45 protein-coding genes and 8 pseudogenes are annotated in these 57,671 nt (G+C 59.0%); 19 read left to right on the top strand and 34 right to left on the bottom strand.

Features of this window, described 5'->3' with window-relative positions; all coding sequences use genetic code 11:
- Positions 1-129: 129 nt before the first annotated feature.
- Positions 130-834 (bottom strand): IS6 family transposase, encoded by a 705-nt coding sequence (locus OEZ49_RS19630; protein ID WP_263389875.1) that lies wholly within the window; start codon positions 832-834, stop codon positions 130-132.
- Positions 835-850: 16 nt separating this feature from the next.
- Here OEZ49_RS19630 and OEZ49_RS19625 point away from each other — a divergent pair.
- Positions 851-1,198 (top strand): annotated as a pseudogene (locus tag OEZ49_RS19625) (transposase); the annotation flags it as partial.
- A 280-nt stretch (positions 1,199-1,478) separates the two neighbouring features.
- Here the strand turns inward: OEZ49_RS19625 and OEZ49_RS19620 are convergent.
- Positions 1,479-3,050, bottom strand: coding sequence for a trimethylamine methyltransferase family protein (locus tag OEZ49_RS19620; protein WP_263389873.1), 1,572 nt, complete (start codon positions 3,048-3,050; stop codon positions 1,479-1,481).
- A 155-nt stretch (positions 3,051-3,205) separates the two neighbouring features.
- On the opposite strand from OEZ49_RS19620, the gene OEZ49_RS19615 reads away from it, so the two are divergent.
- Positions 3,206-3,778, top strand: a complete 573-nt coding sequence (locus OEZ49_RS19615; RefSeq protein WP_263389872.1) for a TetR/AcrR family transcriptional regulator — start codon at positions 3,206-3,208, stop codon at positions 3,776-3,778.
- Between the two features lie 90 nt (positions 3,779-3,868).
- Here the strand turns inward: OEZ49_RS19615 and OEZ49_RS19610 are convergent.
- The 10 genes and pseudogenes from OEZ49_RS19610 to OEZ49_RS19565 form a co-directional block, all read right to left on the bottom strand.
- A pseudogene (locus tag OEZ49_RS19610) lies at positions 3,869-4,578 on the bottom strand (IS6 family transposase).
- A gap of 153 nt (positions 4,579-4,731) precedes the next feature.
- Entirely contained in the window at positions 4,732-6,237 is a 1,506-nt protein-coding gene (locus tag OEZ49_RS19605) for an aldehyde dehydrogenase family protein (protein ID WP_263389871.1), read from the bottom strand.
- Positions 6,234-7,292: an aminoglycoside phosphotransferase family protein gene (locus tag OEZ49_RS19600; protein ID WP_263389870.1), complete on the bottom strand. Its 1,059-nt coding sequence runs from the start codon at positions 7,290-7,292 to the stop codon at positions 6,234-6,236. Before OEZ49_RS19600 ends, OEZ49_RS19605 begins: the two co-directional genes overlap by 4 nt.
- Positions 7,289-7,633 (bottom strand): cupin domain-containing protein, encoded by a 345-nt coding sequence (locus tag OEZ49_RS19595; RefSeq protein ID WP_263389869.1) that lies wholly within the window; start codon positions 7,631-7,633, stop codon positions 7,289-7,291. The genes OEZ49_RS19600 and OEZ49_RS19595 overlap by 4 nt, the downstream gene beginning before the upstream one ends.
- A 12-nt stretch (positions 7,634-7,645) precedes the next feature.
- On the bottom strand, positions 7,646-8,005 hold the full coding sequence (locus OEZ49_RS19590; protein WP_263389868.1) for a cupin domain-containing protein: 360 nt from the start codon (positions 8,003-8,005) through the stop codon (positions 7,646-7,648).
- On the bottom strand, positions 8,002-9,288 hold the full coding sequence (locus OEZ49_RS19585) for a glycosyltransferase (RefSeq protein WP_263389867.1): 1,287 nt from the start codon (positions 9,286-9,288) through the stop codon (positions 8,002-8,004). The genes OEZ49_RS19590 and OEZ49_RS19585 overlap by 4 nt, the downstream gene beginning before the upstream one ends.
- Positions 9,289-9,318: 30 nt before the next feature.
- Positions 9,319-10,383, bottom strand: a complete 1,065-nt coding sequence (locus tag OEZ49_RS19580; protein ID WP_263389866.1) for an ABC transporter ATP-binding protein — start codon at positions 10,381-10,383, stop codon at positions 9,319-9,321.
- Positions 10,380-11,171, bottom strand: coding sequence for an ABC transporter permease (locus OEZ49_RS19575; protein ID WP_164128038.1), 792 nt, complete (start codon positions 11,169-11,171; stop codon positions 10,380-10,382). Before OEZ49_RS19575 ends, OEZ49_RS19580 begins: the two co-directional genes overlap by 4 nt.
- 3 nt (positions 11,172-11,174) lie before the next feature.
- A complete protein-coding gene (locus tag OEZ49_RS19570; protein WP_263389865.1) occupies positions 11,175-12,035 on the bottom strand; it encodes an ABC transporter permease in 861 nt (286 codons plus the stop codon).
- 95 nt (positions 12,036-12,130) lie between these two features.
- On the bottom strand, positions 12,131-13,129 hold the full coding sequence (locus tag OEZ49_RS19565; protein ID WP_263389864.1) for a polyamine ABC transporter substrate-binding protein: 999 nt from the start codon (positions 13,127-13,129) through the stop codon (positions 12,131-12,133).
- 248 nt (positions 13,130-13,377) lie between these two features.
- Here OEZ49_RS19565 and OEZ49_RS19560 point away from each other — a divergent pair, with 248 nt between their 5' ends.
- Both OEZ49_RS19560 and OEZ49_RS19555 read left to right on the top strand, forming a co-directional pair.
- Positions 13,378-14,310, top strand: coding sequence for a GntR family transcriptional regulator (locus OEZ49_RS19560; RefSeq protein ID WP_263389863.1), 933 nt, complete (start codon positions 13,378-13,380; stop codon positions 14,308-14,310).
- Positions 14,307-15,608: a glycosyltransferase gene (locus OEZ49_RS19555; RefSeq protein WP_263389862.1), complete on the top strand. Its 1,302-nt coding sequence runs from the start codon at positions 14,307-14,309 to the stop codon at positions 15,606-15,608. The genes OEZ49_RS19560 and OEZ49_RS19555 overlap by 4 nt, the downstream gene beginning before the upstream one ends.
- A gap of 25 nt (positions 15,609-15,633) precedes the next feature.
- On the opposite strand, the pseudogene OEZ49_RS19550 reads toward OEZ49_RS19555, so the two are convergent.
- A pseudogene (locus OEZ49_RS19550) lies at positions 15,634-15,761 on the bottom strand (IS6 family transposase); the annotation flags it as partial.
- 247 nt (positions 15,762-16,008) lie between these two features.
- Here OEZ49_RS19550 and OEZ49_RS19545 point away from each other — a divergent pair.
- The 3 genes from OEZ49_RS19545 to OEZ49_RS19535 are packed head-to-tail and all read left to right on the top strand — an operon-like array spanning position 16,009 to position 18,214.
- Positions 16,009-16,809 carry a peroxidase family protein gene (locus OEZ49_RS19545; RefSeq protein ID WP_263389861.1) on the top strand — a complete coding sequence of 267 codons (801 nt, stop codon included), beginning with the start codon at positions 16,009-16,011 and terminating at the stop codon, positions 16,807-16,809.
- On the top strand, positions 16,806-17,684 hold the full coding sequence (locus OEZ49_RS19540; protein ID WP_263389860.1) for a peroxidase family protein: 879 nt from the start codon (positions 16,806-16,808) through the stop codon (positions 17,682-17,684). Before OEZ49_RS19545 ends, OEZ49_RS19540 begins: the two co-directional genes overlap by 4 nt.
- Before the next feature lie 32 nt (positions 17,685-17,716).
- Positions 17,717-18,214, top strand: coding sequence for a hypothetical protein (locus tag OEZ49_RS19535; protein ID WP_164128028.1), 498 nt, complete (start codon positions 17,717-17,719; stop codon positions 18,212-18,214).
- Here the strand turns inward: OEZ49_RS19535 and OEZ49_RS19530 are convergent.
- Positions 18,208-20,730, bottom strand: coding sequence for an adenylate/guanylate cyclase domain-containing protein (locus OEZ49_RS19530; RefSeq protein WP_263389859.1), 2,523 nt, complete (start codon positions 20,728-20,730; stop codon positions 18,208-18,210). The genes OEZ49_RS19535 and OEZ49_RS19530 overlap by 7 nt on opposite strands.
- A 29-nt stretch (positions 20,731-20,759) precedes the next feature.
- Here OEZ49_RS19530 and OEZ49_RS19525 point away from each other — a divergent pair, with 29 nt between their 5' ends.
- Complete coding sequence (locus OEZ49_RS19525; RefSeq protein ID WP_263389858.1) at positions 20,760-21,950, top strand: YcaO-like family protein; 1,191 nt, start codon at positions 20,760-20,762, stop codon at positions 21,948-21,950.
- A 68-nt stretch (positions 21,951-22,018) separates the two neighbouring features.
- Here OEZ49_RS19525 and OEZ49_RS19520 read toward each other — a convergent pair.
- A pseudogene (locus OEZ49_RS19520) lies at positions 22,019-22,464 on the bottom strand (DDE-type integrase/transposase/recombinase); the annotation flags it as partial.
- 268 nt (positions 22,465-22,732) lie between these two features.
- On the opposite strand from OEZ49_RS19520, the gene OEZ49_RS19515 reads away from it, so the two are divergent.
- Together OEZ49_RS19515 and OEZ49_RS19510 are read left to right on the top strand one after the other, a co-directional pair.
- Positions 22,733-23,719: an SMP-30/gluconolactonase/LRE family protein gene (locus OEZ49_RS19515; RefSeq protein WP_263389857.1), complete on the top strand. Its 987-nt coding sequence runs from the start codon at positions 22,733-22,735 to the stop codon at positions 23,717-23,719.
- Positions 23,720-23,914: 195 nt separating this feature from the next.
- The gene (locus OEZ49_RS19510; protein ID WP_263389856.1) at positions 23,915-27,043 is read left to right on the top strand and encodes an ATP-binding protein; all 3,129 of its coding nucleotides are present in this window, start codon (positions 23,915-23,917) and stop codon (positions 27,041-27,043) included.
- On the opposite strand, the gene OEZ49_RS19505 is transcribed toward OEZ49_RS19510, so the two are convergent.
- From OEZ49_RS19505 to OEZ49_RS19495, 3 genes are read right to left on the bottom strand one after another with little or no spacing between them, the layout of a single operon-like run.
- Positions 27,040-28,437 (bottom strand): Dyp-type peroxidase, encoded by a 1,398-nt coding sequence (locus tag OEZ49_RS19505; protein ID WP_263389855.1) that lies wholly within the window; start codon positions 28,435-28,437, stop codon positions 27,040-27,042. The genes OEZ49_RS19510 and OEZ49_RS19505 overlap by 4 nt on opposite strands.
- Positions 28,437-29,153: a hypothetical protein gene (locus tag OEZ49_RS19500; RefSeq protein WP_263389854.1), complete on the bottom strand. Its 717-nt coding sequence runs from the start codon at positions 29,151-29,153 to the stop codon at positions 28,437-28,439. The genes OEZ49_RS19505 and OEZ49_RS19500 overlap by 1 nt, the downstream gene beginning before the upstream one ends.
- A 3-nt stretch (positions 29,154-29,156) precedes the next feature.
- Positions 29,157-30,191: a catalase gene (locus OEZ49_RS19495; protein ID WP_263389853.1), complete on the bottom strand. Its 1,035-nt coding sequence runs from the start codon at positions 30,189-30,191 to the stop codon at positions 29,157-29,159.
- Positions 30,192-30,382: 191 nt separating this feature from the next.
- Here OEZ49_RS19495 and OEZ49_RS19490 point away from each other — a divergent pair, with 191 nt between their 5' ends.
- Positions 30,383-31,411, top strand: coding sequence for an IS110 family RNA-guided transposase (locus OEZ49_RS19490; RefSeq protein WP_263389852.1), 1,029 nt, complete (start codon positions 30,383-30,385; stop codon positions 31,409-31,411).
- Between the two features lie 334 nt (positions 31,412-31,745).
- Here the strand turns inward: OEZ49_RS19490 and OEZ49_RS19485 are convergent.
- Positions 31,746-32,455 (bottom strand): annotated as a pseudogene (locus tag OEZ49_RS19485) (IS6 family transposase).
- A 246-nt stretch (positions 32,456-32,701) separates the two neighbouring features.
- Here OEZ49_RS19485 and OEZ49_RS19480 point away from each other — a divergent pair.
- The 4 genes and pseudogenes from OEZ49_RS19480 to OEZ49_RS19465 form a co-directional block, all read left to right on the top strand.
- A complete protein-coding gene (locus OEZ49_RS19480; RefSeq protein ID WP_263389851.1) occupies positions 32,702-34,009 on the top strand; it encodes a hypothetical protein in 1,308 nt (435 codons plus the stop codon).
- Between the two features lie 12 nt (positions 34,010-34,021).
- Positions 34,022-35,149 (top strand): cytochrome-c peroxidase, encoded by a 1,128-nt coding sequence (locus OEZ49_RS19475; RefSeq protein WP_263389850.1) that lies wholly within the window; start codon positions 34,022-34,024, stop codon positions 35,147-35,149.
- Positions 35,149-35,886 carry an MbnP family protein gene (locus tag OEZ49_RS19470; RefSeq protein WP_263389849.1) on the top strand — a complete coding sequence of 246 codons (738 nt, stop codon included), beginning with the start codon at positions 35,149-35,151 and terminating at the stop codon, positions 35,884-35,886. The genes OEZ49_RS19475 and OEZ49_RS19470 overlap by 1 nt, the downstream gene beginning before the upstream one ends.
- A 63-nt stretch (positions 35,887-35,949) precedes the next feature.
- Positions 35,950-36,093: pseudogene (locus OEZ49_RS19465) on the top strand (transposase); the annotation flags it as partial.
- Positions 36,094-36,096: 3 nt separating this feature from the next.
- Here OEZ49_RS19465 and OEZ49_RS23085 read toward each other — a convergent pair.
- A pseudogene (locus OEZ49_RS23085) lies at positions 36,097-36,246 on the bottom strand (IS6 family transposase); the annotation flags it as partial.
- A gap of 475 nt (positions 36,247-36,721) precedes the next feature.
- On the opposite strand from OEZ49_RS23085, the gene panB reads away from it, so the two are divergent.
- From panB to OEZ49_RS19445, 3 genes are all read left to right on the top strand, one after another.
- Positions 36,722-37,576, top strand: coding sequence for a 3-methyl-2-oxobutanoate hydroxymethyltransferase (gene panB, locus OEZ49_RS19455; RefSeq protein ID WP_263389848.1), 855 nt, complete (start codon positions 36,722-36,724; stop codon positions 37,574-37,576).
- A complete protein-coding gene (locus OEZ49_RS19450; RefSeq protein ID WP_263389847.1) occupies positions 37,573-38,658 on the top strand; it encodes an aromatic ring-hydroxylating dioxygenase subunit alpha in 1,086 nt (361 codons plus the stop codon). Before panB ends, OEZ49_RS19450 begins: the two co-directional genes overlap by 4 nt.
- Before the next feature lie 83 nt (positions 38,659-38,741).
- Entirely contained in the window at positions 38,742-39,401 is a 660-nt protein-coding gene (locus tag OEZ49_RS19445; RefSeq protein ID WP_263389846.1) for a GntR family transcriptional regulator, read from the top strand.
- A 26-nt stretch (positions 39,402-39,427) separates the two neighbouring features.
- Here OEZ49_RS19445 and OEZ49_RS19440 read toward each other — a convergent pair whose 3' ends face one another.
- From OEZ49_RS19440 to OEZ49_RS19395, 10 genes are all read right to left on the bottom strand, one after another.
- Entirely contained in the window at positions 39,428-40,612 is a 1,185-nt protein-coding gene (locus OEZ49_RS19440; RefSeq protein ID WP_263389845.1) for an L-lactate dehydrogenase, read from the bottom strand.
- 23 nt (positions 40,613-40,635) lie between these two features.
- Positions 40,636-41,577 (bottom strand): 2-hydroxyacid dehydrogenase, encoded by a 942-nt coding sequence (locus tag OEZ49_RS19435; protein WP_263389844.1) that lies wholly within the window; start codon positions 41,575-41,577, stop codon positions 40,636-40,638.
- A gap of 4 nt (positions 41,578-41,581) precedes the next feature.
- Entirely contained in the window at positions 41,582-43,471 is a 1,890-nt protein-coding gene (ilvD, locus tag OEZ49_RS19430; RefSeq protein ID WP_397545687.1) for a dihydroxy-acid dehydratase, read from the bottom strand.
- Positions 43,468-46,926 carry an indolepyruvate ferredoxin oxidoreductase family protein gene (locus tag OEZ49_RS19425; protein WP_263389843.1) on the bottom strand — a complete coding sequence of 1,153 codons (3,459 nt, stop codon included), beginning with the start codon at positions 46,924-46,926 and terminating at the stop codon, positions 43,468-43,470. Before OEZ49_RS19425 ends, ilvD begins: the two co-directional genes overlap by 4 nt.
- 22 nt (positions 46,927-46,948) lie before the next feature.
- Complete coding sequence (locus OEZ49_RS19420) at positions 46,949-47,320, bottom strand: hypothetical protein (protein WP_263389841.1); 372 nt, start codon at positions 47,318-47,320, stop codon at positions 46,949-46,951.
- 31 nt (positions 47,321-47,351) lie between these two features.
- A complete protein-coding gene (locus tag OEZ49_RS19415; RefSeq protein WP_263389840.1) occupies positions 47,352-48,551 on the bottom strand; it encodes a serine hydrolase domain-containing protein in 1,200 nt (399 codons plus the stop codon).
- A complete protein-coding gene (locus OEZ49_RS19410) occupies positions 48,544-48,873 on the bottom strand; it encodes a hypothetical protein (RefSeq protein WP_263389839.1) in 330 nt (109 codons plus the stop codon). The genes OEZ49_RS19415 and OEZ49_RS19410 overlap by 8 nt, the downstream gene beginning before the upstream one ends.
- Before the next feature lie 121 nt (positions 48,874-48,994).
- Entirely contained in the window at positions 48,995-50,251 is a 1,257-nt protein-coding gene (locus tag OEZ49_RS19405; RefSeq protein ID WP_263389838.1) for a TRAP transporter large permease, read from the bottom strand.
- Positions 50,248-50,802, bottom strand: coding sequence for a TRAP transporter small permease (locus tag OEZ49_RS19400; protein WP_263389837.1), 555 nt, complete (start codon positions 50,800-50,802; stop codon positions 50,248-50,250). Before OEZ49_RS19400 ends, OEZ49_RS19405 begins: the two co-directional genes overlap by 4 nt.
- Positions 50,803-50,876: 74 nt before the next feature.
- Positions 50,877-51,941: a TRAP transporter substrate-binding protein gene (locus tag OEZ49_RS19395; protein WP_263389836.1), complete on the bottom strand. Its 1,065-nt coding sequence runs from the start codon at positions 51,939-51,941 to the stop codon at positions 50,877-50,879.
- Between the two features lie 116 nt (positions 51,942-52,057).
- Here OEZ49_RS19395 and OEZ49_RS19390 point away from each other — a divergent pair, with 116 nt between their 5' ends.
- The gene (locus OEZ49_RS19390; RefSeq protein WP_397545688.1) at positions 52,058-53,038 is read left to right on the top strand and encodes a LysR family transcriptional regulator; all 981 of its coding nucleotides are present in this window, start codon (positions 52,058-52,060) and stop codon (positions 53,036-53,038) included.
- A 90-nt stretch (positions 53,039-53,128) separates the two neighbouring features.
- Here OEZ49_RS19390 and OEZ49_RS19385 read toward each other — a convergent pair whose 3' ends face one another.
- From OEZ49_RS19385 to OEZ49_RS19370, 4 genes and pseudogenes are all read right to left on the bottom strand, one after another.
- Positions 53,129-54,736 carry a phospholipase D family protein gene (locus tag OEZ49_RS19385; protein ID WP_263389834.1) on the bottom strand — a complete coding sequence of 536 codons (1,608 nt, stop codon included), beginning with the start codon at positions 54,734-54,736 and terminating at the stop codon, positions 53,129-53,131.
- Entirely contained in the window at positions 54,726-55,790 is a 1,065-nt protein-coding gene (locus tag OEZ49_RS19380; protein WP_263389833.1) for an AI-2E family transporter, read from the bottom strand. The genes OEZ49_RS19385 and OEZ49_RS19380 overlap by 11 nt, the downstream gene beginning before the upstream one ends.
- A gap of 496 nt (positions 55,791-56,286) precedes the next feature.
- Positions 56,287-56,987, bottom strand: a pseudogene (locus tag OEZ49_RS19375) (IS6 family transposase); the annotation flags it as partial.
- A gap of 414 nt (positions 56,988-57,401) precedes the next feature.
- On the bottom strand, positions 57,402-57,671 hold a 270-nt coding region (locus tag OEZ49_RS19370; RefSeq protein ID WP_263389832.1), incomplete at its 5' end, for a type II toxin-antitoxin system RelE/ParE family toxin.

Here is a 57,671-nt window from a genome sequence, read left to right as displayed (position 1 = left end):
GGTCGCGCAACCCACGGGAATTGTGGTAGAATTTCGGCGCAGAAAGCACAGGAAAACTGAGACTGGGGTGGCTGGCGGTGCTGCCAGACGAATTCTAACTGGTCTCAGAAAGGGCACGATGACTGCCTTTTAGGCCGCGCAGAGACTGCGCCATTCGGCCAGGGCGGCGGCGCGGTTCAGCTTGTAGTTAACTCTGGAGGAGAGGCTGCGCTCCGAATTGAAGTGGTTGAAGACCGAGGCGTGGACGGCGGCGAACATCTGCAAACTTCGCATCCGCCTGAAGCGCAGCATCGCCCGCTCTCGTCGTCGGAATGGCAGGTGCGAGTTCTCGGCCCGATTGTTCAACCAGCGACCCGTTTCCTGGCGATGGCTGGCACCGAGGTCTTTCAATGCAGCACCGTAGGACCTGAGCCGATCGGTCACGATCATTTCGGGACAGCCATGCTTACGCATTGCTTTCCTTAGAAACTTCAGCGCGGCTTTCTTGTCCCGCTTCTTCGTGACGAAGCTCTCAAGGACTTCGCCCTCGTGATCCACAGCCCGCCAAAGGTAGTGGCGTTCGCCATTGATCTTCACGAACATCTCGTCGAGATGCCAGCTCCATCGGCTGGATTTCATCCCTTCGACACGTCGCTTCCTGATCTCGTTGGCGAACATCGGCCCGAACCTGTGCCACCAAAACCGAACGGCTTCATGGCTCACGTCGATGCCGCGCTCGTGGAGCAAATCTTCCACGTTTCGGAGAGACAGTGGAAACCGCACGTACAACATGACCGCCAAGCGGATGATCTCTGGGCTGGTCTTGAAATAGCGAAATGGCGATCGTTTGGGAATGGCTGGACGCTACAAAACCGCCGTGCCCGCCTCAAGTCGGTTTGCTTTGACAGCACCGTCCGCCCGCCAGTTCGCGGCCTGGCTCGGTCTCGTGCCTCGACAGAACTCGTCTGGCGGCAAGGAGCGACTGGGGCGCGTGTCGAAGATGAGGAATGGCTACCTGCGCCGACTGCTCGTCGTCGGTGCAACCTCGGTGACACGGCGAGCGTCGACCACCGACACTCGAACCGAGGCCTGGGTCAGATCCCTGCTGGAACGTAAACCAACACGGCTGGTGACCGTGGCCATCGCCAATAAGACAGCGCGCACTGCTTGGGCGCTGCTCGTGAAGGAAGAAATCTATCAGGCCCCGCCTACCATCTGAACGAAGGAGGGAATGGCGGCGACAGAGACGCCGCTAAACGAGATGCAAGGGCATAAGTGAATGATGATGATCGGACGGAACCGCTGCTGGGACATTCCGGGGTGGTGTCAGGGCGTCAAAGCTCGCCTGTCTGAAAGGAACCCAGCATGCGGACTTCATCAAGGCCAGCGGTTAACCATGCCGCGCCGATAGGCCGGACAAATGACCGCAACCTGCTTCGATCTCCTCGCCTCACGATATCCCTTGCAAAACCGGAGCCGTCCACAAATGACACCACCTCTCAGTCTACCGGTCGCATCCTTTCTCTCGGCAACCTGATCGGGAACCGATCCCGGATCGCCGCATCCACGGCAGTGTCCATTGCCTGCGGAAAATGGTTCGCTAGAAGATCAGCCGCTACGTTTCGTGCCCGTTCCCCGATCGTCTGCGCGCCTTCCGCCGTCCAAACTTGCACTGAGGCACGATCGGCGATTTGGGGATAATGAAATTCGGTCTGCATGCTTTTCAGTGTATCCGCCGCGCCCAGGAAGTGACCCTCGCCCAAAACGGCAGCCTTGATTGTATCGACCGACAGCGTCTCGTCACTGACCTCGATACCGCGCACGACGCGCTGTGCCATGCCCAACATGTCGTTGTCGATCACCATTGCCTCGTAAGAAACGCCCATCAGGCTGGCCATCATGCCCGCCGATTCCAACACCCGGTTGGCACCCGCTAGCCCTGCGACGACCGACGCGATCCCCTTTTCATAGCCCATCTGAGCATCCGGCATCTTGGCGTCGGACATGGAGGCGGCGACCGTCGTTGGCAGGTCGTAGAATCGCCCGATTTGCGCGATAGCAGCCATCGACACTGCAACCTCGGCGGCACCGCCAGAAAAGGAGCCGGTTCGCAGGTCAACCGCGAAGGGCCATGCGGCGAAAGACATCGGGCAGCCAGGACGGACCATGTTCACTACCGCGAGGCAGGCGAGGGTCTCGGCCACCACCTGAGCCAGCGTTCCAGCGAGATAGGCCGGCGCAGTAGCTCCCGCCTGAGGCGCCACCGCGATGTCACTCACCAGACCGAGCCGGCTGGTCGCAATCAGTACATCCAGGCTCTCAGGCGCAAAGCGTAGTGGTGAGACGATGGGGCAACCACCGAATGATACGAAGGGCCGTTCGCGGAATTTTTTTTCGGAGCCGGCGATCATGGCGTAAATCTCCAGCGCCGCAGGCAGCGATGCAACGGTATTGAACGTGTGTTCCACCGGCTTCGTTGTTCCCGACAGGACGGCGTAGACCACGTTGATATCGTGCTCAATAAGGTCCTCGATCTCGGTCGGAACGACCATCTGGCCGTATTGGTGAATGTTCGGAAGCGCGTCGACCAGACGCGCTGTGTCATAGACATCTTGTAGCGTCGAGGGCCGATAGTTCCGCGCTTCAAAATCAAGGACCGAAACCGCCTCGCCCGAGGTGGCATAATGTACGCGTCCACCGCCGACATGCAGGTCAGCATAGGCAGGGTCACGACTGTAGATCACATACTCCCTCGCCGCTCCGGCCAACAGATCCTCGATCAGGACGGGAGGAAAAACGAGACGGCCATAGGTATTGACCGAGCACCCTCGGGCTGTCGCAATCTCTATGACCTCAGGGGTTGCCTGGCCGATACCGACAGAACCCAGGAGGTCTAGCGCAGCACGGTGAATGGCCAGCAGGTCATCCTGCGACAACGGATTGTAACGACCGCCTTCCATGCCAGCTCGCACTGGCATGCGGCCGACTTCAGGGGCGGAGTCACGCAACGCCAGCCTGGCCGCACGACCCCCCGCACGCGTACGACGTGTGTTTGACGTTTCAGTATTCATGAATCCTCCTGCCTGGTCGGCTGACGCTAGAATATATTGAGCGATCAGTCAAAGTTTTCTGAGCTTTCAGTCAAATTAATTGCCGTACTCGGCAGAAACCTCTACAGTTAGGTATGGACAGCGCAGGCGATACTCCTTCACCCACCAGCCGTCGGATGCGAGCCCGCATCATAGAAGCCGTGATAGACACGGTGGTCGATCGCGGAATATCGGGGACCACATTGGCGCAAATCGCCCGGACGGCAGGCGTGTCCCAAGGCGTTTTGGTCTTCCACTTTCGTACGAAAGAGGGGTTACTGGCGGAAACCCTGCGCCGCCAGAACGCAGACTATTGTCTGCTTTGGCAGGCTGCCTTGGCTGAACCTCATCCGCTGACCCGACTACTGGCCCTGATCCGCACCGACTTTAGCCCGGCGGTCTGTTCTCGCCGAACCCTCGCACTCTGGTTCGCTTTCTGGGGCGAAGCGGCAGCGCGACCCGTATATCGCCGCCTATGCAGAGAGGCCGAAGCAGCCCGCGCCGAGGCGATGACAGGGGCGGCCCGAGCTTTGGTCACCGCCAGCGGCGGCCCGGATCCCGCGCTTCTGGCGCGGGCCATCGATTCGATGACAGATGGTCTTTGGCTGCAAATGCATGTCCACGGCCCGCGAATGTCCAGAACCCGCGCGCTTGAACAAGCGCTGGACCATCTAAAGCTTCTCCTTCCGCATCTAGCCGACCGTATCTGACCTCCCGGTGGGGGGCTGATCGTATATCAATCCCGGCGATCCTGTCAGACAGACTCTAGCCAGTCTCAGTTTCCCAGGAGCCGCAGAAACTTAGGCGATGCAAAGCTGACGCCACTCGGCGAGAGCAGCGGCGCGGTTGAGCTTGAAATTCTGTCGGCTGGTGAGGCTGCGCTCCGAGTTGAAATGGTTGAAGACCGAGGCGTGGACGGAAGCAAATTTCTGCAAACTTCGCATGCGCCGAAAGCGTTGCATTGCCCGCTCTCGTCGTCGGAATGGCAGGTGCGAGTTCTCCCCCCTGTTGTTCAGCCAGCGGCCCGTTTCCTGCCTGTGGGCATTGCCGATGTCTTTCATCGCCGCACCGTAGAGGACCTCAACTGGTCAGTCACCAGAACATGAGGTCGACCGTGGCGTTTCATTGATTTTCTGAGGAATTTCAATGCGGCCTTCTTATCCCACGTCTTCGTGACGTAGCTTTCGAGAACCTCACCTGCGTGATCGACGGCCCGCCAAAGGTAGTGCCGTTCTCCATTTATCTTCCCGAACATCTCATCCAGGTGCAAACGCCCATGCGGTCAGGACCGAAGCCGATCGGCGCGTTTCTTGCAGATCTCGGACGCAAACATCGGACCAAACCTTTGCCACCAGAACCGGATCGTTTCGTGGCTGACATCGACGCCGCGCTCGTGAAGCAGATCCTCGACGTTGCGCAGTGACAGGGGAAATCTGACGTACTACATCACCGCGAGACGAATGATCGCTAGGCTGCTGTGGAAGTATTTGAACGGATCGCGCTTCGACATGCTGAGAAGCTACGAGCGCCCTGCCCGCCCAAATCGGATACCTTCTAAAAACGCCCGGCCTATTACCTCGCGCCAACCTGATTTCCTTTGGCATGACCTCTCGGATATCGTCCGGATGGGCGAAGCCATGTTCCTGTTGCTTAGCATCCACTTTCACACGTGCTTGCGTCCACCGGTCTCGAGAAACCAGTCGTCCGGATAGGGATACCACCAGTCCTGCACAACAGGCTTGTGATCGAGAATGACCATCTTCGAGCGTCGGAATGCATCTAGACCCTGGCGACCGAGTTCTCGGCCGAGGCCCGATGACTTCCACCCACCGAATGGCAGGGCGTCGTTGTCGATCATCGGGTTGTTGATCCAGACCATTCCCGCCTGAAGACGCTCGGCGGCTTCGTGCGCCTCGGCCAGGTCGGTGGTAAATATTGACGCCCCAAGACCGAAAGGTGAATCGTTGGCCATCGCGACGGCGGTCTCAAAGTCGGGCACCCTGACAATGGCCGCAACCGGGCCGAATACCTCTTCCTTCATGATATCCATGTCGGGCCTGCAGCCGGTCAGGATGGTGGGTTCAAAAAACCATCCGCGGGTCCGACCCGCTGGCACCCGGCCACCACAGACACATTCGGCCCCGCGCGCAATCGCGTCGGCGACAAGGCGTTCGACCTTCTGGCGCGCCGCCTGCGACACGAGGGGCCCGATCTCTGATTTTTCTAGGCCGCTTCCGATCCTCAGCCGGGACGTTGCATCGGCAAATGCCCGGACAAAACGGTCGTGAACCTCGTCGACGACATAGATTCTTTCCGTCGACGTGCAGACTTGTCCCGACAGGTGAAACGCACCCGTGACCGCCCCCGCAGCAGCGACCTCTATCGGGGCACTGGCCGAAATGATCATCGGGTCGGAACCGCCTGCCTCGATCACTGAGGGCTTCATACGCCCGGCCGCTGCCGCTGCGACCTTGCGGCCAGCGGCAACCGACCCGGTGAACGCGACCGCGTGCGTGTTCTCGCATTCGATCAAAAGGGCGCCCGTCGCGGCATCGCCAGGAAGGCAGGCGACAAGACCTTTCGGCAAGACATCGAATACGCTCATGAACTTCAGCGTCGAGAGCGTGGTGGCTTCCGCCGGTTTGATGATGCATCCGTTCCCTGCCGCCAGCGATGCGGCAACGGTCCAGCATGCCAGCAAGATCGGGAAATTGAATGGCATGATGTGAACCGAGACCCCGTAGGGTTCATACCGCGAAAATTGTAATGATCCGGCCTGGGTCGAACCCGCCACCTTGCCCGCGTCATCTCGGGCCATCTCGGCGTAGTAGCGGAATATCGGGGCGCAATTGGCGACCTCGCCAATTGCCTCCGGGTAGGGCTTTCCCATTTCGCGGCTCATTAGGACGGCACACTCGGTCATGTCCGTTTCCTCGATGCGGCTTGCCAGCCGATGAAGATACGCTGCCCGGCTCTTGGCGTCGAGACGGCACCAGCCGGCCTGCGCGACGCCGACCTCGGCCACGATGGCTTCGATATCGCGCGGCTGCATGACGGCCCGTTCAGCAAAGGCTTCCTCGGTCGCCGGGTTCGAGACGGGCTGTGTCACCGCATCGTAACAAACGAAGTCCGGCGCCAAATAGTATCTTGCAGACAACGTCTCGTTCATGCGGGAACTCCCTGTATTTCCAAGTCTTCGGCAGCAAAAGAACTGCCACGTACGCGCCAGTCAGGCAGATTGCGCTTCATGAGCGCTTCGATTCGGGTCAGGCCCGATCGCTTCAGCGCGACCCCAAGATGGCCCAGAACTCGTGGCAAAAACCGCAGGTATCCCGGGAACCATAGGCGAGCGACCACACCGGCAATCCGCGCATGTTGCTGAGCGCCCAGCCAGAGATTGTGCCACACAATATCGTCGCGAGTTCCAGCCGTGGCCGGGGCTCTTTTCAGATATCGGTCGAGCATCCGGTCTTCCAGACCGGGCCCCAAGTCGCGGCGCGCGCCATGCAGAACGGATACCAAATCGTATTCCAGCGGTCCGACAACAGCGTCCTGAAACTCCAGCAGTCCGCAGCGCGCAACCTCGGTGCGTTGCTCCAACAGCATCAGGTTGTCGCCGTGGAAGTCCTGAAAAACCAGGGTTTGCGGCCAGTCCCCGTTCGAAGCGAGGGCTTGCGACCACAAATCGCGGAATACTCCGGCGAAGTCCTCCGCGGCTCCCACTGTTCCTAGTTTGGGCGCAAACCAGCTTGAAGTCACGTCAGTCTCGACGAGCACCACGCGCAGGTCGTAAAGACAACGCGAAATGCTGGTCGCGCCGGGTCTGTGGTGCAGATGCACAAGCGCGTGGATGGCAAGTTCGTAGAGCCTGGTTTCATCGGCACCGCGGCCGGTGATCTCGGAATAGGTCGCTTGTCCGAAATCTTCGACCAACGCCAAGCCTGTCGCCACATCAACGCCTCGCACCTTCGACGCAGACAGCCCGAGCCGGTTCAGATGCCCGGAAAGCTGCGCGAATGCAGCAACCCCTGCCGGATATGTCCAGTCGTCCAACAACAGCAAGCGGTGGTCCGGCAGAAGGAATAACCGGCGGACCGAGTTGCCGGAGGACAGCGGAACAACCCGCGCCTCCGCTAAACCGTGTCGGGCCAGAAACACAGCGATCGGCGCCGGTGCATCTTTCGTGCTCGCAATCTGCGTAAAAATGCCCGGGCCGCCATTCATCTGATCATGTAGACCTTCTTGACGGTCTCATGGACGGTGCAGACACCCTTCCAGTCCTTCGGGAAGAAGGCAGCTGTATCCGGCGTGATCTCGATCACATCACCCGACTGGTGAACATAAGTGCAGCGCCCTTCAAGAAAATGGCAAAGCTCGTCACGGGTGACGTGGCATTCCCACTCGCCGGGTGTGCAGATCCACAATCCGCATTCCGACTGTCCGTCAGGCCCTTTGTGGAGCAGCTTGCCCGAGGTTCGGGACTGGCCCTTGACCATGGTGGTGATCGGCCCCCAATCGACCGTATCGGTGATGTCCAGCGGCTGGCGCATTACGGGTGTCGTCATTTGGTTGTCCCTTCAGACCAGCATGTAGATGTTGCGAATGGTTTCGGTGACATCGGCCTCGCCGGACCAGCCGGCAGGGAAAAGGACACAGGTCCCGGCCCGCACTTCGATCGCTTCGCCTTCATCTGACCGATAAACGGCGCGTCCCTTCACGAAATGACAGAACTCGTCGCGCGGAATGGAAAGCCGCCAACGGCCCGGCGTACATTCCCACACCCCGGCTTCGGGACTGTTCCCCGGCCCCTTGAACAGAAGCCGTCCGGAAGAACGCGATACTCCTTCCACCATGTCCGGTTGCTGGCCCCAGTCCAGGACATCGGCGAATGCCGTGGCCCCGTGGATGTGAGGGGCGCTCGATTTCAGGTTGCTCATGCCTTGTTCTCCACCAGTCCGGTCAGCAAACGTGCCGCCTTCTCCTGGCCGTTGGCCGCCTGCATATGAGCCGAAGTCTTTCTCAGGCGCGCGGCCATGGTCTCGTCTGTCAGGCAGGCTTCGATCTTTTCGATCATTTCCTCGTCGGTCCAGTCGTACCGGTCTGATCGGAACCCGTGCCCGGTTTCCTGCACCCGCATCGCGTTGTCGTGGCCGTCCCAGACATAAGCCATGACAATCGCCGGCTTGCCGAAGTAAAGGCACTCAGTGAAGGAATTGTTGCCGCCGTGATGGATAACGGCATCGACTTGCGGGATCACGGAAGGCTGCGGATACCAGCTTTGAATGATCACATTGTCGGGCAGGTCCTCATAGGCGTCCATGTAATCGCCCACATTCACCAGAGCGCGGTAACGGCTCTTTCCGATAAGACTGATCAGGCGCTTCAACAGTTCGGTATCCCCTGCCCCGAGCGAACCGAAGGAAATGTACAGAAGCGGCCCGTCACTGTTCCTCTTAAACGCAGGAACTTCGTAGGGGTCATCCTGCCGTACGCAGCCTTCGAGGTACTGGAACCGGCGCGGATCAAGCGGTTCTGCACGATCGTAGGTTACGGGCTCCGGGTACAGCAGCAGGTTCAGATAGGGCGACGCCTCAAAGAACTGCCCAAGCGGATAGGGATCCTCGCCGGTGGTTGCAAGAAACGCATTGAAGTCTTCGTGAATCGGCTTGATGACCTCATTGAACTTCTTGCGGAACGCCGCGTGGCCTTCCTTGTCGTCGACCGACATACCAGAAAGATGCGGCGGGATTGCATCGTCTTCGATCTCGTTCTCGCTGCACGAGATGATTCGGACCCAGGGCACCCCGAATTGCTTGATCGCCGGGAACAGGATGACATTGTCGACCGCAATCACGTCCGGTTGGATCCTGGCCAGGATTCCGGGCAAGTCTTTTTGCGCCCACTTCGCGCTATCGACGATCGCCTCCCAGCATTCCTTTACGTAGTTGTCTATCTGATCGATTGGCGCCTTGCGGAAATTGGGAATGTGCCCGTTGATGAAATCCTCCCAGAATTTCGCCATCTGTTCCGGCGGCATCGGCTCGGACAAGTTCACGGGATGTGCTTCGAAGCCATAGCCCTCGTAAACCCCAACGAAGCCCGGATCGGACAGGAAGACCGCCTTGTGGCCCAGACGTTCGACCGCCTGAGCGATACCTACGGAATTGAGTGCGGGCCCAAAGGCCGCTTCGGGGAAAAACGCGAATGTCTTCTGGCTCATGTCGTATCCTCTTTTCTGTTTGTCAGCGCTTCAAGCATCGAAGATTCTGGTGTCCTTGGCCGACCATCCAACCGCGAGCGTATCGCCGATGGACAGATTCAGCCCTTCGGCCGCATCAGCTGTCAGCCGCACCATGACTGGTTGCGGTGACGACGGGGTTTCCAGATGCACCTGCAAATCCAGCCCGTGATAAGCCAACGCCGATATCCGGCCAGTGAGCTGGTTCAGATGGGGTTCAGGGTTTAGCAGCATCCGCTCTGGACGAACCGCCGCGACGAGCGTTGCACCATGGCCCAGGACGCCCCTATCCGTCGCAGTTATGGCCGCCCCGTTCCGGTCCTGGTACCCGTCACCGCTGCGTACCACCGGAAGAAAGTTCATCACCCCGATGAACTCTGCCGAGAACCGACTGTTCGGATGCTCGTAGATTTCGCTGGGAGAACCGATCTGCAGAAGTTTCCCGTCCTTAAGGATCGCGATCCGGTCGGCCATGACCAGAGCCTCTTCCTGGTCGTGGGTAACGACGATGAAGGTTATTCCGAATTCGTCCTGAATACGCTTTAGCTCGAGCTGCATCTCGCCCCGCAGCTTCTTGTCCAGCGCCCCCAGCGGTTCGTCCAGCAGCAGGATCCTCGGCCGCTTTACCAATGCACGGGCCAAAGCAACACGCTGTCGCTGCCCGCCAGACAGCTGATCGGGTTTCCGGGCGGCGACATGTGACAATTGAATTGTCTCCAATATCTCGTCGACGCGTGCTGTGATTTCCTTGCGCGGCAGCCTCTCCATCTCAAGCCCGTAGGCAATGTTCCGTGCTACGTTCAGATGGGGGAACAGTGCATAGGACTGGAACATGAGGTTGACCGGCCGACGGTGCGCGGGAACCGCCGAAATGTCATCTCCATCCAGCAGAAGGGCGCCGCTGGTAAGGTCCTCAAACCCGGCTATCATCCGCAGCAAGGTCGTTTTTCCGCTTCCTGACGCACCTAGGAGAGCAAAGAACTCGTTTTCATTGATATCGATCGAAACCTGATCGACAGCCTTGAAGGTGCCGAAGTGTTTTTCAACGTTTTGCAGGGAAAGAAGCGGTTTGCTCATTGTCCCGGAAGACCTCCACGGTTCAGCCTTTGCGACAAAGCCAGAGCGACCAGAGAAACGGACATCACGATCGTCGAAAGCGCGTTGATCTCAGGTGTCACGCCAAAACGGATCATTGCGAAGATCTGCATCGGCAAGGTGATGGAATCGCGCCCCGCGCCGGCAGTGAAGAAAGCAATGATGAATTCATCCACCGACAGCGTGAATGCCAGCAGCGCCCCTGCCACGATGGCCGGCATCAGTACCGGCAGAACGATGCGGCGGAGCGTGGTTAGGATGCTTGCACCCAGATCGGTCGATGCCTCCACAATGGACCAGTCGAAGTTCTTCAGGCGCGCCCGGACAACCGCGCAGACAAAAGCCAGATTGAACACCACATGGCTGAAGATAATCGTGTGCAGCCCCATGGTCACGTTCAGCATCGAGAAAAAGCTCAGTAGAGCGATGGCCAGAACGATGTCGGGAATGATCATCGGCGCGAAGATGATCGTTTCCAGGAAACGTCCCTTGCGGCGACGGATTTCCACCCCGATGGCAAGCAGGGTTCCCAGCGCCGTTGCCATGAGCGTCGACACCACCGCGACAATCAGTGTGTTGAGCGCAGCGCCCAGGATGTCCTGGTTCGAGAACAGGGCACCATACCACTTGACGGAAAAACCCGTCCAGGCCGTCGGCAGTCCGCCCTCGTTGAACGACAGGGCCAAGAGCACCGATATCGGGATGTAAAGAAACGCGAACACCCCCGACAAGACCAGCAGCATAAACCTTGTGGATTTGCGGTGGTCCATTGGTCAGTCCGTGCCATGCCGTGCGCCCGAGGCCCGCTCGGTCGCAAAGGTCTGAATGGTCAGCAGCCCCATCATGATCGCGATCAGGATCATCGACAACGCGGCACCGAACGGCCAGTCGTTCGCGGTCAGGAACTGCGCATAAACCAGGTTTCCGATCATCTGGAACTGACCACCTCCCAACAGGGCAGGCGTGACAAAATTTCCGATCGACAGGACGAAGACGAAGATGAAACCGGTGGCGATACCGGTTACGGTCATCGGCAGAATGACACGTCGGAACGTGGTCCAGCCAGTAGCACCAAGATCGCGCGAGGCTTCCGAGATTTCCGGGTTCAGGCGCGAAAGGGGCGCATAGCAGGCCAGGATCACGAAGGGTAGGTAATTGTAGACCAGTCCGATAACGACGGCTCCTTCGGTATAGAGAAGTCGCGGCATCTCGCCTTCATAACCCATCCACCGGGCAATGCCGGTGATCAGCCCTTCGCGGTTGAGCAGCACGATCCAGGCGTAGGTGCGGACCAGATAGTTCGACCAGAACGGCAGCACCGCGAAAAACAGAAGCGCCGGCTGCGTACGCTTTGGCATCGAGACGATTGCATAGGCAGCCATGTAGCCTATCACCACCGCAATCATCGCCGAAGTTCCGGCGATCGTGGCCGATTTCAGGAAGATTCCCGCATAAAGCGGATCGAACACCAGCGCTAGATTTTCCAGAGTGAAGGTGTATTCGACCCCGCCATAGGTTCCGCGCCGGAAGAAGGCCAGCGCAAGGATCAACAGGCAGGGGATGACCATGAACACCGTCAGCCAGGCCAGCGCCGGAGCTATCAGAAACTCGGGTCTTCTTTCGATGGTAGTCATGATCCGAATATCCGAGGGTTTTCCCGATGAAATCTGTTGGACAGGCAAGATGGTCCGGCCGAACCTATCGGCCGGACCAGAGAATGGCCGCACCCTCAGTTCGCGGCTTTGATCTCCGAAACGATCCGGGCGTATGCGCGCTGTGCCTCGCCCACATCCCTAAGCTGTTCGTAGGCCAGCATGTCTTCGGGCGAGTAACCCATGTTCGGGAAGGTATCGATCAGGCTGGGATCAAGAGCTTCCATCGCGGCCTTGTTCGGAACCTTGTAGAGAATGTTCTCGGCCGCCCAGCGATGGGTGTCCGCCCCGAGAATGTAATTGACGAACTCATAGGCCGCATCCTTGTTTTCGGACGCTTTGAGAATGACCATCGTATCGACCCATAGATCGCTGCCTTCTTGCGGGATCACGTACTTGATCTGATCGTTCTCGGCGATGCCGTAGTTGCACCAGCCGTCCCAGGCATGCACCAGGCTCGCCTCTCCGGACACCAACTTGGCGTAGAACGTGGTGTCGTCATAGGCCAGAAGAGTGCCCTTGGCTTGGATCAGAAGATCGCGGACTTCGGCCATTTTGGCCTCGTCGGTCTCGTTTACGGAATAACCCTTGGCCAGTTGCCCGGCAGCCAGCAGCCAGCGGTCGGTGGCGAGCATGGTGGTCTTGCCGCTCACGTCGTCGGACGGGGCCAGAAGGTCCATCCAGCTGTCGGGGGTCTCAGCGACCAGATCGGCGCGATAGCAGAGCCCCGTGGTGCCCCAGGCATAAGGCATCGAGAACGTGTTTCCAGGATCGTGCGACAGCTGCGTCGCAGCCTCATAGAGATTGGTGGCGTTGGGAAGCTTCGAATGATCCAGCGTTTCTGCCAGACCAAGATTGTGCAGCACCTCGGCGAACGGCGAGGACACGAACACAACGTCATAGCCGCGTCCGCCGGACGCGATCAGCTTGCCCATGATCTCTTCGTTCGTGGCGTGCAGCACCAGTTCGGCTTCATTGCTGGTAGCCGCGTTGAACGTGTCGATGGCGTCCGGCGCCATGTAACCGTCCCAGTTCGACACGACCAGGTCGCTCGCCATAACGTTCGTTGCGGTCAATGATATCGCTGCGCACGCGCTTGCGATCAGTCGATTGGTATGTCGGGTCATTCCGTTCCTCAACTGTTGTGGGGCGGATTTTCCGCCTTCAAGGCATCCGATTGGTCGACAGCAGCTATTGAAAGCCATCATCAGAATCTGTACTAATGATCTAACATGTACGTCAAATTGTATTCTCTGTTCTTTTGAGCGCAGCGGTATCGGACCTCGAGAACGGGTGAAATCCAGAGCCAGAATAAGGAAGTTCGATGCCCACCCCCCGCCAAAGTACGCGACTTGGCCACATTGATCTGGCGCGAAAGATTCTCGCGATCGCGCATGAGCGCGGGATGAGACGCGGCGACCATCTGCCCGAACAACTGCTGTCGGAATTGTGCGGCGTGTCGAGAACACCGATCCGTTCGGCATTTAAAATATTGTTTGAAAATGATTTTCTGACATGGCGGGAAGAAGAGGGATATTTCCTGGAACTGGATGATGCCGAAAGCCTGCTACAGGCGCAGCGCCGGTTGGAAGAATTTGAACAATCCCTGGCGCAAACAATTCTCACGGACCGCTCACTTCGCCGCATCGGGGAAGTAGAGTCGGTCAATGCGCTGATGCGAAAATACGGCGCATCTCGGCATATGGTACAAAATGCATTAAAAGTACTGTCTCAAGATGGAATTGTCACGCAACTTCCCGGCCGTTCCTGGTCATTCCAACCGCTTCTCGATTCTCCCCGCGCTCAGGAACAAAGCCTGAATTTCCGTATGGCGATCGAACCTCAGGCCATTCTGGAACCTAATTTCCGGCTTGATCCGAAGAAGGCGGGCGTGCTGCGGCTGCGGATGCAGGACATGTTGCAGGCACGCGAAGGCGGCATCGGTTCGACAACCTTCCTTGCGCTCGACACGGACTTTCACAGCTTTGTCGGCGAGTGTTCGGGAAACCAGTTCGCACGAAATGCGATCATTGCGCACCACCGGCTTCGCCGGGCTACACAGAGGGCGATTTCCATACCCGATTTCAGGTTGCGGCAGGCACTGAAAGAACACATCGAGATTCTCGAAAGCCTGCAGACCGGCCAGTTCGAACTGGCGGCTGACCTGATGTTGGTTCATCTCAGGCGGTCGCGCACGGTCCGCCCGGAAACCGTCAACCGTGGCGCGCCTCCGATGGTCCGTGGAGTCCGGGCTTGAGCGCGGAGCCAATCATTGCGCTGTTCCCCGAGGCCAGTTTTGGCGCGGCACTCAACTGCGTCGGGATAGCGCAAGCCTTGCGGGAGAGGGGCGGACGGCCGGTTTTCATTTGCCATCCAGGCTTCACCGGCGTTTTCGCAGAATATGGATTTCAGGAGTATCATCTGCCTGCCGGGGACCAGTCCCGCGAAAATGCCGACGATTACTGGCAGAGATTTATCCAGACGCACCTGCCCAATTTCCGCAAAGATGCCTGGGAGCAACTCGACACTTACGTGGCCCCAACCTGGGATGCCATCGTGAATACCGTCGAGACAGTGGAAGATGCCTTGTCCGATCTGCTGTCGATGATCCAGCCGGATGCCATTCTTCTGGACAACGTGATCATGTTCCCGGCGGTTGCCCGCGCGAACTGTCCCTGGGTGCGGGTGGTATCCTGCGCGGAAACGGAGCTTCCCGACGCAAATGTTCCGCCCTACCTGTCGGGGCTGAGGCCCGAAAGCACTACAGACCGGAAGCGGTTCGAACGGACCTACGAAAAGGCAGTCCGCAGCGCCCACAAGCGCTACAATCGCTTCCGGAAAAAGCGCGGGCTCGAACCGTTGGCTCCGGCGATCTTCCTGGAACCCTCCCCGGACCTGAATCTTCTGCTTGCGCCTTCAGCCGTCAGATACCATCGGAAATTACCCCTTTGCGAACCACAGTTCGTGTACCTTGAAGGATGTGTGAGGAATGAAACCAAGTTCGATTTTCCTCATCTTAAACGATCTGATACCCCCCTCGTCTACATGAGCTTCGGCAGTCTTGGCGCGATTGACACGGGCATCATCACCCGGATGCTGAATGTTTTTTCGAGTATTCAGGCGCAGTTCCTGGTGAATGTGGGTGGTTTTCTGGAATCCTACGGCAATGTGCCGGACAATGTTTTGCTAGGCAGTTGGTTCCCGCAACCGTCTGTTGTCGCGGAATGCGATCTGTTCATTCATCACGGCGGCAACAACAGTTTTTGCGAGGCGCTGTATTTCGGCGTTCCCAGCCTTTTGCTGCCCTATTGCTGGGATGGTTTTGACAACGCGCAACGCGCAGAGGCCACCGGAACCGGACGTTGGCTGGACCGAAACAACTGGAGCGAGGCCGAGTTGCAAGGAATCGTTGAGAGCATGCTTGCGAGCAAGGACATGAAAGCGCGCCTTGCATCCATTTCCACCACGATGCAGGCCGCGCCCGGACCTGTCAAATCCGCGGACGCCATCATGTCGATGCTCGCTCGCAATCAGGACGCAGTACCGGTAGGCTGAACCGCAAGGTTATGTGCCTCGCATCAATGCCGCGTTCGTGAAGCAGATCCTCGACATTGCGCAGTGACAGCGGAATTCTGTCGTACAGCGTCACAGCCAGACGAATGATCTCCGGGCCGCTGTGGAATAGTTGAACGGATCACGTTTCAGCAATCTGAGAGGTTACGAGGCCGCCCTGCCAGTCTCAACCTGGTTCCTTCTGACACCACCAGCCAGTTTGCTTTCACAACACAGGTTGCCGGCCAACCAAGCCCTCTGAAATCTCTGGCTTTACCGCTCCTTGCCACACCGGCTGGTACGATTCCCTAGAAAAAAGCCGGATTTCATGTTATGGATCAAGTGCCTGATTGATGCGGCCATTTGCGGCACGCTCTGGGAAAATCGACCGACTGGGGGAAGAATGCCCGGCTTGCATGGCGGCGGTGTCCGTTACACTTCAGAAGATGTAAAGATCCCCTACGTTCAGAAAGACGAGCGGATTTTCAATGCTGCCGAACCCGGAGACGGAATTTTCCCGGCACAACTCAAGCTGCAACTGGAAAGCGATGCCGCGCGGCGCGCCCGAGAAGCTGACGGCCCGGCATTGCTGCTTGACCTGACCTCGCCAGGCGCCCAGGCGCTGCCGCGAGATGCAGAGGGCGCTCCTGATGTCGACCGGGTGATGTTTTATCAGCAGATCATACCGGGGATTGCCCCGCCGGGACCTACACCGGGAGTTCTACGGAGAGTTGCCGACAGGCTCACAAGATCTGCGCGGCCCGGGGACCTCGTATCGGGCAAGCCGGTGCTACCGGCAGCCTACACGTATTTCGGTCAGTTCCTCGCTCATGACCTGAGCCACATGACATGGAACGCCACGATCAACGGATGGGAGAACGCCCAGAACTTGCACGCCTTAGATCTCGGTTCGCTGTTCGGATTGCGCGTTGCCGAGACTGCCCTGAACAGCGTGGCGCATGCGGGGCACGACACCTGGATCGGGCTCGATTCGGGTAGCCGCGCCGCTGATCTGCCGCGCAGCGGTGCGGATGGCACCGCCGTATGCACTGACCGGCGGAGCGACAGCAACCTGGGCCTGGCCCAGATGACCGTATTACTGATGCGGTTTCACCAGCGCGCAGCGGCCCAAGCCGGGCTTTCAGTCACCTCGACCGATCAGGCAAGTCGCTTACCCGGCGGCATGTTCAGGCGGTCGTGTTGACCGATTACCTCAAGCGTCTGATACCCGACCACGTCTATAACGATGTTCTCGACCACGGACGCAAGATCGTCGCCACCGACGCCGCGGCGCCATTCGAGATCCCCATCGAATTTGCTGCTGCCTGCTTCCGAATCGGCCACAGCATGGTGCGCAGCGATTATGTTCCCTGGCTTCCCGACGACGTTCTTCCTAGCTTCATGAAGCGAGATGTCTCTTTCGAGGACCTTTTGGATTTCACGAAGGACGGCGGGAAGCTGGCAGGCGGCCACCTACCCAGAAACTACGTACAGGTTTGGCGTCATATGGCCGGCGATCCGCAAACACCCGCCGGCGAAGCTGTTGCCGCGGCTGGTATCGATACGTGGATCGCGAACGATCTGAGTTACGTGCCCCGGCGGTTTTTCGAACCCCGGGCCAACGAGAACCTGCCGAACTCGCTGAACCTGGCACGCCGCACGCTCGAACTTGGGGTGAAGCTTGGCCTGCCGTCCGGACAGACTCTCTACGATCACATTGCCGGAGCGGGTATCGCAATGGCGCGGATCAAGGCCGATGTTCGCACGTTCCTGTTCGACCGGCAGTCGCGGTTCGGCGCCCTTTACACCGACACAACCCTTTGTACCCAAACACCGCTTTGGCTTTACAGCCTGATCGAAGCCGAGCTTGAGCCGGGCCCTTGCCTGGGCGAGGTCGCGGGCCGTGTGGTGATGGAAACATTCCATGCCGCGATCCAACGGAGCGGAGATAGCATTCTGAACCCGGCGCCTACCGGTGCAAGGATCCTGTTTTCAAGGGAGCTCAACACCCAGCAGGGGCCGCAAAATGAATTCAGCATGGTCGACCTGATCGCGGTGGCGGCCATGCCGGATCAATAAGTCATGGGAATCTGAAGACAGAGGAAATGAAAATGACCAATATCGTAGCGAACGTGAGCGAGCCGGTGAACAATGCGAACCGACAAGCCGGCATGAAAATTGCGGGCCAAGGGCTTGCGACCTGGTTGACGAACCACAGCAACAACTCCAATGCCAAGTCGAAGGACATCTTCGACGACCTCTACAATTCGGTTTCCGCCCTGAACGTTAACTTCTTTCTTGTCGACGATGAGCAGAATACCTTCAAACTTCTGCCTGTCGCCAATGGCTCCGGCGGGGTCATAGCCAATCAATTCGAAATTGATGGCACCACTGACAAGCTCATCATCCATGGGGAAAAAGACAACAAGAGTGGCCAGAACAAACCGATGACAATCGCGGTGCCTGAAGTCGTCGGCGCGGACACTATTGATTATCTCGAAAACTATGTGACCGATGTCATGGAAATCGCTCAATCCGGTTCGGCAGATGTCGAACTCCAGCTGCGCAACTACCTGCTGGCTTCGATCTTCCTGACACGCTGTCACTGACCGGAAAGACCCATCGCAGCGTCAAGGGCAGTGGCGAGCTTCGAGCGGTCTTCCTTGCGGCGGATCGGGAAGGCGGTCACGAACCAGTCGCGCACGCTGTGCGGTGTAGCGGGCTCGCTGCCCGCCCAGACGTCGGACACACGGCTCACGAAGCGCTCGGCGGCGGCCCTTGCCCGCATGCCATGTCCTTGACTTTGGAGCGCCGCGGCAAGCCAGCCCTGGATGTCGACGATACTATCGCCCGCGATTTCCGCCGCCTCAACGGCCTTGTCGAACCGGTCGAGCAGGAACAATGTCGAGGCCAGATAGCCCCAGATCCATTCAGGAAACACCTCGGACACCGCGAAGAGGCGCGTGACGGTGGCGTCTGCCTTTTCGCGCTCGCCGAACCAGGCGAAACCCATGGCGCATGAGGCAAGCGTTGTCGGGCTTACCGGGTTGAGTTTCAAAGCGAGGTCAAGATGCATCGACGCACGGGCAAAGGAGCCGTTGAGTGCCGCCGACCACGCCACCGCCCGTTGGTTGCGCGAATCCATGGGATCAATCTCGGCCGCCCGCGCGGCCAGGGCATCGGCCCGCTGTGTGTCCGCCACATTGCGGGTCAGTCCGGGCCAGACGACATGGCTGATGTTCGTCATGCTGGCAAGGCTGGTCATCGCTGGTGCATAGTCCGGATCCTCCTCCAAAAGACTGGAGAAGATCGCACGCGCTTCTTCAGCGCCTTCTGGCGTCCAACGCATCATGGCTCGGTCGCCACGCAGCCAGGTGTCATGACTGGTGGGGCGCGCGCCCGGCGTGCTCAACGTGGCGGCCAGCCTGTCAGCCGAGACGTAGCGCTCGATCGCGGCGGCGACCTGACGCACGATACTGAGCTGCGCCGCGTACCAGCCGCCGGTTTCAACATCGTATGTTTCGCTCCAGATCATCCGATGGGTGGGCTTTTCCGTCAGCCGGATGGTAATCGCGCGAACCGGATCGTCGTGCAGTTCGCCGGCCACCCCGTAATCGGCGCGCTCGTCGGAACCGGCATTGCGGTCGCCGTCGATTACCGACCATTCGCGGAACCGAGCAAGATTCGCCATCAGATCGGCGCGGAAGGTCCGGGCCAGGTGCTCGTCGGCGACGGGCGCAGTGAAGCGGTCAACCAGAAGGCGCAGCATCCGCCTCGGTCTGGGCGCGGCCTCCAGGGCATCTGCCGGCGGCGTCTTGCGGCTTTTGCCGTCAAGCACCCTGCGCACAGTTTGCAGGATTTCGGGCCCAGATTGGGCACCATGCGTGCGCGACAGGTACTCCTGCAATCGCGTGAACTCTTCGAGAGCCGGTGCCATGCTACCCCGCACCACGAAATGCCGAATCAAGGCCAGCGAGGCGACCTCGTTACCCGGTTCTTGCCGCAGGATCGCCTCGGCAGCGGCCCGATGGGAATCGGCATTACCGGCCGTCTGTTCCAGCACTCGTTCAAGCCCCTGCATCAACCGCCGCTTCCACGAGGCGCGCAGGATGCGAAGCCAGCCGTCGAACTCCGGGCTCAGCCCATCGGCATCGATGAGAATCCGGTCCGGCCAGCGCCCGTCACTGCTCAGCGTTTCGGGAACGCTGCCTCGGCGCAGGGCGTGTTCGAAACTGTCCAGGTCAGTCTGGAATGCCATTGCGTCGAGCATGACAAAGCGATCGTCTCTCAGCAGCAACCGGCGCATCCTCTCGGGGAGCAGGTGGTTCAACTCGTCCACGGTGTCGTCAAGCGGGCCCAGTACCGTTCCGTTCCGTGCCTCGGGCCACATCAGCGCGACAAGCCTGTCGGGCGCTTCGCAATGTCCCGGACACAAGGCGAGATAGCCAAGCAGGGACCGGGCATGCCGAGAGCCCGGCATCCTGCGCCTGCCATCCGCGCCAATGAGCCCGGTCTGCCCAAGCACCGCGATAACTGCGTTCTCGGACTCTGGCGGGCCCGTCGAAGCGGAGGGCGCGTCGATGACACGGAACGCTTCGATCCACTGGCTCAGGTTCTTCAGCCGCTGGGTGCCGGCGGCCTCGAACCGTATGCCGTGCTCGGCGCTCAGGCCGTCGCGGATCACTTCGGATACCAGGCAGGTGCCCGGCTGCGCCTGTTCCTGCAGTCGGGCCGCCACGTTCACAGCGTTGCCCAGCACATCGCCGTTCCTTTCGATGATGGGACCGGCATGGATCCCGATCCGGAACAGGTTCGGATCGCGCACCCCTGTCTGTATTTTCTGGACGATACGGTGGAATTCGATACCCAGCCGCACCGCGGAAACCGAATCCGGGAAGACAAGGAGTGCGCCGTCTCCCATAGTCTTCACGACGGCGCCGCCATGGCGGTGGGCAAGAACCCGCAGCGTGTCGAAACAGCCCGACATGAAATCGAGGGCGCTCAGTTCGTCCACTTCCACCCGGCGACTGTAACCCACCATGTCGACAAAGAGGATGGTGCGGACACCGCCGCTCTCCTCTGCACCCGAGACCAAGGGTTGCGCTGCCGGACTTGTCGACGCCATTCTGTCGCCACCTGAGAAAGAGGTCCACTGTGTCAACCTTAGACAAGTTGCGTGACTATTTCGACGTTGTTGATATTGCGCCGCCGGATTGGCCGGTTCGCTGTTGTCTGGCTCTGCCGACCCAGGCTGCGGCGGCGGCTTGGGGGGCGTTGCCGCCCGGTCTGCGCCTTGAAAACGGTCGGGTGGCGGGCGGACGGGGCCTGTCCTTCGACGCGGCAGAGACCAGCGCACTCGGCGAAGCCGCTGAACTGGCCAGCACGATAACATGGGGCGACGAGGCCGTCATGCCGCCCGATGCGCCGCTGGGCGAGGGTAAATCCTGGCGGTTGACGGAGTTGCTGGGGTTCTCGCCCGAACAGTCGGATGCCCGCAGCAGCTGGAACGAACGGCTGGACGGAACAGACTGGATCCCCCCGGCAGGGGCGCAAGCCACAGGTTGGATCATGGCCGAGGATGCGTTCGGTGGCGATCCGGTCCGGGTGCCGACCGATGCCGTGTTCCTGGGCACTAGCGCGTCATCCTACGCTGACACATCGGGATGCGCCGCCGGTGAAACCGACGCCGCAGCGCGGCAGGCGGCAGTTCTGGAACTGATCGAGCGCGACGCCACCGGTCGCTGGTGGTATGGTAACCGCGCGCGCGCGGTGCTCGACACCGCAAACCTGGGCCCCGAATTCGACGAGCTTCTCGGCTGGTTTGGCGATCGAGGCCGAAACCTTCGGCTCTTCGATATCACCACCGACCTTGGAGTACCGGTGGTGGCCTGTGTAACCGACGATCCGGAAACCGGTAGCGTGTCGATGGGGTTCGCCGCCGGGCTATCGCATCCGGTCGCTGCGCAGAAGGCCACCAGCGAGATGGGCCAAATGGCACTGCTGGTCGAGGCCGGATTGCAGACCGGGCAGATGCGTCCCGGATTGCGGCGCTGGTTGGCCGAGGTGTCGCCGAAAACGGCGCCGCTCGGTGCGCTGGCAACCGCAGCGCCACCGCGTCCGGCGGTCATGCCGGACGAGTTGCTGCCCGCACTACAGCAGCACGGTGTCCGCCTGGCATTCCACAACATGACGCACAACTTCGTCGGTGTGTCGGTCTGGCGCGCGATCTCGCCTGATCTGTGCCACTGGAAACCAAGATTTGGCAGGGCGCGCCTGCTGGCGCCAGACGAGGCTGACCTTGAACCGGCAGCCGCCGCGCCCAACAGTGTGATACTTCGCCTGTGATACTGTCCAAACCACCGACCTGTCAGACAAATTCCAGCCAGTCTCGGTTTCCCACGAACCGCAGGAACTCAGGCAGCGCCAAGCCTACGCAACTCGGCCAGAGCCGCAGAGCGGTTCAACTTGAAATTCCGTCGGCTGGTGAGGCTGCGCTCCGAGTTGAAATGGTTGAAGACCGAGGCGCGGACGGAAGCCAATTTCTGCAAACTTCGCATCCGAATGAAGCGCAGCATCACCCGTTTTCGTCGTCGGAATGGCAGTTGCGGGTGCTGTGGAAGTACGTGAACGGATCGCGTTTCGACATGCTGAGAGGCTACGAGGCTGCCCTGCCCGCCTCAACCGGATTCCTTCTGACACCGCCGGCGACCCGTTTCCTGCCTGTGGACATTGCCAATGTCCTTCATCGCCGCACCGAAAAACTCAACCGGTCGGTCACCAGGACATGAGGTCGACCGTGGCGTTTCATTGATTTTCTGAGGAATTTCAGGGCAGCTTTCTTGTCCCGCGTCTTCGTGACATCCCTCTGACAAAGCCATTTGAACGGATCACCTTTCGGCATGCTCAGAGGCCACGAGACCACCCTGCCCCGCTCAACCAGGTTCCTTCTGACACCGACCACCTACCGGACAAAGCCATCGAAACTTCAGTTGTGAGTGACCTAGTTCATGGTTAGAGTGGTCCGACATCCGTTAATAACTGAATATACGTGACCACTGTGCGCGGCAGTTGACGACCAAAGACGCCGTATCAGCATGTCGAGAACGAAGTCAGTAGGGAGCGCTTTCATGTCAGATCTAAGGACAATCGAAGACGGCCATCTGGAGCCAGTCGCCGAGGGGCTGGGCTTTCCAGAAGGTCCAGTCGCGATGAACGATGGGTCAGTACTTTTTGTAGACATCAAGGACCAGTTGCTCAGACGGTTAACTCCAGAGAACAAGATCGTGAATGTTGCCGAGCTGCCTGGTGGGCCAAACGGGTTAGCTATTGGCCCCGATGGTGCGGCTTATGTCTGCAATAACGGTGGCGTCTACACCTTCGTGAAAATCGATCCCTTGGCGCCTCCGGGTTCTGGCAAGACCCCCAATCCGGAGCGGGAAATCACCGTACCCTGGCCTGAGCGCCCAAACTACGAAGGCGGATCGATCCAACGGGTCGATCTGGACACCGGAGAGGTCAAGACGCTTTACTGCAAATTCAAGGGGAAATGCCTGATCGCACCCGACGATATCGTTTTCGACAGTGATGGTGGTTTCTGGTTCACGGACACCGGCATGCAAGAGGGAATGACAACCGAGTCAGGGTCAGTCTACTATGCCAAGACAGACGGCACGATGCTGAAACGCGTGGCCATTGTGCCCACTGCAAACGGTATCGGCATTTCACCCGAAGGCGACAAGCTCTACGTCTCTGACACGGTTTTCGGGCGCCTCTGGTCCATGGAAATCGTCGGTTCCGGCGAGTTGAAAAAACCAGACCCCGTACCACCGATGCCCGGCAAAGTTGTTCAGACCCTACCAGGCTATCAGTGGCTCGATAGTCTCAAGGTCGAGGCTGACGGACGCATTTGTGTCGGAACGATCTTTAACGGCGGCATCACCATATTCTCACTCGATGGGACGACGCAGCATCTGCCGGTCGATGACATTTTCACGACCAATCTCTGCTTTGGTGGAGAAGACATGTGTGATGTCTGGATAACCGCTTCGAGCACCGGAAAAATCTACAAAACACGCTGGCCGCGTCCGGGCCTCAAGCTGGCCTTTACCGCCTGACCTGTCGGCAAAGTCAGGAGAAAAAGAGTGTCGCCGCGCCCTGCGGGCACTCTTGACCGTACGGCCCTGGGGATGGGGCCGTTATCCTTATGGAGAGTAGCAAGAAGACCGCCTGTCGTGTTAACCTTCGTTAACATGGTTAACGCTGCCGCAAACGACACAAACGAGTCAAAGCACCCACCTGAGCGGCGGCTTGTGTCGGTACTGTTTACCGACATGGTCGGCTACACCGCGACAATCGAAAAGCTGGGCGAAGAGAAGTCCGTTCATTTTGCACGGATGCTCTATGAAATGCTTACCACCGTCGTTCAAGAGAACGGCGGCGCGGTAAGAGGTTTTGCCGGCGACAGTATCATGGCGATTTTTGGGGTTCCGGTTGCTCTTGAAGAGGCCGGCCTGAAGGCATGCAGGACCGCTGTGGCATTGCATGAAGCTTTTGCAGAAGCTGGCGACAACATCGAAGCGCGATTTGGCGTGCGTCCGATCATGCGCGTTGGAGTCTGCTCAGGATCCGTGGTGGTCGCAGCGGTCGAAGGAGAAGCGGGCGAACTGACGGCGGTCGGAAACACGGTCAACCTGGCATCTCGCATCCAGTCTCTGGCGCCAGAGGGCGGCTGCCTGATTTGCGACAACACCCGGCGACTGGTCGAGTGGCGCGCCGATCTGAGCTTTGAAGGCGAATACACGATCAAAGGCGTGACGCGGCAACAAAAGCTTTGGCGACTGCGGTCCATGCGAGAGGGAACCACCCGATTTGATGTCTCGGTCAGGCGGGGTTTGACCCGGTATATCGGGCGCGAGGCCGAGCTTTCCATCTTGGCCGACGCTTTCGATGCGAGCGCGACAGGGTTGCGGGCAGTCGATTTCGTAGCTGAGCCGGGTTTGGGCAAGACACGTCTGATTTTCGAGTTCCTGCGCAGCGAGAAATCAAAACCGGCCAGGATTTTCACCGGCCATTGTACCTCGGACGGGCAGCAGGTTCCGTTTCTGCCGTTCATCGAGGTCGTACGTAATTCATTCCGGATCCAGGACGAAGATGAACCAGAGGAAATCGCCGGCAAATTGCATGCGGGCCTTGAGCGCAGGCGGTTGTATACGGAAGAGAATCTTGGTCTCTTGATGAATCTTCTTGGACTGGTGCCCCCGGAGGGGTCGCTTGAAGGCCTTGATGGAGTTCTCGTGGGGTTGCGTATACGCGACCTGTTGCCTGCACTGCTCAAGGCGCAATGTGATATGGGCCCCGTGATCCTGCTGGTCGAGGACATTCATTGGATCGACAGCGCGTCCGAAGACATGCTGCGAAAGTTGATTGGCGGAGAAGAGTTCGTCAACCTGTTGATCCTGACCACCCGACGACCGGAATACATGCCGGACTGGTTCAAGAATGAGGTTGTGCAGACCGTCGCGCTCAAACCGCTTTCGCACGAGGATATTCGGAACTTGTTGCAAAGCCGGTTGCAGGTCGAAACGCTGCCTGGAGACCTGATCCACGAGGTTGTCGAGCGCTCAGGCGGAAACCCTCTCTTTGGCGAAGAAATCCTTATTTATCTGGGCGAACAGGGCGCATTGAAAATCGTCGACGGCCACGTGGAATACGATCCCGACTCTGGTATTGGCGTCTTGCCATCCAGCATGCAAGCCCTTCTTTCAGCGCGGATCGAACAGCTTCGCCCCGAAGACCGCGCGATCTTGCAAGCGGCCGCCACGATCGGGCGACATTTCGATCCCGGCCTGTTGTCCATGGTTGTCCCGGATGCAGATCAAACCGGCGCGACGCTTGAACGGCTTCAGGCCCTTGATCTCGTACACCGCAGGGAGAACTCATCGGACTACATGTTCAAGCACGTGCTGCTTCGCGACACGGTGTATCAAAGTCTGTTGTCGGACCAAAGGGCCGAATTACATCTGATCATTGCCGAGGCCTTGGAAAGGCGCAATGCCAACCGGCTGCCGGAAACGGCAGAGACATTGGCCCATCATTATTTGCAAACAGATCGAACAGATCTGGCCTTTCGGTACACGGCGCTTGCCGGGGCAAAGAGTCTTGGAACTTACTCGCACGATCAGGCCAATCGCTACTTTGCGACGGCCTTGCAGCTCTATGAACAGGATCCTGACTGTGCCAGCGATGCTGCTTTTGCGGAGTTTCTGGGCAATTACGCGCTTTGTTCGAATATCTCTCTTGATATCATGACGACGATCAACCTGGCCAAAAGGATTGAACCAGTTCTGAACAGGATCGGAGACAATGGCGACCACGTCCTGTTCCTGCACCACTATGTTTCCTGTTTGGTCTGCAACAGTCAGTTTCACGAGGCATTGCGTGTCCAGCGAGAACTGACTGAAATGGCAGAGCGCCTTGGCGACCCCAAGTCGCGCGCCTATGCCATGGTAAACGAGCTTTCCGTGGCCATCTATAGTGCGCCCATTTCAAACGCTGAATTCGAGGCCAAGAAGAAGGATATCGAGACGGCCTTAGCCAGTTTCGATGATGCCTATCTTCAGAATTTCTTTTTGGCCACGGTCGGTTGGAACGAATTGACGCGCGGGCGTGTTGTCGGCGCCCGCGAGACTGCCGAGCTCATGATCGAGTTCGGCAAGCGGCACAATGACCCTCGCGCCTTGGGCTATGGCACCGCGATGAAGGCATTGGTCGCAGTGGTGACCGATGATCACGACGCAGCGTTGAAGCTGTCCGAGGAGGCCTTGAGTCTATCCCGAGCGGAGTTCGAAACTGCCATCGCCGAGTCCTCGCGCGTGGCCGCGCTGGTCGCGTTGGAGCGCCCCGGCGCGCTTGAGGCGGTCCAGGAGTATGTCGAAAGAAGTGCCGCCGACGGCTGTACGCTGTTCAGCGGTGTGCCGCAAACAATGCTGGGCGTAGGGCTCGCATTCCAAGGTCAGATTGCCGAGGGGCTGCAACAAATCAAGAATACGATAGCCATGCGCGAAGCAGAAGGAATGCAGATCGGGGCCGACTGGAACAGGCTTTTGCTGAGCGAAGTCTATATGCAAATCCTGTCTGGTGAAGGTGGTGCCTCGCTAGGCGTGCTGCTGCGAAACTTCCGAACATTGGCGGGCGTAATGATTACGGGAGAAAAACAAATCAAGGAGCTGATCAGCAAGGCACGGGAGAACCCGCAATTCGATACGGACGGCCACTATTATGCCCGAGGCGAGATGATACTTGGCCTGCTGTGCAAGGCCAAGAAACGTAGCCAGAACGCGATCCACCATCTTGAGACAGCGCACCGCCTGATCGCGCCAACCGGTGCCTCGCCCATGCTGGCCAGGATCGAGGAGGCACTGGCGGAACTGGCGGCCTAGCCGGAAAGCTGGGCCAGGTAGCGAATAGCAGGCAGACTGGGCAACATGGTGTAAGCGCCACCCCGCGTGATCACGAACCTGGGAAAACCGCTGAGCCTGATTTGGCCGCCGTCGCGCAAGGTCAGTTCAAAGGCGCTAGTTTCAGGCACGTTTGCGCCCAAGAGCGGATCATTTGTTCCGGTAATTCTGGGGTCTTGCAACCCAAAGTTGATCCAGTCGCACATGACCGCCTCAAACTGCGCTCCGTAATTGGCGCCGATGAAATTGCCAAGCAGACCGTGTTCGCCGGTTTCCGGGTCCGGCCCATACGACATCCCACGTCTGACAATACGGCGCGAGTAGTTCGAGACCCGCTGCACGATAGGTCCACCACGCGGGTTGGCCCGTCGCATGTGGGATCCGGCAGGGCATCGCGATGAGAGGGTATAGTCGTAATTCGTCAACGACAGATCTCCCCTCTCATCTGAATTCGGCGACAACTCATAGGGTGTTCCATTGCGCCAACGCCCGCACATCTGCGCGGCAACCACCTCGCGCAGGGCGTCGTGACGGCTCATGCCGCCGCAGATACTCGCCTCGGCCCCCTCGGGCAAAAGTTCGAACTGCTTGGGGTGTTTCTCCAGCTTCGCCGCAGCTTCGCTCAGGTAAGTCTCGAAAGCATCGGTTTTCTGCTGCAAGACCCGGAACGCGTTGAAGGAACAGTCGTGAAACACCTCCTTGGGCTCTGGGATTGCGAATTCGACACCCTCGAAATGTGTGGGATAGCCCAATAGCGCGGTGCCCAGAGGATCCTTGGGTTCGTCAACGTTGACCATTTCGGGGTCGAAGATATGCTTGAAACGCGGTTGGGAAATGCCGTCTCGATAGCCAAAGAAGACCTTGCCCTCGGGCAGGTTGCGGCCATCGCGAACGCCCAGAACGGTGAACGCTTTCGCCACTTGCTTTTCGACCGGGTCGAATTTCTCAACATCGTTGGAATAGATCGATGCAACAATATGGATACGGTCGGGCTGGTCGAACGGGCTCGGCCAGTTCTCAGGCGCGCTGTCGCCGAAATCGCCCAGCTTAACGGCGCGCTGTGCCATTCCCTCGGCATATTCAGTGGGAAAGGTTGCAAGCTGGCTTGCTGGCAGACCCAGGGCGCGCAACCCTTCGAACGTAATTCCTATATTGAAACAGACCTCGGGAGCGGGGGGCGCCCAATTGGCCGAGCGTGTTATGCGCGGGACAGTCTCGTCTGTACCATCGGCCGAAGCGGCCAGGAACCGCCGTGCTGCATCCCTGTTGGTGACTTCCAGCATGAGGTGGCGGACGTTGTTGTGTTTGTAGCCCCTCAGGATATTGCCTTGGACCTTTTCGGCGTCAAAATCGTCTTCAGGATTAATGTTGGACATCACCATCCCACCCCGAGTTTATTTCTTATCTGTGCCGCCGAGTAACCGGGATAACCGCGATAACCACCACCGAGCGAGATATTGCGGTTCGAATGCAGTTGGAGGATCAGCGAGCGCGGAAGTGACTGTAGTTCGTGCGGCGGATCGTTCGGTTTTCTTCCGGCCTGCACATCCTGGAGGGCGAACAGGTCAAACGGATAATCAGGTGCCTGAAACAGGTCGTGCGCCCGCACCCAATCAATGAAAGCTTCGACATTCTCCTCGCAAGGATAAAGCTTATCGCCGCCCTCTACTTCTTTCATCAGGGCATCAAAAACGCTTCCGATCGTGGCGATGAAGTCGCGGATGTAATTGCTGAAATCCCCATCATAAACGGAGATCATACAGATATAATCTTCGACCAGAAGGAACCGAGCAGAGTGCACGGTACCCACATTGTCTAGACCGGCAAAAATTTCGTCCACATTCTGGGCCAGAGCCATGACCGCCTTTGCACGCCCTATCGGCGACGTGTCTCTGAGCGGCATCAGCAGGTTCATCATTCGCTGTGTGCTGTCGCTGGGTTGTGGCGAGGGGCGCGGTCCGCCTGGCAGTTTGGGTCTGCCCTCTCGCCAGACCCAATAGGGAACGACCACATATTTGGAAAGGAACTGAAACCAGCCGCGTTCCGGCAAGCTATTGATATACCGGTTCAGCCATCCGCCGTCCTCGTTCATGCCTTACCCTTTCGCGCCACTGAAGGGGCAGGGAATACCGCCCCGCCGGTTGCTGGAATATTCGTACACATCCCTGCGGATATCCAGGATCGGATCCCCCGACGGTTCGATCCCCGGAGTGAGATGCCAGGGATTGAAACTCAGCTTTTCGGAATGCGCCTCCTGATCTTCTGGCACATGCTTCAGGGTCAAGGTCCCCATCATGACCCGCTTGCGGTGCGGCGGCCATTGCCGGGTGGAATCGTTGAAATCGTCACCTTCTTCGCCGATATGCATGACCAGCGAAAACCGCTCGGTGCGATCATCCGCAAGGCGGTCTATCATGTCTTGTTTCAGGAACTTGTCTTTTGGCGGCTCCAATGGATTGGTGTTCAAGACACCTGCAATCGGTGCCCAGGTAAACCGAACCCAGCGCGTCTCTTCCTCCTTGCCAGTCACCACAAAGGTATGCACCGCATGATAGGCAGCGCGAACGTAGCTTACCGGCGCACCGATCGAAGAGGCATCGATGACCGCAGGTTGTGCCCAGACATGTTTGTTCGCAAAGGCGATCGCTTCCTCGTTCGGCCGTTCAGTCTGCCCCTGATAGGGATCCGGCATCGGCAACTCCAAACGCAGATAATCCTTGATTTTCTGCCAGGCTGTCTCGCGCTGGCAGGGTTTCGGCCTCGCGGCGAGGGCGAACTTGAGGAACTTCTTGGGCGTGGGCGCGAAGAACACCGGAAGCGTCATGGCAACCAAGTCGGTAGACTTGCCGTTCTTGAGGTGAAAACGCACCGCCATTCCTCGGACGTCAGACCATCCATCATGTTCGGCCACAACACCCATCCCGTTGGAAAACCGCACGTCCACAGCGACACCTTCTGGATTGGTCGGCGGCTGGAAATGCTCGGCAACGCAAAAATCTTTTGCTACTGGGGATGGCATGAAATGTCCCGTCACCCCAACGCCAACAGTATGAACCGGCCGCTTTTCCGTACTCCCGCCTGGAATATCGAGCGCCTCAACGATGTCTTGAACAAGCTTCGGATCGGCCATCGATTTCCTCCACGTTGACGAAACGAACGGTTGCCCGGTCCAGTCTCTTACCCACCTTATAGCAAAACCCATGGTCTGAAGACTCTTTTCGGGAGCTAGTGAGCCTCCCCATCTGAATTAATGGGATGAACTGCCTTCCCACCCAAACGCAGCTACGGTTGCAAGGAATGGTGGAGAAGAGGAGCATTCTGATGGATATTGCGGTTATTGGGATTGATCTGGGCAAGACGGTTTGCAGCCTGGCGGGTTTGGATGCGAAAGGCGAAGTTGTGTTTCGCAAGCGCCTCCAGCGTTTTCGCCTTCTGGATTTTCTTGCCGACTTGCCACCCTGCATCGTCGCCATGGAAGCTTGCGGCGGGGCGCATCATATTGGGCGATTTTGCCTGTCCAATGGGCACGAGCCGCGGTTGATGTCGCCGCTCTACGTCCGGCCATACGTAAAGGTCCACAAGACGGATGACCGCGATGCCGAGGGTGTTGCCGCGGCGGCGACCCGCCCGACGATGACTTTCGTGACCGTTAAATCGGAAGAGCAGCTTGACCTGCAAGCGATCCATCGCGTCCGCGAAAGGCTGGTCCAGGAACGTACGCGTTTGCTCAATCAGGTCCGTGGGTTCCTCATGGAGCGTAGCGTACGCCCGGCAAAAGGACGACATGCATTCCAGCGAGCGCTGCGTGATCTGATCGCTGAGGACGCGGGTGAGCTGTCACCACGCATCTTCGGAATGCTGCGGGACATGGCCCGCGAGTTGGATGGACTCAACGACCGGATCGCCGAGCCGGACAGGGCGATCGCGACGATCGCAAGGAAAGATGCCGATATGCGGCGTCTTATGACCATCCCCGGCATAGGTCCTGCGATCGCCACTGCCCTTGTTGCCGCGGTCGGTCAGGGAGAAAGCTTTCGCAAGGCGCGTGACCTTTCCGCCTGGCTCGGCCTGGTTCCACGGCAGGTGACGACCGGTGGAAAAGCCAAGTTGATCGGCATCTCGAAGCGGGGGAACAGCTATCTTCGGAAACTGTTCATTCACGGTGCCCGAACGGTTCTCCATCTGGTCAGAGACAGATCCTCACCACTCACTTGCTGGGCGGAAGATCTAAAGGAGCGGACCCACGCGAATGTCGCGGCAGTGGCGGCAGCGAACAAGCTGGCCAGGATCGCCTGGGCAGTTCTGACCAAAGAGGAAAGTTACATGCCAACGGCACTGACCGCGACCTGATCCAAGGATCGAACACAAGGAACCTGCGAGCGAAGGAGAGATGGACCAACAGCCGATCGGCGTCTTGTCAGTTTGTGGTGGACCATGGCCGCTCAGGCCGGTGAAGTAATGAAACACAGGGCGCGCGACTTCCCATCTTGGTCAGGGGCGATCCAACCAACCCCGCGAAAAGACCGAATACATAGAAGCAGGGCAAACGGGTCGCCTCGAAAAAGCGCTTACAGGGGAAGGCAGTTCATACATGGTCCACCGTTATGTTTAGGAAACGGAGGACAGAGAATGGGGCTTTCAGACGGATGAGAAACGGTCTCCATGACGACAGGATAGCTGCCCTTTATGCCGCGCAGAGACAACGCCACTCCGAGAGAGCGGCGGCGCTGTGGTGCTTAAAGTTGGCTCGTGAGGTGAGGCTACGATCGACATTGAAATGGTTGAAGACCGAGGCGTGAACGGCGGCGAAAAGCTGCAAACTTCGCATCCGACGGAACCGCAACATCGCCCGTTCCCGTCGTCGGAATGGCAGGTGCGAGTTCTCCCCCCTGTTGTTCAGCCAGCGGCCCGTTTCCTGCCTGTGGGCATTGCCGATGTCTTTCATCGCCGCACCGTAGAGGACCTCAACTGGTCAGTCACCAGAACATGAGGTCGACCGTGGCGTTTCATTGATTTTCTGAAGAATTTCAATGCGGCCTTCTTATCCCACGTCTTCGTGACGTAGCTTTCGAGAACCTCACCTGCGTGATCGACGGCCCGCCAAAGGTAGTGCCGTTCTCCATTTATCTTCCCGAACATCTCATCCAGGTGCAAACGCCCATGCGGTCAGGACCGAAGCCGATCGGCGCGTTTCTTGCGGATCTCGGACGCAAACATCGGACCGAACCTTTGCCACCAGAACCGTATCGTTTCGTGGCTGACATCGACGCCGCGCTCGTGAAGCAGATCCTCGACGTTGCGCAGTGACAGGGGAAATCTGACGTACAGCATCACCGCCAGACGGATGATTTCTGGGCTGCTGTGGAAGTATTTGAACGGATCACGTTTCGGCATGCCGTCAGGCTACGAAACCGCCCTGCCCGCCTGAATCGGATGCCTTCTGACACCGCCGACTGATTTACATTTGGTCTGCCCGCACCAAAAGATCATCCTCCCTTTGCGAGACTGGTAGGGATACGTGAAAGAGAAGTTTTTCTTAAAACACAAGCTACCTCCGCTTCCGCTGTCGTGTTATGTTGAGCCAGAAACAGATATTGAGGTCTTCGGGCGGTCACCATTACCCAAGCGAGGTGACAACCTATGACTACCCTTAACTTCCGAGCACATTGCTTTGCAGTGATTGCCGCAACTTTGGTAGCTAGCTTTCTTCCTTTTGAGCTTCGTGCTCAGGATCGAGAAGAAAGCCAAGCGATGGTATTGTTGCGTGGCTTGCCAACGTTGGGCACATCGCACAGCATCGCGATCATTGAGCTGGATCCGGAATCAGACCGTTTCGGAGACATACTAAGCGAAACAGAACAGCCTGACCTGGTCCATCCGCTACACCACCTGTACTACAGCCCAAGCGGTCGGCTGTATGCCACAGGGCTTGATCCGATTTGCAGCCTTGCCGAAGTCGGGCTGGAACGCGATGCGACTGGGGCTCCGACGGTGACCGGGTTCACTTGTCTTGAGACAGGTGGGCAGATGGTCGGCGAAGACATAATGTGGCACACATCAAACGGTGCCGAGTACATGTTCGTGACATTCATGGCCGGGCGCGGTGGCGACGATGGTGGTACGGTCGGTGTTTTCGACCCGCAGACCAATGAGGTCGTGAAGATCATCGAGGCTCGGCGCAGCCAGGTTGGCGAAGGCAAGCCCTTCATTATGTATCCGCACGGGATTTCGGCCTTTCAGGACCGCATGGTCGTATCATCGACAGTGCATCCCGATCTGGCCACCGGCGTTGGTAACAGCGTCGCCATCATCGATCTGAATACGCTGGAACCGATCGAAAACATTGTCGTCGAAAACGAAAAGCCGTTGAACTTTCCATCCTCGCCGGTGGAGGTGCTTTTTGCCCGCCCTGATCTGAATGAGAATATCGAACCGGCTGTTCTGGTGAACACCATGTTCGGTTTCGAAACCTGGAAAATCCCCTATGACGCATCGGCGAAAAGCTTCGGAACGCCGGAAGTCGTCTACAGCGGGGCACAAAACGGGACTGCGGTACCGCTTGAGTTTTACGGCAACGAGGACGAATTGTTTATTTCCCATGCTTTGCCGGGGGTGGTGAAACGCTACCATCTGTCAAAACTGCCCGAGTTGGTGTCTTCAGGGCCGGACATTGAGGCCGACCCAGGCGCGCATCACATCATTTTCTTTACCTCGAAATCAGGGCGGAAACTGATCGCGGTGCAGAACAATCTGCTGAACCTTGGCAATGCCGAAGATGGCGATCCCACAGATGTAGACTTCATAGCAGCAATCAACTCGCACACCATCACGGTTCATGATCTGGCCACGGGAGAGAGGCTGGCGTCCGTCGACTTTAAGGAAAAGTACAATAAGGGTGTGGAGAACGTCGAGGGTCTTTTCGGCTCGGGCTTCGTGCACCATCACTGAAGCCGCGTGGATATGACGCGACGACGTATCATAACGCTCGCCGGAGCGGCACTTATCGCTGCTCTGGCTGGTGCGGCGTTCCTGCCGCGCAATTCAGGACGTTCTCAGACCCCGATCGCTGGTTTCTCGGCGCCCTTCGTGTTCGGCCGTTTCTCGGTTCCGCCGGACAACCCGTTGACCGAAGAAGCCTTCGCGCTTGGCAGACGATTGTTCTATGACCCTCTCCTATCCGGGGATAACCGTGTGGCTTGCGCCAACTGCCATATCCAGGCTCTGGCGTTCAGCGATGGTGTGGCGCGGCCGATAGGATTGTCAGGAGACGAGCTGGACTTCAACAGCATGAGCCTTGCTAACCTACTATGGGGTCAAACGCGTTTCTTCTGGAACGGACGCGCAGTGTCGCTCGAACAGCAGGCGCTAATGCCGATCCAACATCCGGAGGAGATGGCTCAGGACCTTGACGAGCTGGTGGCAGAACTGCGCCGCGTGAAGATCTACAGGCGCATGTTCAGCAGTGCCTATGGCGACGTATCGGCTGGGAACTTAGCAAAGGCCCTCGCAACATTCATGCGGTTGCTTATCTCACAGAACTCGAAATACGATCGTTTTCTGCGTGGCGAAGTGAAGTTGACCGAGCAGGAGGAATATGGCCGCAAGCTGTTCATGGCACATCCCGATACGAAGGTTTCGCTGCGCGGCGGCAATTGCATCGATTGTCACAGCCAGTTCCTGACTTCCGGCTTCCGTGATCAGTTGGACGGGTTTTCCAACAACGGTCTGGATCCCGATGAAACCTTGGCGGACGGCTTAATGGCAGTGACAGGAAACTCGGCTCACAAGGGGTTTTTCAAGGTCCCCACGTTGCGCAACATTGCCGTGACCGCTCCGTACATGCATGACGGCCGGTTTGCCACGCTGGAAGATGTCATGCATCATTACAACGACGGGATCAAACACAGCAGGACCCTGAGTCCGCTGATTCTCGAGGCTGACAATGCAAAGAACAGTAAAGACGCAACCATCGGGCTGCGGCTTACACCCGTGGAAATGGCGGCGATAATTGCGTTCCTGCATACGCTGACCGATGAGCAGTTCCTGAGTGACCCGCGGTTTTCAAATCCATTCGAGGAAAGACTGTGATGCAAAATGCAAAGCTGGTTATTTCCGGACTAGTGGCAATAATGGTTTCCGCGGTCGCTGTGTCTTGGTGGGCAAGAGAACGAGCCGCGTCTGAACATGACGTGATCCTGACCTTTTCCGCCCAAGCCCAGGGCGCACCGATCGTTTTCGACACTTACGCCTATGACAATCCGGGCGGCCCCGGTCGAGTCCGGCTGCGCGATTTCCGCTTCTATCTGAGCAATATATCGCTGGAGAGCGAGGAAGCGGTCTATGTCGAACCGGACAGCTATCATTTGGTCCGTTTCGACAATCCTGAGGCGTCAGATACCATCAGGCTTGAGGCGGTTCCACTCAACCGCGTGGCCCGAGTTACTTTCTCGATCGGTGTGGATGCCGAGGCGAATAGCTCGATCGAAGTGCGCGGAGATTTGGATCCCAATAGCCAAATGGCGTGGAACTGGGAGGTTGGATACAAATTTGTCATGTTTGAGGGGAACCTGATGCTGGACGATCAGGAACAGCCTTTAGTCTACCATGTTGGCTTTTCCGAAAACCGGCGTGAACTGCTCTTCGAACTAGACATGGCGCGTCTCGCGACCGACTTGGGGCCGGTGCATTTTGTTGTAGATGTGATGAAGTTGTTCGAAGGAACCACCCAGATTGACCTGGGTAAGCTAACCTCGGTCAAATTCGATCGCGAGGACGCCGGACAGTTGGCGGACAATTATGCCAAGATGATCGAAATCGCCGACTAAGGTATGAGGTGCCCCTAGATTCGTAGACGCTTCGCCGCCTAACTGTGAGGCGAGGAGGCCGACATGGGGACAAGCAATTACAGCGACGAGTTCAAGCGGGATGCGGTGCATCAGATCACGGTTCGCGGGCATCCTGTGCGGGAGATTTCCCGGCGTTTGGGCGTCAGCACGTATTCTCTCTACAAGTGGCTGAAGCCGTTCGGGGAACCGCACCGCTTCGTGGCTCACATCAATGCCGCGCTCGTGCAGAAGGTCTTCCACGTTCCGCAGCGACAACGGGAACCGGATGTACAGCATGACCGCCAAGCGGATGATCTCTGGGCTGGTCTTGAAATAGCGAAATGGCGATCGTTTGGGAATGGCTGGACGCTACAAAACCGCCGTGCCCGTCTCAAGCCAGTTTGCTTTGACAGCCCCGCATCCACGCCTATCCCACCCATCCTTGACGATATAAAATATATTATATATACCTCCCCCCATTGTCGCCACCTGCATGCCCGAAAAAGGTTCGGGAGGTTCCCTCGAAGGCCCAGAAAGCAAACCATGCCCGAACACCCGCCCACCAACGCTGTCACGTTCGTCGCGAAGCCTGACGAGGACGCCCTGTGCCAATGGATCGCCGAACGCGCGCTCGAAGACCTCAACGAACAAGGCCTGTTCGCCTGGGAACATTCCGGCCAGCCAATCGCCATCCGCAGTACCGGGACCAGCTATTCCCGATCGACGGGCACTGGCTTCCGAAACGGACCGGCCAGGATCAAGGGCAGTCGTCTAATCGTCCTGATCGAGCGACGACTCAAACCATCCCAACCGAAGTGAAACACAAGGACCTGCCATGCCAACCAAACTGACAATTCCAGATCTTGCCGAGAAAAAGCGAAGCGGCGAACGACTCGCCCTGCTTGCGGTCGGCGAGGTTCTGACCGCCGCTTGGGCGGAACGAGCGGGCATCGACATCGTCGGCGTCGGCGACAGTATCGGCATGACGCTCTATGGGCACGAAAATACGCTGTCGATGAGCATGGACCAAATGATCAACCACACCCGTGCTGTACGCACGGGTGCGCCCAATACGATGTGTATCGTTTCGATGCCATATGGCTCTTATGCCACGCAGGAGATGGCAATTCTCAACGCGTTGCGTCTGATGAAGGAAAGCGGTTGCGATGCGGTCAAGCTTCAGGGCGGGCGCGAGAAATTCGACATCATCAAGGCTGTGGCAGACGCCGGTGTGCCGGTGATGAGCCAGGTCGGCCTGGTTCCGCATCAGGTGCACAAGTTCGGCGGATTCAAGATGCAAGGCCGTACAGCCGAAGCGGCCATGAAGATCATCGACGACGCCCGCGCCATCGAAGAAGCCGGAGCCATGGGTATAGAAGTTGAGGCCCTGCCCTATGAGGTCGGCAAAGCGGTCGACGAAGCCGTGAGCATCTTCACCGCAGCGATCGGTGCCGGGTCAGCCTGCACCGCGCAAATTTTGAACGGATACGACGTTCTGGGCGCCTTCGACACCTTCAAACCGAAATTCGCCAAACGCTACGCCAACATGGCCGAGATCGCGATCAAGGCTTTCTCGGATTTTCGCGAAGACGTTGCCTCCGGTGCGTTCCCGGACGAGGCACACAGCTATCAGATGAAAACCGAAGAAGCCGAGAGGCTTGCCGAAATGTTGAGGGAGACACAGCGATGAACAAGCAATCTGACACTCTGACCAAGGGGCAGCAGCTTATCCCGAACGGGATGCTGGATGACAACGCGCCGCGAAACATGTGGTGGTGTGCGGCGCATGTGGATGAGATCACCGAAGAACCGCTGGCGCGCTGGTTGCTCGAGAAACCAGTTGTGCTTTACCGCCTGTCCGATGGCACACCCGTCGCGCTGGACGATCGCTGCCCGCACCGCTGGGCCCCGCTCTCCGAAGGCGAAGTGAAAAACGATCAGATCGTCTGCCCATATCACGGCATGGAATTCGGTGCCGACGGTATGTGCAGCAAGGTGCCAACGCAGAAGAGCATCCCCAAATCGGCCAAGGTGCAGAGTTACCCGCTCCGTACATCCGGCGCTTTTGTATGGATATGGATGGGCGATCCGGAGGCGATCGATCATGAACCGGTGGAAATGGGGTTCACCACCGATCCGGGATGGTCGGTCATCACCGGATACATGGAAGTCGCCGCCAACTGGGTCCTGATCCGCGAAAACGTGCTGGACCTCACCCATATCGCCTTCCTGCACTCCAACACGTTCCAGCAGGACGATTGGGAAAACCCGCCCGAGGTCTCGATGCAGGGCGATACCATTGTCTACGAGCAGGATTTCCCGCCGTCCCCGTTGTCGCCCCTCTTCTGTGCCGCCTTCGGGTTCGAGGACAAGAAGATCGTGAAACGTGAGCAGCGCGGCTGGATGCCCTCGTTGGCCGTGTCGTTTTCGGACTGGAACATCCACGACCTCGACGCAGGCCCGGACAAGCGCCGCGATTTTATCGGACGCGGTGCCCATATCGTGACACCAGGCGAGCGGGGCAAGACGCATTATTTCTTCGTGGCGTCCTTCGACAGTCCGAACGCACCGGTGGAGATCCTTGAGAAGACCAAGGCCGGCGTGATCTCGGCCTTCAACGAGGACAAGGATCTGCTCCAGAAAATCCAGGCACGGATCATGAAGGATCCGCGCGGCCTCGACTTCCCCGAGATCAACCTGGGCGCTGACGGCGCAGGTGTCGCGGTTCGTCGTGTGCTCAAACGCAAACTGGACGCGGAACGCGGAAACTGATGGCAGAGTCGGCCTGGGTATCTTTCATCACCGATCTACAGCGCCTATGCTCGGCTCCAACCATGGAAACAAGGAAATAAAAGGTGTCAGCGCCTACTCCTAAGCTCGGCGAGACGGGCAGTTTGGTCGACCGTCTCGTCGTTTTGATCCGCGATGCCATCATCGCAGGAGAGTTTGCCCCCGGCGAGCATATCAGAATCAAACCTCTGGCTGACTCCCACGGAGTCAGCCTCATCCCTGTGCGCGAGGCGTTGTCGCGCCTGCTGTCCACACGCATCGTCATCGCGGAACCGAACCGGGGTTACTTCGTGGCCCCTGCCCCGACAGATGAAACCTTCTGCCAATTTCGCCTGTTCAGAGAGTTGTTCGAGGTTTCGGCGGTCGAACTCGGGTTCGACAACGTGACCGAGGCGGACATCACCCGTCTGACCAACCTGAACGGAAAAATGCGCAGTATTGCCGAAGGACGTCCAGGCAAGAAGCAATTGGTCAACTGGGGCCAACTCAACGGCGCATTTCACGAAGTCCTGGTCGGGCTTGCGTGCAACCCGTTCATCATGCAGCAACAAGTGGAGCTATCCTTCGTCCACATGTATTTTCAGATCGCCAGATCAGAAACGGTCGATTTTGGTATTCTCAAGACGCTTGCCACGGAACATGACGGTCTGATCGAAGCGTTGAAGTCGCGGGATAAGGATACGCTGCTTCAACGCCTTTCGTCACATATCAACAGGACTGTGTAACCATACTTGCTGCTGCGCTGCCGTTGTCAGTCCAAGACATGGAATACCTGCCTGCGCGAAACCAGATCCCGGGTCACCTCCGTCAGACAGGTGACCCCGCACAGTGCCAGAGCAACCTCGAGCTCGCGTTTGAAAGCCGCGAGCAGGCCGGTTACCCCCGCCTCTCCGCGCGCGGCGACGGCATAGGCCCACGGGCGCCCGATCATCGCGCCGTCCGCGCCAAGCGCGCGAGCGCGGAACAGGTCCAGTCCACTCCGCACTCCGCCATCGACCAGGATTTCCGCCGAGCCAGACAGTATCTCGGCCACATCGGGCAGAACCGAGATGCTCGATGCGACGCCGTCCAGCTGTCGGCCTCCGTGATTGGAAACGACGATCGAATCCGCCCCTGCCGACACGGCCGAACGGGCATCCTCGGAGGAAAGCACGCCCTTGATCATCAGCTTGCCCTTCCAGATACCGCGCAGCCATTCGATGTCTTTCCACGTCACCGAAGGGTCGAACTGGCGACCGACCCATTCGCGATACTGAGTCGGGTCGGTTGCCGCAGGAACGTAGGTGGCGAGATTGCCAAAGGTGTGCGGCTTGCCTTTGATCCCCACATCCAGCACCCAGCCCGGATGCGCGGCATAAGACATCGGACCAGCACGCAGCTTGCTCCAGCCGGCAACGCCGCCGGCGATGCCGTTGCGCACGTCGCGGTAGCGTTCGCCCACCACAGCCAGATCGACTGTAAAGACAAGCGTCCTGACCCCAAGTCCCCAGGCCCGGTCGAGCAATTCGGCGACAATGGCCCGATCGCGCAACATGTAAAGCTGGAACCAGAACGGCTTGTCCGAGACTGCCGCCACCTCTTCCATCGAACAGATGGAGACCGTGGACAGCGTGAACGGAACCCCAGCGGTATCCGCCGCATGTTTGGCCTGGACCTCGGCCCGGCGGGCCAGCATGCCGCCCATGCCAACCGGGGCCAGAGCCACTGGCATGGTGGCGGGAGTGTCCGCGAGCGTGCCTGACGTATCCACACCCGAGACGTCCCGCATCACCCGCTGCCGCGGCAGGATTGCTTCGAAGTCTGCCCTGTTGCGATCCAGCGTGACCTCCTGAAAGGCGCCACCATCGACATAATCGAACAGAAAGCGCGGCAATTTGCGTTCGGCGATACGCCGATAATCGTCAGCGGTGACCGGGACCAGGTTCATCGTGGGCATGGCTGTTTGGTTCTCCGTCGAAATCAAGCCGTCTCGACCGGGTCGCTGGGGCGACCGGTTTCGAAAAACGACACCAGGTTGGCTAGCAGGCGGCGCACCATGTCCGCCCGGCATTCACCCGTTGCGCTGCCGATATGCGGGGTCAGGACGACGTTCTCGCGCTCCAGCAAGCGAGGGTAGATGTTCGGCTCACCTTCGAAGACGTCCAGGCCAGCCGCCGCAAGGGGGCCGTTTTCTAATGCGTCGCACAGCGCCGCCTCATCGACGATGCCGCCACGGGCCGTATTGACCAGCACCGCGTTCGGGCGTGCCGCTGCAAGCTCGGCCGCGCCGATCAGGTTCTTTGTCTGAGGCGTGAGCGCGGTATGCACCGAGACGATATCGCAGGTCGCGAATAGTTCGGCCAGCGTCTCGACCTGTGTTGCCCCCACGGCCCGCCCCACCTCGGGTCGGCTGGTGCGGTTCCAATAGCGCACTGGCATGCCGAACCCTTTCGCACGCCGCGCTACAGCCTGGGCGATAGCACCAAAGCCCACAAGGCCAAGCGTCTTGCCATGCACCCGCATGCCAAGCGGTGGCGAGGTACTGGTCGCAGCCCAGGAGCCGCTCCGCAGGAACCGCTCGCCCTCTCCCACACGGCGACTGCCAGCGAGGATCAGGGCAAAGGCCAGATCAGCGGTATCTTCTGTCACCACGGGTGTATTCGACACAAGGATCCCACACTCCGACGCGGCGCAAAGGTCGATATTGTCGACACCGACGCCGATGTTGGCGATCAGGCCGACGCTGTCGGGAAGGCCCGCGATATCCTTTGCCGACAACCGGTCGAGCGAGGTGGTGCAATGCACCTGTGTACCTGCGGGGATTTCGGCCACGTCTGAGACCGGCTTGAATTCGATAACCTGCCCATTCACCTCGATCCGGGGTAGCGGCAGGGCGCGTGCGAGGGTGACAATACGGGTCATGCGGTCACCCCTCGGCCGAGAGACGTTCGAGGCGGGCCAACCGGGCCGTATCGCGCGCGCCGCCCTTGTCGGCCGAGGCAGCCATCAGGCCATAGACCCTCAGCGCCGTCGAGACTTCGCGCTGCCGGGTTGCAGGTTTCCAAGCCATTTCGCCGCGCGCGTTCATCTCAGTACGACGGCGGTCCAGTTCGTCATCGCTCACCTCCAGCTGTACGCTCCGGTTCGGGATATCGAAGGAGATCTCGTCGCCATCCTGAACCAGGGCGATGACTCCGCCCGAGGCCGCCTCGGGCGACACATGGCCCACCGACAGACCCGAGGTTGCCCCAGAGAACCGCCCGTCGGTGATCAACGCCGCCTTGTCGCCACGCCCCATGGCTTTCATCATGCCTGTCGGCGTCAGCATCTCGCGCATACCAGGCCCGCCGCGCGGCCCTTCGTAGCGGATGACCACCACATGGCCTGCCTGCACCGTACCGTTGCGGATTTTCTCCAGCGCTTCTTCCATGCTTTCGCTGACGATCGCGACGCCGCGGAAAGTCAAGAGGTTGTCCGGCACGCCTGCGGATTTGACGACGCAACTGTCAGGGGCGAGGTTGCCACGCAGCACCGCCAGCCCGCCATCCTCGGTAAAGGCATGGTCCGCACTGCGGATCACTCCGTTTTCGCGATCGGTATCCAACTCCTTGAAGCGGCTGGACTGAGAGAAAGCCCGGATTGAACGGATACCGCCCGGCCCGGCCGAGAACAGCCTGCGCGCCTCGGTATTGGCCGGGTTGGTGATATCCCAGCCGGCACAATATTCTGCCACCGGCTGGCCCAGGATCGTCGGAACGTCGCCATTGTACTTACCCGCCTTGAGCAATTCATGAGCCACCGCCATAACGCCACCGGCGCGATGCATGTCCTCGATAAAGACCTCGTGGGCCGAAGGCGACACCTTGCACAGGCATGGCGTGTCGCGGCTGATCCGGTCGAAATCGTCGATACCGAAGGCAACGCCGGATTCCTGGGCGACGGCCAGCAAATGCAAGATGGTATTGGTTGAACCACCGATCGCCATCGTCATGCGCACTGCGTTCTCCAACCCCTCGCGCGAGCAAATCGAACGCGGCAGCACGCTGTCGTCGCCATCGCGGTAATGGGCAATCGCCATCTCGACAATCCGGTGCGAGGCCTTGCGGAACAAATCCTGACGGTCGGTGTGGGTGGCGACGATGGTACCGTTGCCTGGAAGCGCCATGCCCAGCGCCTCGGTCAGGCAGTTCATCGAATTGGCCGTCCCCATCAGTGCGCAGGATCCGCAGGTCGGACAGGCGTTCTCCTCTACAGCCTCGATCTCTTCGGGCGTGGCATCAGGCGCGCCCGCGACATAGATGGTGTCGATGGCGTCGATACGGCGGGTCTGTCCACGATAGTCGAATTTGCCCGACTCCATGGGGCCGCCCGAAACGAATATGGTGGGGATGTTGAGCCGGTTCGCCGCCATCAGCATCGCCGGCGTGATCTTGTCGCAATTGCTCAGGCAGATCATCGCGTCGATGGCATGGGCGTTGGCCATGTATTCGCAGGCATCGGCGATCAACTCGCGCGAGGGCAGTGAATACATCATGCCTTCGTGCCCCATGGCGATGCCGTCATCGACCGCGATGGTGTTGAACTCCTTGGGCACGCCACCGGCGGCGCGGATTTCCTTGGCGACGAGCCGCCCCAACGCTTGCAGGTGAACATGGCCGGGCACCATCTCGGTAAAGGAATTGGCAATGCCGATGATCGGACGGCCGAATTCCTCGGGCGCGGTACCGGTGGCGCGCCACAACGCTCGGGCGCCGGTGTTCATCGCGCCGACGGTCACCTTGTCCGAGCGCAGCTTCATCTTGTTTGGCCGAGTCATGCGGCTTTCTCCTTGGAAGAGAGGATTTGATTGCGCAGCGCTTCACGGCGCTTCGCGACGTCGGCAGCATGGCGTTCGCGTACATGGCCGTAACCGCGGATATGTTCGGGCAGGTCGAGCAGTTGGGTCATGGCCTGCGTGTCCGCCGTGCCCTGGTTGGCAATCGCAAAGTCGAGATCGGACTGGTAATCCGCCAGAAGTCTTTGCGCGAGCCTTGCTTCGGCGTTGAGGCGGAACGGATCGAAACGCGTCCCGCGCAGGAAGCGCAGGCGATTGAGCATTCGGAACATTCGCATGGCAGTCTTTCCCTTGACTGCCCCCTTGACCGGTTGCCCGGTCCGGGGGTCGGTGCCGCCAAACGGCCAAGCCCCGAAATGGAAGGTCAGCTCCAGATCGCCCTCGAAGGTTTCTTCAAGCTGCTTGGTGAACTCAGGTTTGCAGTAGAGTCGTGCCACCTCCCATTCGTCCTTGACCGCCATCAGCTTGTAGAGCCCGCGCGCAGCCGCCATGACGGCAGCCTCCGGCAGATCGGCCGCGCGCAATTGCGCAATCCGGTCCACATAGACCTTGGCAAAACAAGCATTCTTGTACTCGGCCAGGTTCCGGGTACGGGGCGCCATCACGTCGTCGAGTGTCTGGGGACGGTGGGCGCTAAGGTCAATCGGCGCCGGTTCGCCGACCAGACGTTGCGCGGCCTTTGGGTCAGCAAAGGCCAGCCGCCCAAGGGCAAAGGCCTGCTTGTTCTTCTCGACCGCCACGCCATTCAGTTCGATTGCCCTGTAGAGCGCCTCTTGCGACAGAGGGATACCACCCTGCTGCCAAGAGGCTCCCATCAGCACCATGTTGGCAAAAAGGCGGTCTCCCATTACCTTTTCCGCCAGATCCTGCGCATCGAATGCCAGGACAGCGGGGCCCAGAACGCGGCTCAGGCGCTCGGCCTGTTCCGCGCCGCTCAATTGCCAATCGGGGTTCTTCGAAAACTCCGAGGTTGGTACAACCGTGGTATCGGTTACAGCCATGGAAACCCCCGGTGTCAGTTTCGACAGCGCCTCGTCACCCGCGGCCACCACGAGATCGCAGCCGATTAGCGCATCGGCCTCGCCGCTGGCAATCCGCGTGGCGCGCATGTCGTCAGGGCTTTGCGCGATTTTAATATGGCTGTGCACGGCTCCGTATTTCTGCGCCAGCCCGGTGATGTCGAGGTTCGACGAGAAAAAACCGTCGGCATGTGCGGCCACGGCAAGGGTCTGCCCTACCGTAACCACCCCCGCACCGCCGATGCCCGAAACAAGAATGGACCACGATCCGTCAAAGGCGCGTGGCTTGGGATCGGGCAAGTGGCTGATGTCGAAGTCCATATCGCCACGCCGGACCTTGCGTGGCGTGGCACCGGTCACGGTGACGAAGGACGGGCAAAAGCCTTCGACGCAGGAGAAGTCCTTGTTGCAGGAAGATTGGTTGATCTTGCGCTTGCGTCCAAAGGTGGTTTCAAGGGGTTCGATCGCCATACAGGCCGAGACGGTCGAACAGTCGCCGCAGCCTTCGCAGACTTCGGGGTTGATGAAGGCACGCTTGTCCGGATCCACCCACTTGCCACGCTTGCGCAGGCGGCGGCGTTCGGTGGCGCAGGGCTGGTCGTAGATGATGACCGTCACGCCGGGTTTATCGCGCAGCTCCTTCTGAACCAGCTCCAGCTCGGTGCGCGGATGCAGTGTCACGCCACCCGAGATCAGATGCCTGCCCTCGTATTTCGCCACCTCGTCTGTGATCAGCGCGATCCGCTCCACCCCTTCGGCACGAAGTTGCTGGACCATCTGTTCCGGGCTTATCTCGCCATCATGGGGCTGACCGCCCGTCATCGAGACAAATCCGTTGTGGAGCAACTTGTAAGTGATGTTCGCGCCCGAGGCGATAGAGGCCCGGATTGCCAGAAGGCCCGAATGGAAATAAGTCCCGTCGCCCATGTTGGCAAAGACATGGGACTCGTCGGTGAACGGATACTGGCCCAGCCACATCACCCCTTCGCCGCCCATATGGCTGACTGAGTTGGTCTTCATCGGGTCGCGCAACATCGCCATCGTGTGGCATCCGATCCCGGCGAGCGCGCGGCTGCCGTCGATCACCTGGGTAGAGCGCCCATGCGGGCATCCCGCGCAGAAGGACGGCAGACGTACGGCCCCCGCACCAAGCACAGGCGGCGCCTCGGGCCGGTTGGGCACAGACAGGCCGCAGTCCGGATCGGTTTCGCGCGCCACGCGGACCAGGACCTGCGTGATCATGTTCGGATCGATCTCGCCAAAACTTGGAAAGGCGCAATCGTCCGCGCCCGCGGTATAGACCTGGCCCGCAAAGCTTTTACCGATGATGCGCGGCGCGCTGGCTGCTCCATAAAGGATCGCGCGGATCTGATCCTCCAGCAGTGGCCGCTTTTCCTCGACCACCAGGATCGTTTCCAGCCCTTCGGCAAACTCGGCAATCACCTGCGGATCGAGCGGCCAGACCATTCCGACCTTGAGACGGCGCACAGCAAGATTCCCGATCCGGCCGTCCCGATAGCCCAGCCCAGCCAGAGCCTGGCTGAGATCCTGCCAGGCCTTTCCCGCCGCCACGATACCGATACGCGCCTCTGCCGGTCCGTCTTGCCGGTTCAGCCCGTTCACACGGGCATAGGCCAGAACCTTGCGCAGCTTCACGTCCCAGAGCAACTGTTCCTGGACCAGGATCGGTGTGAACGCCTTGATCGCTGTGTCGGGGCCGGCATCTTCGGGCAGCACGATAGCAGGGCTGTCCGGGGCAACAAAGACGGAACCGCCACCCTCGATCACGTCCGTCACCAGTTTCAGTCCGGTCAGCGTCCCCGAAAAGCGGCTCATCGCGATACCGTGCAGCCCCATATCCAGCACGTCTTGTGCATTTGCAGGCGCCAGCAGGGGCGCGCCAAGCGACGCGAAGTTCAGGTCCGAATAGCAGGCGAGCGTCGAGGACTTGGCGCCGTGATCGTCCCCCACTAGCAGCAGCGTTCCCCCCTTTGCACTGGTTCCCGCCAAGTTTGCGTGACGCAGAGGGTCCATCGACCGGTCCATGCCCGGCGCCTTGCCATACCAGATCGAGAAGACCCCATCGACGTTCGCGCCCGGAAACAGGCCTACAGTCTGAGCGCCCCAAGTCGCTGTTGCAGCCAGATCCTCGTTCAGCCCCGGCTGAAAATGGACGTTATGGGCCTTAAGCGCTGTTTCGACCTGCCACAACGCCATGTCATAAGTACCAACCGGTGAACCGCGATAGCCGGAGATGTAGCCGCCGGTGTTCAGCCCTGCTATCATATCGCGCTTGCGCTGCTGGATCGGCAGACGCACCAGCGCCTGCATGCCGGTCATGTAGACCCAGCCCTCCTCTTGGGTCAGGCGGTTTTCAAGGCTCATCTCAAGGCGTTTCTCGGGCGTGTAGAGGGTCATTGGTGAACTCCGTTGGTCGGGGTCAGTCACGGGCGGGCGGCGCACAAAGGTCTTCCACCCAGGGCCAGAAGTTGCGGTCCCGTCTGGTCAGCGGCAGCGCGGCGATATCAGGCTTGTGCTTGTCCGGATCGGACATGAACTCTTCATGGTAGGTCGCGTAAGCGGCGCGAAAGGAAGGGCCGGCGGGATGTGCCAACACGCAAAGGCTTTCGGCGACGTCCCTGCCGCGCACTGCGGCGGTCGCGTGCCATTCAGCAAGCCGTCCGGAAACCAGGTTGGCGGATAACCTTGTGATTGCCCGCACAACCATGAACACCTTGCAGGGCGGAGTCCCCGCAGGAGCCTGCGAAAACGCGTCCGCTTTCATGTCGATGGCAGCGTTCATCGCTTTCATGCTCAGATTCCCCTGCCTGCCTTCCGCGCGGTCATGCCAAAAGGCCCGACGTTGCGATCGGACGCAGATACCGGGTCAGCTGCATGTGAGGCGTTGTCGAGAAATAGGCGATCACCAGGTCGCGGGACGGGGAAACGTAAAGCCCCTGATCCATAAGCCCACCCTTGTAGAGATCGCCGTCCGGCCAGATGCAATCCCACTGGCGCGCATTGCCCAGCATCGTGTCGTCGCCCAGCCGGTCGACGAAAACCGGCCCGTCAAACCCGTTCATGAAGAACGGCTTTTCCCGCACGGCCGTCCGGATGCGCCGGATCACCCCGTCGCCCACGACCTGCGTGACCGCAGCGCGCCGCCAACTTGGGGTATAGAGCATTCCGAACCGGGCCATGTCGCGAAGGGTCGAGGACACGATGCCATGCGCGCAGGCAACACCGTCCGGCGTCAGGTGAACCTGCATAGGACCGTCGGCGGTCACATGCGACCACACCCCGTCGCGGAACAGATCGGGCCACCTTTTGCCCGATACGGCCTCTGCAAGAAAGACGAGAACCTGGGTGCAGGGAGAGCTATACTCGAACTTTTCGCCCGGCGGGCATTGGCGCGGCACATCCTGAAGCACTTCGAGCAATGTCTCCAGCTTGTCCCCAAACGGCACATTGAACTCGGCGCAATAGGCGCGAATCGCATTCGATTTCGGGTTCTCGCGGGTTTTCTCGGTATCTTCGCAGTCCATGCCGGGCGCCATGTCCATGATATCGCGCACGGTAACCATGCCCCAGTCGGTGTCGCGCAGGGCGGGCACATATTCTCCCAGCGTGCGCGCGTCGTCGATCAGGCCCTCGTCGATGAGATGTTCGATCACCAGCCCTGCCGTGGGTTTCGCGCAGGAGGCCCAAAGATGCGGCTGCTCGGGGCGCAGGTCGGGATAGCTTTCGACCACGATCCTGCCGTTCTTCACCACCAGAAAGGCCCGCGCGCGCGATTGCGGATGGGCCAGAAACTCACGCAAAGACCCCTTGCCCAGATCGGTTTCAGCATGGATGTCAAAGACCTCGTCCATCGGCGCCTGTTCCAGAGAAACCGTCGCCTGGCGGCTGTGCAGCATGGCCGTCGGCATGCACTCCGAGATATGCGTGCACCACCAATGCGCCACATCCCCCGCCTCGATCAGCTTGGGGATCGAGACCTGCGAACGAAGCCGATAGCTGGTATCGGCGGCCAGATCAGTCATGTGCTTCTCCATAGACCACGGGTGCAATGAGGTTCTCGCGGATGACTACTGCCTTCGTGAACAGAGGCAGGGTGTCGGTTAGGTGATTACCGTTCTCGATATCTTGCAGGGTGTTGCCATCTGTCAGCGGCCACTGCCGCCAGTCCCCGGTGTCAACGGCCACCTTACGCGAAACAGAGTCTCCTCCCGTAGCGTGAAGCGTGGAAACCCTGTTCATCTTGTTGGTCTCGAAATTGCCGGACGATATCGGCGCAGTGCGTATCAGAACCGGCGCGGATTGCTGCCCCGGACACAGCGGACGATGATTGCTCTGGTAAATCACAGGCTCTGCCTTCTGCTGCCCGCGAACACGTGGCGCATCTGAGAGTTCCGGACCAAGTTGTCGAAGCAATCGAACACGGCGGCATCTACGACCCACCCCAATTCCAAGGCCCTTGCCCCCATCACAGCAACCCCAACGAAAGCCAAGGGAAGACCGTGATCAGGACCAATCCGATCACCATGACCGCGATATAGGGCAGCACCGACATCACCAGTTCCGAGAACTTTTGCCGGAAGGTGACGAGAGCGACCATCAGGTTCATGCCAACCGGTGGCGTGAGATACCCGATTTCGAGGTTCACGATCATGATGATACCGAAATGTACCGGGTGAAAACCATAGACCTGCGCCACCGGCATAAGGATAGGCCCAAGAATGAGGATCGCTTCGTTGGTGGTCATGAAGGCACCCACCACCAACAACAGCAGATTGACTATCAGGATGAAGGCCAGCGGACTGTCGATCCAGGCTCCCACCAGTTCGACCATCTGTGCCGGAACGCGGTGTTCCGTAAGAACGAGGTTCAGTGACAGGGCCACGGCGATCAGCGGAAAGAGCGCACCACCCAGTTTCGCGGTTTCGGTGACGACGTTGAAATACTTGGCGGGCGTCATTTCGCGGTGCACGAAGAACTCGATGACCAGCGCATAAACCAGAGCCACTGCCGCGCTCTCGGTCGGTGAATAAAACCCCGAGTAGATGCCGCCCAGCAGGATGACCGGAAACAGAGCCGCCCAGACACCTTCACGAAGCGCCACGCGTAACTCGGCCCAGTCCATCTTCTCGGCGGGTTTGTGGCGATTGGCCCAGATCGCGTATGCGGTCATCAGGGCAATCAGGACAAAGCCCGGCATGATCCCGGCCAGGAACAGATCGACAATCGACGTCTCGGTGACCAGCCCATAAAGGATGAGGGGAATGGACGGGGGAATGATGATCCCCAGCGTACCGCCGGAAACCACGGTGCCAAGCGCAAAGCGGTTGGTGTAACCGGCCTCTTTCATTGCAGGGTACAACACCGATCCCACCGCTATCATAGTGACGATGGACGAGCCTGAGATGGCCGCAAACACCGCACAGCTGATGATGGCCGCAACACCAAGACCACCGCGGGTGGTGATGGTCAGGGCACGAACGATGCGGACCAATCGGCGCGCAGCGGTCCCTTCGGTCATGACCGCACCGCAAAGCAGGAACAACGGAACCGAAAGGATCAGTTCCTTGTTGAGCGAGGTCCACATGTCCTCGACGATGTAGTCGAGATAGCCATGCCCCCAGACCAAGTGCAAATAGCCGATTGCAACAATCAAGATGACGGTCAGCGGCTGGCGGAGGACCAAAAGCGCCAGGATCAGGACGAGGAAGAAAATCGCGCTCATTCGGGCAGTTCCTCGCGTACCGGCGCCAAGCTGGGCCAGATGGCAAAAATGGAATAGCGGATGGCGGCGGAGAGGAAGCCGATGGGAATCGCGATCTGAATGATCCAGACAGGCCAATCGAGGCCAGGCATCACGGTTCCGATGTCACGCGAGGCACTGACGAAGATCCAGCCATAATAAGCAACCGCCAGGAAACAGATGCCGCTGAGAAGGTTGGCGAACCGGTCGATGGCGGGCGACAAGAATGCGGGCGTCCAGCCAAAGGCGATACGGGGCACGATCTGCGCGCCGCTGGCGACGCTGATACCCAGGCCTGCGAAAGCACCAATAACCAGCATGAAAAGTGACATCTTTCCCGCTCCGTAGATTCCGGAAAACCCAACGTCGAACCCCAAGGCACGTCCGACCGGGCCGATGAACTCGCGCCCTGCGACGTCACCGAAGATCAGCAAGCCGATCAGGCTGAAGGCGATCACGGCAATCCAGCGTTCAAGCAGGTGCCATGTGGACAGCAGCCGCTCGACCGATGCCGGTGCGGTATGATTTGTCATGGGGTTACCTTCTCGGGTCAGAGACAGCCGACCCGGCTTGTGCCGGGGCGGCGTCTGAGTTCAGAGGGACAGGCTCAGCTGCCGCACTCTGCTTTTGCTTTTTCGATCAGAGCCATGATCTCGGCACCGACTTCACCGTGGTCGGCGGCCATCGCAGCCCAGAACGGAGGCAGCAACGCGGCCATCTCTTCTCTGAATTCCTCGCCGACCTGAACGATCTGCCCACCTTGCGAGAGATGCACTTCACGCATCTTGTCCTCGAAAGCGAAAATTTCGTCCATGATCTCCCTGGAGGTGAAGCGATCGAAGGCGCGATTGATCGCGGCCTGGTCTTCTTCGCTCATTTGCTCCAACGCGCGCTGGCTCAGGGCGAACATGCCGGGGCCGTTCGCGTAATTGTATTCAGACACGACCGGGATGATCTTGTTCAGCCCGGACGGGATGTAGAACGAATAGACGGTGGGATACATCTCGATCAGCCCCGTGGACGCGCCCGAAGCTGCTTCGCCAGGGCTGACCGGAACCGGATTGGCGCCGACCGTTTTCCAGTACTCGCTGTTGATCTTGTTGACCGAAATTCCGACCTTCATGCCTTTGAGCTGTTCAACGCTGGTAATCGGCTCATTGGACATCAGATAGCCGTTCCCGACCTCGGCCCAGGTGCCGAAATAGACCCCTTTCGGGCTGAGCCGTTCGCGGATCTTGTCGGTCAGATAGTTGTCCTGCACGCAGGCGCGCTGTTCATTGCTGTCGTAGATGCCATAGAGCTGCATCAGACCGACTTCGGGCGCCTGCTGCGCACCGGCACTGACCGTGAACAGGCCCATTTCGATCCGTCCCCGCGCAAGTTGCGCAAGCGTATCGTTCTCGGTGCCAAGCTGCGAGTTGAAATAGGGCTCGACCTTAAGGCGGCCTTCGCTTTCTTCGGCAATCGCCTCTGCCAACCTGTTGACCTGAGCACCCCAGGGCGTTTTCTCGGGCGCCGCTGTCGCGAGCTTCAGGACGGTTTCGGCCGAAGCACCGGTCGCGCCTCCCATTGCGATCACGCCAAGTGCAGCGCAGGTTTTCAAGAATTTCATATGTTTTCCTCCTTGCCACCGGCTTGCGTGGCTTGAGGCAGTATTTCCCCACACGAACATTCACGCTAGTTTACTTTTTTAATGTTTTGATATGTTTCTTGAATGTTGTATTTTAATGGATTAGAATTAGGCACTTAGATAACTCAGGTTGATCGCAGGACGTGGCGTCACCGCTGATGCACCGGCGTCAGAAAGGACACGAGATGCAGAATCTGACTCAATTGCAGCATTTCAAACTGGTGGCGCGGGAGGGCAGCTTTGCAAGGGCTGCCGACCTAGCCCACATAACGCAACCAGCGCTCAGCAACTCGATCCGCAGCCTGGAACGGCGACTAGGGTTCCAGTTGTTCGAGCGCTCGGAGCGTCCGGTCAGGCTCACCCCGGTAGGAAAATCCATTCTTGATCGCGTGGATGCCCTTCTGTTCGAAGCGCGCAATCTTGATCAGATGCTGGAGAACCTGTCGATCGGTAAGGGCGGGCAACTGCGCGTTGGCATGACTGCCGTTTTCTCGACCTCGCTTGGCGGCCCGATACTTGCGGAATGGCATGCGCGTCATCCAGACGTAAAGCTCAACCTCATCATCGACGAAACAACCCGCCTTGTGCACGGACTTAGAGAGGAGGTTTACGATTTCATCGTGGGCGATGCGCGCGACCTGCGCGAAGATATCGACGATCTGAACCTCATCGAAATGCCGCCCCAGGCAGGAGGCGCCTTCTGCCGATCGGGGCACCCGATCCTCACTATTCGGCGACCGCAGCCGTCGGACTTGGCGCGCTATCGTTTCGCTGGGACACATTTTCCGAAATCTGTTGCCAGGGCCTTTGCAAGTTTTGTGGGACGGCAGGATCGCGCAGGTCCGCCGATCGTGGCGATTGACAGCCATAACATTGCCGCGCTGCGTGATGCGGTGGCGGAAAGCGACCTGATCTTGCTGACCACGTCGGGGTGCGTGCGCAACCAGCTTGCCTTAGGAATTTTACACCAGATCCCGGTCGAACTCGGCATCAACGGGGTCTGGTCGGTAGTAACGCGTCGCGGACGCGTCCTGCAACCCGCCGCTCAGAAGCTGATCGAAAAGATCATCGAAATCGCCGCGCGCGAGCATGACCACCGCTTGCACTCCTACGCGCACCAGTTCGCAATTCGGCGATAGGTAAAGGAAAACTCTCTTCGGGCGACTTCAGTGCCTCACCGCTGCGGCCATGTGCCCGATCGCATCATCGCGGCACTCGTTGCCAATGGGTCAAAGCTGGCTTTCGACCGGCAACCAACCTGCAAACCACGCCAGCATCCTCGCGATCACCCCTGCGCCCGGCTCATTGTGGAAGGTCTCTGACCCAGGCGCGCTGTTATAGACCCATTGGATGTGCCCATCCGGGCGTTCTACAACAGTAAATGTATAGGGATCGATTGACGCTCCGATCCGGCCCAGAATATTCTCGGCCAAGTTTTTGCTGTGAATTACCACCCCGATTTCCGAATTCTGAAGAAAGGAACGCGGGTCTATGTTGGTCGATCCGGTGAAAACGGTTCTCCGGTCGATCAGGGCAAGCTTGGTGTGCATTGTCAGAGGTTTGTCGAGCCCAAGCACGAGGTGCGGGGCATCGGCACGCACCTCGTGAAACGCCACGCCCGCCGCCAGGAGTTGCCTTCGGTATGTCGCGTATCCCCCATATACATAAGCATGGTTGGTCGAACCCAGAGAGTTGGTCACGATCTTGACTCTCACGCCGCGCCTGCTGAGTGCTGCGATGAAATCGGCACCTTCCTGGCCCGGCACGAAATAGGGCGTCAGGATCAAGACCTCTTCCTCGGCCTTTGCCAGGGCTCCATAGAAGGTATCTTTGACAGCACCCGGCCCTTGTCCCGGCAAAAGTCGAAGTTTATCGGGGTCGTCCACGACAACCGTCGCAAGCCCGCTTTGCAGAGCGATCTGACCGGCAAGCAGCGATTTCAGAAAGGTTGAGTTCACCGCCTCCTGATAAGTCCCGAACGCTTCGGTATTCGTATTCGCACGAAAAGCCGCAATTGCCTTACGCAAGGGAGTGGCGTCACCGGCCGTGATCTGGTTCAACGGAACGGCCCAGTCGTCGTTCCAGTAAAGATCGAAGGCCCCGGAAACAGCGTCGACACCGTCACCCAGCATCAACAGATCGAAATCAGCGAATTCGTGATCGGTACCGATCTGAAAATACTCATCTGCAATGTTCCGCCCGCCAAGGATTGCAAAGGCACCGTCCACGATCATCGCCTTGTTGTGCATACGGCGATTGACCCTGGAGAAATCCAGCATGAAGTTCACCGCATAGGGAAGCCTGCGCGACAACGGGTTAAAGGCGCGGATCTCGACATTCGGATGGGCATCAAGCGCGGCAATCTGGTCGTCGCGCGCCGTAGTGAACACATCATCGAAAAGCAGCCGTACCCGCACGCCGCGTTCCGCTGCCTCGAACAATTCCAGCCAGATAAGGCCACCTGCACGGTCAGGTTTGATGAGAAAGGTCTTGAGGTCGATGGAGCGTTCTGCGGCCTCGATCAGCCGCAGCCGGGCGCCGAGCGCATCGTTGCCTTTGACAAGGGGCAGAAACGCGGATGGAGCAGCCTGATCGTCGGTGAGCCGGACGGCCAGCGATGCAAGAGACGTCCCTTCACCGGACAGACTCAAGCTGTGGTCTTTCGCGACCCTCGACGGATCGAAGGTCAATCGGGACGCGGCGAATATCGCAAGCCCCGTACCCAAGATGCCCGCGACCGCAATGTGGCGCCACCGAATCAACACTCTGCCGGATGCCCCGTCGGCAAAAGTACTGGAAACATGAGGCTTAAGGTTGTTGCGGGCATCAGTGGTCACGCTCCGACTGCTCGACGCTGCCATCGCCTGACAGCAGAATTGCTAGCCAGCGCATCCCCGGTATCTCGGCGCAGATGACCATGATCACGACCATCATGGGAACCGCGAGAAACACCCCGACACCGCCCCATACCATACCGAAAAAGGTCAACGATACCATGACCATGAAGGTACTCACGTTGAGCGACCTGCTTTGCATCGCTGGTTGCACGATGTTGGCCACGAACTGATCAAACAGACCATATCCCAAAAGCACGATCAGGAACGGTGTCAGCGTATCGAACTGAATGAGGGCGATCAGACACGGCAAGGCAAGGCCGATGAAGGCGCCAATATTCGGAATAAAGCCAACGATAAACACGATAACCGCCAGAAGAGCGGCAAAATCCAGGCCGATGGAGCGGAAAATCAGATAGGCAGCCCCCGCGCTCAGGGCACTGGTGAGAGCGTTGACCAGCATGTATTGCTGCACGCCGGTCGCAATACGCGCAAGAACTAACCTTGCCTTGACGGGGTCTGAAGCAAGCAGAGGCAGCTTGCCGATCCACGCTCTGCGTTCCGATATCAAGAAGACCAAGTAAAGCGACACCAGGGCAAGCGCCGAAACGCTGCCCGCAAGTTGCGCGATCGCAGCCGCAAGCCAGCCTCCAATATCCAGATCGGCAGCACTGTTTCGGAACGTATCCACCAGTTTGGGTCCCAGGAAACTCTCCAGATGATCTGCCATTTCAGCCACGCGCAAGCGCAACTGCGGACCGGAGGCGACAATCTCGTGGCCCGCCTGGGAAAACACGACCCCGAGAAGAAACAACGCAAAGATGATCAGCGACGCGGCAATCATATTGGCGAGCCATCTCGGCGGTGAATGCCCTGCAATCGATCTGGCCGAGATCCAGTCGACCATCGCTACGGTGAGGATGAAGACCAGCGCCGTGATGGCCAACGGGATAAGGAAGTCGCGGCCCACCCATAAGCCGTAGACGATAATCGCCCCGGAAACGAGGATCAGAAACCAGTCCGGGATCGCCCAACGCGGGGCATCTCCCCTATCCATTCCGTTGCGCCCGCGCAGGTATCGGGCCCGCGCGATTTACTGCAACACCTCTTGCCCGGGTACCGACCGGATGGTCTTGCTGGGCCACACGTTCCAAAATTGTCCCTCCGGTGCGCGTGTGCCGGTTCGCGGACTGCCAATAGACATCACCGAACACGCCCTATCGCTCTTATCAAACACTCGGACCCGGGGCCACCAGAACCGAACGGCATAGTGGTTTACGTCGCGGGCGCGTTGGTGCGGCAAGCCTTCGATGTTCCGCAAGAACAGCGTACGTTTGACGTATTGCAAAATGGTCAAGCGGGCGATTTCGCCGCTGGTACAGAAGTAGCGCAACTGGTTCGGGTTCGTCATGATCAGAGACGACGCGCCTGCCCAGACCGCCTCCGCCGAGCTCCATCCGACAAGTCCCTTTGAAACGACCCCCTAGACGTCAGGATGGTCCTGTCAGACAGATTCTAACTGGTCTCAGAAAGGGCACGATGACTGCCTTTTTGGCCGCGCAGAGACTGCGCCATTCGGCCAGGGCGGCGGCGCGGTTCAGCTTGTAGTTAGCTCTGGAGGAGAGGCTGCGCTCCGAATTGAAGTGGTTGAAGACCGAGGCGTGGACGGCGGCGAACATCTGCAAACTTCGCATCCGCCTGAAGCGCAGCATCGCCCGCTCTCGTCGTCGGAATGGCAGGTGCGAGTTCTCGGCCCGATTGTTCAACCAGCGACCCGTTTCCTGGCGATGGCTGGCACCGAGGTCTTTCAATGCAGCACCGTAGGACCTGAGCCGATCGGTCACGATCATTTCGGGACAGCCATGCTTACGCATTGCTTTCCTTAGAAACTTCAGCGCGGCCTTCTTGTCGCGTTTCTTCGTGACGAAGCTTTCCAGGATTTCCCTTTCGTGATCTACCGCCCGCCAAAGGTAGTGTCTTTCGCCGTTGATCTTCACGAAAATCTCGTCCAGATGCCAACACCATCGGCTCGATTTCATCCCTTCGACACGTCGCTTCCTGATCTCGTTGGCGAACATCGGCCAAACCTATGCAACCAAAACCGAACGGCTTCATGGCTCACGTCGATGCCGCGCTCGTGGAGCAAATCTTCCACGTTTCGGAGAGACAGTGGAAACCGCACGTACAACATGACCGCCAAGCGGATGATCTCTGGGCTGGTCTTGAAATAGCGAAATGGCGAACGTTTGGTCATGACTGGACGCTACAAAACCGCCCTGCCCGCCTCAAGTCGGTTTGCTTTGACAGCACCCCGAGACGCCATAACAAACCCTCATCCTGAGCTGTCGTATCTGTAAGGCAAGGAGGGAATGCAAAGGCTCTCGCCAGCTTCGAAATCACCCGAAGTCAAGTCCAGTGCCCGTTGCCCCGCCTAAAAACCGTATCGCGCCGAATGGCAATCAGAGACTCGCGCCGTTTTGGGCGACTATTTCGGCTGTGATTTCAAGTCTCTAGGGGGCGATGTGGCCTTCAAGCCACGGAAATCACGCCACAATGCGCGAGGCGAAAAATGATTTAAAATCAGTAGATTATGTTGTGGCGGAGAGGATGGGATTCGAACTCTCGGGACGGCCCTGGAATGTTCAACAGATAGACCTGGAAGTGGCGCCTACGCTGTGTCGTCCTCCTTGAATCGATCCATCTGATGCATCCGCTCGTGCAGGATGGTGACGATTCCAATGTCGCCGTTGGCGAGCCGCCGCCAGTACACGAAATGCTGCTGGTAGCGGAAGAAGTACCCCTCCACCCCGAACTCGGCTGCCACAGGCCTGGATCGGACGCCGCGTGTTTCGATCTGCTCAAACGCAGCGAACAGGCCGGTGATGTAGGTGTCGGCCTGCGCTTCTCCCCAGCGGTCGCGGGTGTACCTGTAGATTTC

Origin of the sequence: Ruegeria marisflavi, from assembly GCF_025673445.1 — a bacterium.
In the GTDB taxonomy this organism is placed as follows: Bacteria; Pseudomonadota; Alphaproteobacteria; order Rhodobacterales; family Rhodobacteraceae; genus Ruegeria_B; species Ruegeria_B marisflavi.
Note: the sequence above shows the minus strand (reverse complement) of the source record. Positions and strands in the feature narration are given on the sequence as shown.

Bases quoted from the DNA above. Each gene is read 5' to 3' on its own strand.
- OEZ49_RS19530 (WP_263389859.1), bottom strand. From the start codon at position 20,730: ATGGCGTCGACAAGTCCGGCAGCGCAACCCTTGGTCTCGGGTGCAGAG.
- OEZ49_RS19470 (WP_263389849.1), top strand. From the start codon at position 35,149: ATGCAAAATGCAAAGCTGGTTATTTCCGGACTAGTGGCAATAATGGTT.
- OEZ49_RS19395 (WP_263389836.1), bottom strand. From the start codon at position 51,941: ATGTTCGTGTGGGGAAATACTGCCTCAAGCCACGCAAGCCGGTGGCAA.
- OEZ49_RS19535 (WP_164128028.1), top strand. From the start codon at position 17,717: ATGACCAATATCGTAGCGAACGTGAGCGAGCCGGTGAACAATGCGAAC.
- OEZ49_RS19495 (WP_263389853.1), bottom strand. From the start codon at position 30,191: ATGGCCGATCCGAAGCTTGTTCAAGACATCGTTGAGGCGCTCGATATT.
- OEZ49_RS19420 (WP_263389841.1), bottom strand. From the start codon at position 47,320: ATGAAAGCGATGAACGCTGCCATCGACATGAAAGCGGACGCGTTTTCG.
- OEZ49_RS19425 (WP_263389843.1), bottom strand. From the start codon at position 46,926: ATGACCCTCTACACGCCCGAGAAACGCCTTGAGATGAGCCTTGAAAAC.
- OEZ49_RS19560 (WP_263389863.1), top strand. From the start codon at position 13,378: ATGCCCACCCCCCGCCAAAGTACGCGACTTGGCCACATTGATCTGGCG.
- OEZ49_RS19490 (WP_263389852.1), top strand. From the start codon at position 30,383: ATGGATATTGCGGTTATTGGGATTGATCTGGGCAAGACGGTTTGCAGC.
- OEZ49_RS19600 (WP_263389870.1), bottom strand. From the start codon at position 7,292: ATGAATGGCGGCCCGGGCATTTTTACGCAGATTGCGAGCACGAAAGAT.
- OEZ49_RS19435 (WP_263389844.1), bottom strand. From the start codon at position 41,577: ATGACCCGTATTGTCACCCTCGCACGCGCCCTGCCGCTACCCCGGATC.
- OEZ49_RS19620 (WP_263389873.1), bottom strand. From the start codon at position 3,050: ATGAATACTGAAACGTCAAACACACGTCGTACGCGTGCGGGGGGTCGT.
- OEZ49_RS19570 (WP_263389865.1), bottom strand. From the start codon at position 12,035: ATGACTACCATCGAAAGAAGACCCGAGTTTCTGATAGCTCCGGCGCTG.
- OEZ49_RS19405 (WP_263389838.1), bottom strand. From the start codon at position 50,251: ATGAGCGCGATTTTCTTCCTCGTCCTGATCCTGGCGCTTTTGGTCCTC.
- OEZ49_RS19505 (WP_263389855.1), bottom strand. From the start codon at position 28,437: ATGTCCAACATTAATCCTGAAGACGATTTTGACGCCGAAAAGGTCCAA.
- OEZ49_RS19390 (WP_397545688.1), top strand. From the start codon at position 52,058: ATGCACCGGCGTCAGAAAGGACACGAGATGCAGAATCTGACTCAATTG.
- ilvD (WP_397545687.1), bottom strand. From the start codon at position 43,471: ATGACTCGGCCAAACAAGATGAAGCTGCGCTCGGACAAGGTGACCGTC.
- OEZ49_RS19415 (WP_263389840.1), bottom strand. From the start codon at position 48,551: ATGACTGATCTGGCCGCCGATACCAGCTATCGGCTTCGTTCGCAGGTC.
- OEZ49_RS19575 (WP_164128038.1), bottom strand. From the start codon at position 11,171: ATGGACCACCGCAAATCCACAAGGTTTATGCTGCTGGTCTTGTCGGGG.
- OEZ49_RS19590 (WP_263389868.1), bottom strand. From the start codon at position 8,005: ATGAGCAACCTGAAATCGAGCGCCCCTCACATCCACGGGGCCACGGCA.
- OEZ49_RS19595 (WP_263389869.1), bottom strand. From the start codon at position 7,633: ATGACGACACCCGTAATGCGCCAGCCGCTGGACATCACCGATACGGTC.
- OEZ49_RS19450 (WP_263389847.1), top strand. From the start codon at position 37,573: ATGAACAAGCAATCTGACACTCTGACCAAGGGGCAGCAGCTTATCCCG.
- OEZ49_RS19380 (WP_263389833.1), bottom strand. From the start codon at position 55,790: ATGGATAGGGGAGATGCCCCGCGTTGGGCGATCCCGGACTGGTTTCTG.
- OEZ49_RS19615 (WP_263389872.1), top strand. From the start codon at position 3,206: ATGCGAGCCCGCATCATAGAAGCCGTGATAGACACGGTGGTCGATCGC.
- OEZ49_RS19515 (WP_263389857.1), top strand. From the start codon at position 22,733: ATGTCAGATCTAAGGACAATCGAAGACGGCCATCTGGAGCCAGTCGCC.
- OEZ49_RS19400 (WP_263389837.1), bottom strand. From the start codon at position 50,802: ATGACAAATCATACCGCACCGGCATCGGTCGAGCGGCTGCTGTCCACA.
- OEZ49_RS19500 (WP_263389854.1), bottom strand. From the start codon at position 29,153: ATGAACGAGGACGGCGGATGGCTGAACCGGTATATCAATAGCTTGCCG.
- OEZ49_RS19585 (WP_263389867.1), bottom strand. From the start codon at position 9,288: ATGAGCCAGAAGACATTCGCGTTTTTCCCCGAAGCGGCCTTTGGGCCC.
- OEZ49_RS19545 (WP_263389861.1), top strand. From the start codon at position 16,009: ATGCCCGGCTTGCATGGCGGCGGTGTCCGTTACACTTCAGAAGATGTA.
- OEZ49_RS19580 (WP_263389866.1), bottom strand. From the start codon at position 10,383: ATGAGCAAACCGCTTCTTTCCCTGCAAAACGTTGAAAAACACTTCGGC.
- OEZ49_RS19475 (WP_263389850.1), top strand. From the start codon at position 34,022: ATGACGCGACGACGTATCATAACGCTCGCCGGAGCGGCACTTATCGCT.
- OEZ49_RS19605 (WP_263389871.1), bottom strand. From the start codon at position 6,237: ATGAACGAGACGTTGTCTGCAAGATACTATTTGGCGCCGGACTTCGTT.
- panB (WP_263389848.1), top strand. From the start codon at position 36,722: ATGCCAACCAAACTGACAATTCCAGATCTTGCCGAGAAAAAGCGAAGC.
- OEZ49_RS19480 (WP_263389851.1), top strand. From the start codon at position 32,702: ATGACTACCCTTAACTTCCGAGCACATTGCTTTGCAGTGATTGCCGCA.
- OEZ49_RS19440 (WP_263389845.1), bottom strand. From the start codon at position 40,612: ATGCCCACGATGAACCTGGTCCCGGTCACCGCTGACGATTATCGGCGT.